Origin of the sequence: Spirillospora sp. NPDC048819, from assembly GCF_040650055.1 — a bacterium.
Taxonomy (GTDB): Bacteria; Actinomycetota; Actinomycetes; order Streptosporangiales; family Streptosporangiaceae; genus Spirillospora.
Window position 1 is genome coordinate 53,815 of record NZ_JBEZGN010000021.1, and the last position, 54,870, is coordinate 108,684.

Annotated in this window: 53 protein-coding genes and 5 pseudogenes (2 of these 58 cut by a window edge); 31 read left to right on the forward strand and 27 right to left on the reverse strand. The window is 70.3% G+C overall.

What is annotated here, in order from left to right; translation table 11 throughout:
* The 3 genes from AB0C35_RS25960 to AB0C35_RS25970 all read left to right on the forward strand — a co-directional run.
* A protein-coding gene (locus AB0C35_RS25960) for an MBL fold metallo-hydrolase (protein WP_358460622.1) crosses the window boundary here: on the forward strand, positions 1–729 show its 3' portion. Its footprint begins 636 nt before the window's first position; the window shows 729 of its 1,365 coding nt (coding positions 637–1,365); the start codon falls outside the window, past its left edge; it ends in the stop codon at positions 727–729.
* An 81-nt stretch (positions 730–810) separates the two neighbouring features.
* On the forward strand, positions 811–1,386 hold the full coding sequence (locus tag AB0C35_RS25965; RefSeq protein WP_358460625.1) for a rhodanese-like domain-containing protein: 576 nt from the start codon (positions 811–813) through the stop codon (positions 1,384–1,386).
* The gene (locus tag AB0C35_RS25970; protein ID WP_358460920.1) at positions 1,386–2,300 is read left to right on the forward strand and encodes a sulfite exporter TauE/SafE family protein; all 915 of its coding nucleotides are present in this window, start codon (positions 1,386–1,388) and stop codon (positions 2,298–2,300) included. Before AB0C35_RS25965 ends, AB0C35_RS25970 begins: the two co-directional genes overlap by 1 nt.
* 173 nt (positions 2,301–2,473) lie before the next feature.
* On the opposite strand, the gene AB0C35_RS25975 is transcribed toward AB0C35_RS25970, so the two are convergent.
* Positions 2,474–2,863, reverse strand: a complete 390-nt coding sequence (locus AB0C35_RS25975) for a DUF302 domain-containing protein (RefSeq protein ID WP_358460628.1) — start codon at positions 2,861–2,863, stop codon at positions 2,474–2,476.
* A 261-nt stretch (positions 2,864–3,124) separates the two neighbouring features.
* Here AB0C35_RS25975 and AB0C35_RS25980 point away from each other — a divergent pair, with 261 nt between their 5' ends.
* Together AB0C35_RS25980 and AB0C35_RS25985 are read left to right on the forward strand one after the other, a co-directional pair.
* A complete protein-coding gene (locus AB0C35_RS25980; RefSeq protein WP_358460923.1) occupies positions 3,125–3,493 on the forward strand; it encodes a thioredoxin domain-containing protein in 369 nt (122 codons plus the stop codon).
* A gap of 14 nt (positions 3,494–3,507) precedes the next feature.
* Positions 3,508–3,780 (forward strand): metal-sensitive transcriptional regulator, encoded by a 273-nt coding sequence (locus AB0C35_RS25985; protein WP_358460631.1) that lies wholly within the window; start codon positions 3,508–3,510, stop codon positions 3,778–3,780.
* Positions 3,781–3,829: 49 nt separating this feature from the next.
* On the opposite strand, the gene AB0C35_RS25990 is transcribed toward AB0C35_RS25985, so the two are convergent.
* Positions 3,830–4,678, reverse strand: coding sequence for a universal stress protein (locus AB0C35_RS25990; protein ID WP_358460634.1), 849 nt, complete (start codon positions 4,676–4,678; stop codon positions 3,830–3,832).
* A 271-nt stretch (positions 4,679–4,949) separates the two neighbouring features.
* On the opposite strand from AB0C35_RS25990, the gene AB0C35_RS25995 reads away from it, so the two are divergent.
* From AB0C35_RS25995 to AB0C35_RS26010, 4 genes are all read left to right on the forward strand, one after another.
* Complete coding sequence (locus AB0C35_RS25995) at positions 4,950–5,615, forward strand: DUF4389 domain-containing protein (protein ID WP_358460926.1); 666 nt, start codon at positions 4,950–4,952, stop codon at positions 5,613–5,615.
* A gap of 87 nt (positions 5,616–5,702) precedes the next feature.
* Positions 5,703–6,743: a zinc-dependent alcohol dehydrogenase family protein gene (locus tag AB0C35_RS26000; protein WP_358460637.1), complete on the forward strand. Its 1,041-nt coding sequence runs from the start codon at positions 5,703–5,705 to the stop codon at positions 6,741–6,743.
* Between the two features lie 192 nt (positions 6,744–6,935).
* Positions 6,936–7,766: a universal stress protein gene (locus AB0C35_RS26005; protein ID WP_358460640.1), complete on the forward strand. Its 831-nt coding sequence runs from the start codon at positions 6,936–6,938 to the stop codon at positions 7,764–7,766.
* A 20-nt stretch (positions 7,767–7,786) separates the two neighbouring features.
* A complete protein-coding gene (locus AB0C35_RS26010) occupies positions 7,787–8,653 on the forward strand; it encodes a universal stress protein (protein WP_358460643.1) in 867 nt (288 codons plus the stop codon).
* A gap of 91 nt (positions 8,654–8,744) precedes the next feature.
* Here the strand turns inward: AB0C35_RS26010 and AB0C35_RS26015 are convergent, their stop codons facing one another.
* The 4 genes from AB0C35_RS26015 to AB0C35_RS26030 all read right to left on the reverse strand — a co-directional run bounded on the left by AB0C35_RS26015 (position 8,745) and on the right by AB0C35_RS26030 (position 12,163).
* On the reverse strand, positions 8,745–9,173 hold the full coding sequence (locus AB0C35_RS26015; RefSeq protein WP_358460646.1) for a pyridoxamine 5'-phosphate oxidase family protein: 429 nt from the start codon (positions 9,171–9,173) through the stop codon (positions 8,745–8,747).
* Between the two features lie 244 nt (positions 9,174–9,417).
* Positions 9,418–9,585, reverse strand: a complete 168-nt coding sequence (locus AB0C35_RS26020) for a hypothetical protein (protein ID WP_358460652.1) — start codon at positions 9,583–9,585, stop codon at positions 9,418–9,420.
* A gap of 162 nt (positions 9,586–9,747) precedes the next feature.
* Positions 9,748–10,272, reverse strand: a complete 525-nt coding sequence (locus tag AB0C35_RS26025) for a glycosyl hydrolase family 65 protein (protein WP_358460928.1) — start codon at positions 10,270–10,272, stop codon at positions 9,748–9,750.
* A 10-nt stretch (positions 10,273–10,282) separates the two neighbouring features.
* Positions 10,283–12,163 (reverse strand): glycoside hydrolase family 65 protein, encoded by a 1,881-nt coding sequence (locus tag AB0C35_RS26030; protein WP_358460655.1) that lies wholly within the window; start codon positions 12,161–12,163, stop codon positions 10,283–10,285.
* Between the two features lie 189 nt (positions 12,164–12,352).
* Between AB0C35_RS26030 and AB0C35_RS26035 the strand changes: the two genes are divergently transcribed.
* The 6 genes from AB0C35_RS26035 to AB0C35_RS26060 all read left to right on the forward strand — a co-directional run bounded on the left by AB0C35_RS26035 (position 12,353) and on the right by AB0C35_RS26060 (position 19,622).
* The gene (locus AB0C35_RS26035; protein ID WP_358460658.1) at positions 12,353–13,240 is read left to right on the forward strand and encodes a universal stress protein; all 888 of its coding nucleotides are present in this window, start codon (positions 12,353–12,355) and stop codon (positions 13,238–13,240) included.
* Positions 13,241–13,535: 295 nt separating this feature from the next.
* The gene (locus tag AB0C35_RS26040; RefSeq protein ID WP_358460661.1) at positions 13,536–14,420 is read left to right on the forward strand and encodes a universal stress protein; all 885 of its coding nucleotides are present in this window, start codon (positions 13,536–13,538) and stop codon (positions 14,418–14,420) included.
* Between the two features lie 216 nt (positions 14,421–14,636).
* A complete protein-coding gene (locus tag AB0C35_RS26045; protein ID WP_358460664.1) occupies positions 14,637–14,882 on the forward strand; it encodes a universal stress protein in 246 nt (81 codons plus the stop codon).
* A gap of 15 nt (positions 14,883–14,897) precedes the next feature.
* A complete protein-coding gene (locus AB0C35_RS26050) occupies positions 14,898–15,347 on the forward strand; it encodes a universal stress protein (RefSeq protein WP_358460667.1) in 450 nt (149 codons plus the stop codon).
* Positions 15,348–15,670: 323 nt separating this feature from the next.
* Positions 15,671–16,567 (forward strand): hypothetical protein, encoded by an 897-nt coding sequence (locus tag AB0C35_RS26055; RefSeq protein WP_358460670.1) that lies wholly within the window; start codon positions 15,671–15,673, stop codon positions 16,565–16,567.
* 412 nt (positions 16,568–16,979) lie between these two features.
* Positions 16,980–19,622 (forward strand): GNAT family N-acetyltransferase, encoded by a 2,643-nt coding sequence (locus tag AB0C35_RS26060; RefSeq protein ID WP_358460673.1) that lies wholly within the window; start codon positions 16,980–16,982, stop codon positions 19,620–19,622.
* Positions 19,623–19,778: 156 nt separating this feature from the next.
* On the opposite strand, the gene AB0C35_RS26065 is transcribed toward AB0C35_RS26060, so the two are convergent.
* The 4 genes from AB0C35_RS26065 to AB0C35_RS26080 all read right to left on the reverse strand — a co-directional run bounded on the left by AB0C35_RS26065 (position 19,779) and on the right by AB0C35_RS26080 (position 24,092).
* Complete coding sequence (locus AB0C35_RS26065; protein ID WP_358460675.1) at positions 19,779–20,207, reverse strand: hypothetical protein; 429 nt, start codon at positions 20,205–20,207, stop codon at positions 19,779–19,781.
* A gap of 344 nt (positions 20,208–20,551) precedes the next feature.
* Positions 20,552–21,073: a CBS domain-containing protein gene (locus AB0C35_RS26070; protein WP_358460677.1), complete on the reverse strand. Its 522-nt coding sequence runs from the start codon at positions 21,071–21,073 to the stop codon at positions 20,552–20,554.
* A gap of 107 nt (positions 21,074–21,180) precedes the next feature.
* A complete protein-coding gene (locus AB0C35_RS26075; RefSeq protein ID WP_358460680.1) occupies positions 21,181–23,799 on the reverse strand; it encodes an HAD-IC family P-type ATPase in 2,619 nt (872 codons plus the stop codon).
* On the reverse strand, positions 23,796–24,092 hold the full coding sequence (locus AB0C35_RS26080) for an SHOCT domain-containing protein (protein ID WP_358460683.1): 297 nt from the start codon (positions 24,090–24,092) through the stop codon (positions 23,796–23,798). The genes AB0C35_RS26075 and AB0C35_RS26080 overlap by 4 nt, the downstream gene beginning before the upstream one ends.
* Positions 24,093–24,232: 140 nt before the next feature.
* Here AB0C35_RS26080 and AB0C35_RS26085 point away from each other — a divergent pair, with 140 nt between their 5' ends.
* Positions 24,233–24,721, forward strand: coding sequence for a universal stress protein (locus tag AB0C35_RS26085; RefSeq protein WP_358460685.1), 489 nt, complete (start codon positions 24,233–24,235; stop codon positions 24,719–24,721).
* Between the two features lie 10 nt (positions 24,722–24,731).
* Positions 24,732–25,229, forward strand: coding sequence for a flavodoxin domain-containing protein (locus tag AB0C35_RS26090; protein ID WP_358460688.1), 498 nt, complete (start codon positions 24,732–24,734; stop codon positions 25,227–25,229).
* A 63-nt stretch (positions 25,230–25,292) separates the two neighbouring features.
* Here AB0C35_RS26090 and AB0C35_RS26095 read toward each other — a convergent pair whose 3' ends face one another.
* Positions 25,293–25,982: a response regulator transcription factor gene (locus AB0C35_RS26095; protein WP_358460691.1), complete on the reverse strand. Its 690-nt coding sequence runs from the start codon at positions 25,980–25,982 to the stop codon at positions 25,293–25,295.
* Positions 25,983–26,374: 392 nt separating this feature from the next.
* On the opposite strand from AB0C35_RS26095, the gene AB0C35_RS26100 reads away from it, so the two are divergent.
* The 6 genes and pseudogenes from AB0C35_RS26100 to AB0C35_RS26125 all read left to right on the forward strand — a co-directional run bounded on the left by AB0C35_RS26100 (position 26,375) and on the right by AB0C35_RS26125 (position 33,551).
* On the forward strand, positions 26,375–28,093 hold the full coding sequence (locus AB0C35_RS26100) for a GAF domain-containing sensor histidine kinase (protein WP_358460693.1): 1,719 nt from the start codon (positions 26,375–26,377) through the stop codon (positions 28,091–28,093).
* A 456-nt stretch (positions 28,094–28,549) separates the two neighbouring features.
* Positions 28,550–29,113 carry a hypothetical protein gene (locus AB0C35_RS26105; RefSeq protein WP_358460696.1) on the forward strand — a complete coding sequence of 188 codons (564 nt, stop codon included), beginning with the start codon at positions 28,550–28,552 and terminating at the stop codon, positions 29,111–29,113.
* 837 nt (positions 29,114–29,950) lie between these two features.
* Positions 29,951–30,337: pseudogene (locus AB0C35_RS26110) on the forward strand (site-specific integrase); the annotation flags it as partial.
* A complete protein-coding gene (locus tag AB0C35_RS26115) occupies positions 30,225–30,716 on the forward strand; it encodes a site-specific integrase (RefSeq protein WP_358460931.1) in 492 nt (163 codons plus the stop codon). The pseudogene AB0C35_RS26110 and the gene AB0C35_RS26115, both read left to right, overlap by 113 nt.
* Positions 30,713–33,055, forward strand: a complete 2,343-nt coding sequence (locus tag AB0C35_RS26120) for a tyrosine-type recombinase/integrase (protein ID WP_358460934.1) — start codon at positions 30,713–30,715, stop codon at positions 33,053–33,055. Before AB0C35_RS26115 ends, AB0C35_RS26120 begins: the two co-directional genes overlap by 4 nt.
* A 94-nt stretch (positions 33,056–33,149) precedes the next feature.
* The gene (locus AB0C35_RS26125; protein WP_358460937.1) at positions 33,150–33,551 is read left to right on the forward strand and encodes a hypothetical protein; all 402 of its coding nucleotides are present in this window, start codon (positions 33,150–33,152) and stop codon (positions 33,549–33,551) included.
* Positions 33,552–33,583: 32 nt separating this feature from the next.
* Here the strand turns inward: AB0C35_RS26125 and AB0C35_RS26130 are convergent.
* Positions 33,584–35,068: pseudogene (locus AB0C35_RS26130) on the reverse strand (ISL3 family transposase); the annotation flags it as partial.
* A 660-nt stretch (positions 35,069–35,728) separates the two neighbouring features.
* Here AB0C35_RS26130 and AB0C35_RS26135 point away from each other — a divergent pair.
* Together AB0C35_RS26135 and AB0C35_RS26140 are read left to right on the forward strand one after the other, a co-directional pair.
* Entirely contained in the window at positions 35,729–36,199 is a 471-nt protein-coding gene (locus AB0C35_RS26135) for a reverse transcriptase domain-containing protein (RefSeq protein WP_358460699.1), read from the forward strand.
* Positions 36,150–36,740, forward strand: coding sequence for a group II intron maturase-specific domain-containing protein (locus AB0C35_RS26140; protein ID WP_358460703.1), 591 nt, complete (start codon positions 36,150–36,152; stop codon positions 36,738–36,740). Before AB0C35_RS26135 ends, AB0C35_RS26140 begins: the two co-directional genes overlap by 50 nt.
* Here the strand turns inward: AB0C35_RS26140 and AB0C35_RS26145 are convergent.
* Genes AB0C35_RS26145 through AB0C35_RS26155 form a run of 3 tightly spaced genes read right to left on the reverse strand, consistent with a single transcriptional unit; the run spans position 36,673 to position 39,323 of the window.
* Entirely contained in the window at positions 36,673–38,160 is a 1,488-nt protein-coding gene (locus AB0C35_RS26145) for an AAA family ATPase (protein ID WP_358460724.1), read from the reverse strand. The genes AB0C35_RS26140 and AB0C35_RS26145 overlap by 68 nt on opposite strands.
* Positions 38,161–38,165: 5 nt before the next feature.
* The gene (locus tag AB0C35_RS26150) at positions 38,166–38,852 is read right to left on the reverse strand and encodes a CBS domain-containing protein (protein WP_358460739.1); all 687 of its coding nucleotides are present in this window, start codon (positions 38,850–38,852) and stop codon (positions 38,166–38,168) included.
* A 27-nt stretch (positions 38,853–38,879) separates the two neighbouring features.
* Positions 38,880–39,323 carry a universal stress protein gene (locus AB0C35_RS26155; protein WP_358460742.1) on the reverse strand — a complete coding sequence of 148 codons (444 nt, stop codon included), beginning with the start codon at positions 39,321–39,323 and terminating at the stop codon, positions 38,880–38,882.
* Between the two features lie 241 nt (positions 39,324–39,564).
* Here AB0C35_RS26155 and AB0C35_RS26160 point away from each other — a divergent pair, with 241 nt between their 5' ends.
* The 3 genes from AB0C35_RS26160 (at position 39,565) to AB0C35_RS26170 (ending at position 41,505) form a co-directional block, all read left to right on the forward strand.
* The gene (locus AB0C35_RS26160; protein WP_358460745.1) at positions 39,565–39,978 is read left to right on the forward strand and encodes an OsmC family protein; all 414 of its coding nucleotides are present in this window, start codon (positions 39,565–39,567) and stop codon (positions 39,976–39,978) included.
* Between the two features lie 96 nt (positions 39,979–40,074).
* Positions 40,075–40,920 (forward strand): universal stress protein, encoded by an 846-nt coding sequence (locus AB0C35_RS26165; protein ID WP_358460748.1) that lies wholly within the window; start codon positions 40,075–40,077, stop codon positions 40,918–40,920.
* A 117-nt stretch (positions 40,921–41,037) separates the two neighbouring features.
* Complete coding sequence (locus AB0C35_RS26170; RefSeq protein ID WP_358460751.1) at positions 41,038–41,505, forward strand: cyclic nucleotide-binding domain-containing protein; 468 nt, start codon at positions 41,038–41,040, stop codon at positions 41,503–41,505.
* Between the two features lie 37 nt (positions 41,506–41,542).
* Here AB0C35_RS26170 and AB0C35_RS26175 read toward each other — a convergent pair whose 3' ends face one another.
* From AB0C35_RS26175 to AB0C35_RS26220, 10 genes and pseudogenes are all read right to left on the reverse strand, one after another.
* Positions 41,543–41,995, reverse strand: coding sequence for a pyridoxamine 5'-phosphate oxidase family protein (locus tag AB0C35_RS26175; protein WP_358460754.1), 453 nt, complete (start codon positions 41,993–41,995; stop codon positions 41,543–41,545).
* Positions 41,996–42,183: 188 nt separating this feature from the next.
* A pseudogene (locus AB0C35_RS26180) lies at positions 42,184–43,274 on the reverse strand (arginine deiminase).
* 94 nt (positions 43,275–43,368) lie between these two features.
* Positions 43,369–43,626: pseudogene (locus AB0C35_RS26185) on the reverse strand (amino acid permease); the annotation flags it as partial.
* Between the two features lie 150 nt (positions 43,627–43,776).
* Positions 43,777–44,628: a universal stress protein gene (locus AB0C35_RS26190; RefSeq protein ID WP_358460757.1), complete on the reverse strand. Its 852-nt coding sequence runs from the start codon at positions 44,626–44,628 to the stop codon at positions 43,777–43,779.
* A gap of 21 nt (positions 44,629–44,649) precedes the next feature.
* A complete protein-coding gene (locus AB0C35_RS26195) occupies positions 44,650–44,874 on the reverse strand; it encodes a hypothetical protein (RefSeq protein ID WP_358460760.1) in 225 nt (74 codons plus the stop codon).
* A gap of 431 nt (positions 44,875–45,305) precedes the next feature.
* Entirely contained in the window at positions 45,306–45,590 is a 285-nt protein-coding gene (locus AB0C35_RS26200; RefSeq protein WP_358460763.1) for a hypothetical protein, read from the reverse strand.
* The gene (locus AB0C35_RS26205; RefSeq protein ID WP_358460765.1) at positions 45,587–45,820 is read right to left on the reverse strand and encodes a hypothetical protein; all 234 of its coding nucleotides are present in this window, start codon (positions 45,818–45,820) and stop codon (positions 45,587–45,589) included. The genes AB0C35_RS26200 and AB0C35_RS26205 overlap by 4 nt, the downstream gene beginning before the upstream one ends.
* Before the next feature lie 131 nt (positions 45,821–45,951).
* Positions 45,952–47,319 carry a wax ester/triacylglycerol synthase family O-acyltransferase gene (locus tag AB0C35_RS26210; protein WP_358460768.1) on the reverse strand — a complete coding sequence of 456 codons (1,368 nt, stop codon included), beginning with the start codon at positions 47,317–47,319 and terminating at the stop codon, positions 45,952–45,954.
* Positions 47,320–47,452: 133 nt separating this feature from the next.
* Entirely contained in the window at positions 47,453–47,992 is a 540-nt protein-coding gene (locus AB0C35_RS26215; protein WP_358460771.1) for a flavodoxin domain-containing protein, read from the reverse strand.
* A 28-nt stretch (positions 47,993–48,020) separates the two neighbouring features.
* Positions 48,021–48,413 carry an STAS domain-containing protein gene (locus AB0C35_RS26220; RefSeq protein ID WP_358460774.1) on the reverse strand — a complete coding sequence of 131 codons (393 nt, stop codon included), beginning with the start codon at positions 48,411–48,413 and terminating at the stop codon, positions 48,021–48,023.
* A 248-nt stretch (positions 48,414–48,661) separates the two neighbouring features.
* Between AB0C35_RS26220 and AB0C35_RS26225 the strand changes: the two are divergent.
* A pseudogene (locus tag AB0C35_RS26225) lies at positions 48,662–49,101 on the forward strand (ABC transporter ATP-binding protein); the annotation flags it as partial.
* Here the strand turns inward: AB0C35_RS26225 and AB0C35_RS26230 are convergent.
* On the reverse strand, positions 49,050–49,253 hold the full coding sequence (locus AB0C35_RS26230; protein ID WP_358460953.1) for a hypothetical protein: 204 nt from the start codon (positions 49,251–49,253) through the stop codon (positions 49,050–49,052). The pseudogene AB0C35_RS26225 and the gene AB0C35_RS26230 overlap by 52 nt on opposite strands.
* 3 nt (positions 49,254–49,256) lie before the next feature.
* On the opposite strand from AB0C35_RS26230, the gene AB0C35_RS26235 reads away from it, so the two are divergent.
* Both AB0C35_RS26235 and AB0C35_RS26240 read left to right on the forward strand, forming a co-directional pair.
* The gene (locus AB0C35_RS26235) at positions 49,257–49,544 is read left to right on the forward strand and encodes a hypothetical protein (protein ID WP_358460956.1); all 288 of its coding nucleotides are present in this window, start codon (positions 49,257–49,259) and stop codon (positions 49,542–49,544) included.
* A gap of 80 nt (positions 49,545–49,624) precedes the next feature.
* Complete coding sequence (locus AB0C35_RS26240; protein WP_358460777.1) at positions 49,625–50,470, forward strand: ABC transporter permease subunit; 846 nt, start codon at positions 49,625–49,627, stop codon at positions 50,468–50,470.
* Here AB0C35_RS26240 and AB0C35_RS26245 read toward each other — a convergent pair.
* Positions 50,457–54,870 carry the 3' portion of a lysylphosphatidylglycerol synthase domain-containing protein gene (locus AB0C35_RS26245; protein WP_358460780.1) on the reverse strand. Its footprint extends 383 nt past the window's final position, so 4,414 of the gene's 4,797 nt are visible here — the last part of the coding sequence; its start codon lies off the right edge, out of view; it ends in the stop codon at positions 50,457–50,459. The genes AB0C35_RS26240 and AB0C35_RS26245 overlap by 14 nt on opposite strands.

Here is a 54,870-nt window from a genome sequence, read left to right on the forward strand (position 1 = left end):
AAGGACTACGTGGAGACGCTGCTGGCTGGGCTGGACGCCTGGCCGGCCTATTACGCCCGCATGGGGACGTCCAACAGCGCGGGACCCGGTGCGCCCGACCTGTCGGAACCGCATCGCGCGGACGCCGCCGAACTGCGCCGCCGCATCGAGGCCGGGGAATGGGTCGTCGACCTGCGAACCCGCACGGCGTTCGCGGCCGGGCACATGGCTGGGACGCTCAACTTCGGGCTCGACGGCAGCATGGTGACCTACCTCGGCTGGCTCATCCCGTGGGGCACACCGCTGACCCTGCTGGGGGAGACACCCCAGGACGTCGCTGACGCCCAGCGTGAGCTGGTCCGCATCGGCATTGACCGGCCTGCCGCGTCGGCCACCGGCGGCCCAGAACGCTGGGCGGGCGGGGAGACCCTGGCGTCCTTCCCCAGGGCGTCGTTCGACGAACTGGCCGCCGTGCGGCACCACCGGCCCGTCGTGGTGCTGGACGTGCGCCGCGCCCTGGAGTGGGACCAGTCGCACATCGACGGCGCCGTTCACATCCCGCTGCAGGACCTGCCGCAGCGCCTGGACGAGGTGCCCGATGGCGAGGTGTGGGTGCACTGCCAGGGCGGCTACCGCGCAGCCGCGGCCGCCTCGTTCCTGGCCGCCGCCGGTCGGCGCGTGGTCGCCGTCGACGACGAGTACGGCGCCGGCGCCCGCGCCGGCCTGCCGATCGTCGCGGCCGCCGCGTGACCCATGACGATCATCGATTCGCAGTCCCGGACGCGGCCCGCACCGTGTCCGGGACCGCCCCAGACGAAGGCTGAGCCTGACATGACGAAGATGTCCCCGAAGATCGACGCGGCGTCCTTGCAAGAGCGCATCGCGGCCCCGGACCCGCCGCGCATGCTGGACGTGCGCACCCCGGCCGAGTTCGCCGCGGCGCACATTCCCGGCTCCTACAACGTCCCTCTCGGCACGCTCCGGGAACACCGCAACGAGTTGCGCGGCCGCCTGGAACACGTAGTGCTGGTCTGCCGGACCGGCAACCGCGCCGCCCAGGCCGAACGCGCGCTCAGCCAGGCGGGCATGACCAATGTGCACATCCTGGACGGCGGGATCGTCGCCTGGGAGGCGGTGGACGCGCCGCTCAACCGCGGCCGGTCCCGCTGGGACCTGGAACGGCAGGTGCGGCTGGTCGCCGGAGCCCTCGTTCTCACCGGCGTGCTCGGCGGGATCGTCGTCTCCGGGCTCGAGTGGCTGGCCGTCGCGATCGGCGCCGGCCTGACGATCGCGGCCCTGACCAACACCTGTCTGATGGGCATGCTCCTGGCCCGGCTGCCCTTCAACCGGGCACCGGCCTGCAGCGCCGAGGACGTGGTCGCGATCCTGCGGGACCGGCGGCCATGATGGCGCTCGCGCTGACCCTGGCCGCCGCGCTCGCCGTCGGCGTCTCGCTGGGGCTGCTGGGCGGCGGGGGATCCATCCTCACTGTGCCGATCCTCGTCTACGTCGCCGGGGTCGAGACCAAGCAGGCGATCGCCATGTCGCTGTTCGTCGTGGGAGCGACCGCGCTGGCCGGGGTCCTGCCGCATGCGCGGGCCGGCCGGGTCCGCTGGCGCACCGGACTTGTGTTCGGCGGCGCCGGCATGGCGGGCGCCTACGCCGGTGGACGGCTGGCCGCCCACATTCCCTCCACCGTGCTGCTGGCCGCCTTCGCGGTGATGATGGCCGTGACCGCGCTGGCGATGCTGCGCAGCCGCCCGGCCCCCACTGGGGGGCCGGTGGAACGTCCGATGCCGCGGATCCTGGCCGAAGGGCTGGCCGTCGGAGTCGTCACCGGACTGGTCGGGGCCGGTGGAGGATTCCTCGTCGTTCCCGCGCTCGTCCTGCTCGGCGGACTGTCCATGCCGGTCGCGGTCGGCACCTCGCTGATGGTCATCGCGATGAAGTCCTTCGCCGGCCTGGCCGGCTACCTCCACAGCGTCGACCTCGACTGGCCGCTGACCCTCGCGGTGACCGGCGCGGCGGTGCTCGGAGCCCTCGCCGGCGCATGGCCGGCCGGGCGCATCGATCCGGTACGTCTTCGCCAGGCCTTCGGCTGGTTCGTCCTGGTGATGGCCGCGATCGTGCTGACCCAACAGGCCCCGGCGGCCGCCCGCCACGCACTGTTCGCCACCCCCGGCGGCTGGGCGGCGCTCGCGGCCGTCACCGTGTCTTTCACCGTGGCCGTCGCGTTCCAGAAGCGCAAGACGAAGCGGCGGGAACCATCCGCCGGTGGGGAGCAAGGACACGCCACCAGGCCGGAACCGGTGCGACGCTGACCATCAGGCGGTCCGCAGGCGGACGGGGACCCGGGATCCCCTTTGTCCCGGGCCGCTCGACTCTCGCATGCTGCCGTGGGCCGGACCGTTCGGGGACCAAGGCAATCGAGGACCGTTATTGTCGCCCATTGCACGCGACGCGTGAGGCCCGGTGGCCGTGGTCGAGGACCGGCTCAGGGACGCAGGGACTCCATCGCCTCGGCGAGCCTCCGCGCCGCGTCGTCGGCGACCGGTTCGAGGCCCGCGTCCTTGCTCACCGTGACCATGACCTGCGGGTCCAGCGCCTCGACGATGGTGTCGTCACCGTCGGCGCGGACGACGACGTTACAGGGCAGCAGGAGACCGATCTGCCGGTCGACCTGCAGGGCCCGGTGGGCGAGCGGCGGGTTGCAGGCACCGAGGATGAGGTAGTCCTCCATCGTCTCGCCGAGCTTCTCCCGCAGTGTGGCGCGCACATCGATCTCGGTGAGCACGCCGAACCCCTGCTCCTTCAGTGCGACCCGGACCTGCTCGACGGTCTCGGTGAAAGGCCGGTGCAGCCGGACGGTCATGCCGTAACTCATGGAATTCTCCCTTGGGTGTCGACAGCCTGGTCAAGAGGCGCGTGGGCCGGTGATGCCTCGGCCCGTACCACGGCCAGGACGGCGCGTGCGTCGGCGAGGAGGCTCGGGTGGCTTCTTTCTCCAGTGATCATGGCTCCTTCGCGATCTCCCTCCAGGATACCCCTGCGGGTATATGAAGGGTCAGTGTCAAAGCTGGAATGAGGCAGGCCAGGCGGCTGTTGGTATACCCGTGGGGGTATAAATCGGACACTGGAGGCGATGGTGGCCACGACCGAACTGACGCGGGAGAACTTCGAAGAGGTCCTCGACGGCGGCGACATGATCCTGATCGACTTCTGGGCCGGCTGGTGCGGCCCTTGCCGCTTCTTCGCGCCCGTGTACGAGCGCGTCTCCGAGCGGCACGCCGACATCGTGTTCGGCAAGGTCGACACTGAGGCCCAGCAGGAGTTGGCCGGTGCATTCCAGATCACGTCCATCCCCACCCTGATGATCATCCGGGACAGGGTGGTCCTGTATGCCCAGCCGGGGGCGCTGCGCGAGCCCGAACTCGAGAAGCTGATCGAAGAAGCCCGGGCGGTGGACCTGGACGACGTGCGCCGCCGTGCCGAGGAGCACCGGCGCAGCGCCTGAGGAGGGCAGCACAAGTGGAGTTGGACAAGGGATCTCTGGCCGACGTCGTCGTGCGCCTCAGGCGTGCGCAGGGGCAGATCGGCGGCGTCATCAAAATGATCGATGAAGGGCGCGACTGCGCCGAGTTGATCAACCAGCTGGCGGCGGTCTCCCGCGCCCTCGACCGCGCTGGATTCAAGATCATCGCAACGGGGCTGGAACACTGCTTCGCAGAGCAGAACACCGGGACGGAGCAGGCCGAGATCGACCGGGCCCAGCTGGAAAAGCTGTTCCTCACGCTCGCGTGAGGCAGCCGGTTCCCGGCCACGCGCTCCAGGCAGGTCGAACGGAGGCGCGTTAATGTGCGCCACCGCGGTGGGCGATGATCGTTGTGCAGGGCGCGTGGTGGACGAGGTACTGGCTGACCGAGCCCAGCACCAGGCCGCGGAGCCCGCCTGCGCCGCGCGATCCGACGACGAGCATTCGGGTGTCCCGGGCGGCGTTCAGCAGCGCGTCGCGGGGTTTGTCGAAACTCGTTTCCACCCGGCACCGGACCGAAGGGTATGTGGCCCCGAGTTGGTTGATCTCCCGGTCGAGCCGGGATGCTTGCGCGTCGTCCGGGCTGGCATCCGGTGGGAGAGCGCGTAGGACGATGAGCGGGGCGTCGTGCAGTTCGGCCTCCAGGTAGGCGAGCTTGAGCGCTTCTTGCGCCAAGTCGGACCCGTCGAACCCGGCCACGATGGGCATCGCCGGCCGGCGTGCGAGGGGAGGTCGTGCGATCACCACGGGGCACCGGGCGTGTGCCGCGACACCGGCGCTCACCGAGCCCAGCAGGTGCCCGATTGTGCCGAGCCCGCGTGAGCCGACGACGAGCAGGTCCGCCTGTGCGCTCGCGCGTCTCAGCTCGGTCACCGGGAATCCCCGGATGAGCAGAGGGCGCACCGGGACTCCGTGTTCCCAGCGGCGGGCCATGGCGACGGCGTCCTGGAGCATACGACTCGCCCGGCTGTGGAACAGGTTGGCGGTCAGGTCGTCGATGCCCGCGTCCCACGGTGGGCTCCACACGTCGCAGACGGTGACGGCGCAGTGCCGCAGTCGGGCCTCGGCGAGCGCCCAGCTGAGCGCGAAACGAGCGTCGTCGGAGTCGTCGTAGCCGACGAGTAGGCCGGGCTCGTTCCAGGATCTGGTGTCATGGTCCGCTCTCATCGCGCGTCCACCGTTCCGGCTCTCCTGGACGGATGTCTTCCGGCTCCAATGTCTACGTCGCCGGGCCTTGTCTCCACCCCCGTTCGTCCGGCCGGTCCAGGGACCAATGTCCCTTCCTGCGAGGTGGCGGGACTTAGGTCCCGCAGGGTGCGGACGAATCTCTCTTCAACCTGGTGGCCGGTGACGGAGAGGGTTGGTGTAGGTGATGCCCGGCCGGCACTCGGGTCGCCGGGCGATCGACCGTTGGGAGATTGACGTGGACGGTCAACATATGCCGGTCCGGGTCGACGGCCGGCTGGATGAGCCGCTGTCGCGGTGGCTGTGGCTGGTGAAATGGCTGCTGCTGATCCCGCATTACATCGCTCTGTTCTTTCTCGGGATCGCGTTCGCGGTGCTCACCGTGGTCGCGTTCTTCGCGATCCTGGCCACGGGCCGCTACCCCCGGCCGATCTTCGAGTTCAACCTCGGTGTGCTGCGCTGGGCGTGGCGCGTGGCCTTCTACGGGTACGGCGCTCTGGCGACCGACCGGTATCCGCCGTTCACGCTCAAGGACGTCCCCGACCATCCCGCCCGCCTGCACATCGACTACCCCGAGCAACTGTCGCGGGGGCTGGTGCTGGTGAAGTGGTGGCTGCTAGCGATCCCGCACTACCTGGTGGTCGCGCTGTTCATGGGTGGCGGCACCGGGGGAGGCGACGGAGGCTGGAACGCGCCCGGGCTGGTCGGGCTGCTGGTGCTCGTCGCCGCCGTTGCGCTGCTGTTCACCACGCGTTACCTGCGCGGCATCTTCGCTTTCGTGATGGGCATGAACCGCTGGGCGCTGCGGGTGGCCGGTTACGCCTTCCTGATGACCGACCGGTATCCGCCGTTCCGGCTGGACATGGGAGGCACGGAGCCGGAGCCGGAGAGCGCCGCGGTGACCGGGCGGGGACGTTAGGCCCGCGTGCGGGGACGTTGGGCACTACACCGCCGTCCGGCGGGATTCGACGCTGGAATCGACAGCCGAACCGGTGAAGGAGGCGTTATGCGAGCGCTGGTGTACCACGGCCCCGGGAACAAGGCATGGGAGGACGTTCCCAATCCGCAGATCATCGAGGACGGTGACGCGGTTGTGCAGGTCGATGCGGTGACGATCTGCGGGACCGACCTGCACATCCTCAAAGGCGACGTCCCGGCGGTGACCGACGGGCGGATCCTGGGCCACGAGGCGGTCGGCACCGTCGAGTCGGTCGGCCAGGGGGTCCGGACGGTCAAGCCGGGCGACAAGGTGCTGGTGTCGTGCATCACCGCGTGCGGGACGTGCCGGTTCTGCCGCCAGGGCCGCTACGGGCTGTGCGTGGGCGGCGGGGGCTGGATCCTCGGGCACAAGATCGACGGGACGCAGGCCGAATACGTGCGGGTGCCGTTCGCCGACACCTCCGTGCACCCGCTGCCCGACGGGGTGCCCGCGCAGAACGTGCTGATGCTGGCCGACATCCTGCCGACCGGCTACGAGGTCGGGGTGCTCAACGGCGCCGTCCGGCCGGGCGACGTGGTCGCGGTGGTGGGCGCCGGCCCGATCGGGCTGGCGGCGATCATGGGGGCGCGGCTGTTCAGCCCGAGTCGCATCATCGCGATCGACCTGGCCGACAGCCGGCTGGAGGCGGCCAAGCGGTTCGGCGCCGACATCACGATCAACAACTCCCGTCAGGACCCGATCGCCGCCGTCCGTGAACTCACCGGCGGGCTGGGAGCGGACGTGTCCATCGAGGCCGTGGGCATCCCGGAGACCTTCGAATCGGCGGTCGCGCTGGCCCGGCCGGGCGGCCACATCGCCAACATCGGCGTGCACGGCGGCCCGGCCGCCCTGCATCTGGAAGAGCAGTGGATCCGCGGCATCACCATCACCACGGGCCTGGTCGACACCTTCTCCACGCCGACGCTGCTGCGGCTGGTCGCCGGCGGGCAGCTCGACGCCGGACGGTTCGTCACCCACCACTTCCCGATGGAGGAGTTCCTCAAGGCCTACGACGTCTTCGCCGACGCCGCCGACACCGGCGCCCTCAAGGTCGTCCTGACCCGCTGACCCGTCGACTTTGTGAGGCCGCAGCCCATCCCTGCAGGGCTTCGGCCTCCGTCAGGCGACACGAGCCGCCTGCCGGGCGTGTGGGTCGGTGACCGTCGTCCTCGAAGGGCGGGACCTTTGGCCGCAGAAGAGACGGAGAGCCGCGCCCTAGCGTCGAGAGTGAACTGAAGGACGGCCCAGGAGGGGTGAACGATGTCGGCTCCGATCGTCGTGGGAATCGATGGCTCCGCGCATGCCTGGCGGGCTCTGGACTGGGCGGCCGACCGTGCCGGCCGGCGCCGTCTCCCGCTGCTGCTGGTGCACGGTTCCCGTGCTCTGGTGGACGAAGGGACGATTCCGAAGGACGCGTTGCGCCGCCTGGTCGCCGAACGCGAGGACCTGCTCGGCGAGGCCCGCCAGTACGCATCGAAGATCCATCCGGACCTCGATATCGAGACGCGGCTGGTGTCCGCCGATCCGGGGCGGACGCTGGTGGAGGAGAGTGAGCGCGCGGACCTGGTGACGGTGGGATCGCGGGGCCTCGGCGGCTTCGAGGGGTTGCTGTTCGGCTCCGTCGGCCTGTACACCGCCGCGCATGCCCGCTGCCCGGTGCTGGTGGTGTCGCGTTCGGCTCCGTACCCGACCGACGCGCCGGCGCAGATCGTGATCGGGATCGAGGGCCTGGACGACGAGCGGGCTTTCACCGATTGGGCGTTCGCCGAGGCCGCTTCCCGAGGCTCCAGGATCCTCGCGCTGCACGCGGTGGGCGGGGAGTTCTCTCCGCGCCGGCGGGTGATCGAGGACCTGGAGTTGTCGGAGGCCCTAGCCGGGTATGAGGAGCGGTATCCGGACGTCCCGGTCGACCGGCTGGTCTCCGACCGGACTGCGGCCAAGGCACTGGTGGAGGCGTCCGGGAACGCCGCGCTGGTCGTGGTCGGTGCCCGCCGCCGGCGTGGCCCTCTGGCCGGCATGGCGCTGGGCCGGGTCAACCACACGGTGCTGCACCACGGACGTTGCCCCGTGGTCGTCGTGCCCAACAGTTGAAGGACCGAGAGGAGTTGACTATGTCCGATCCGATCATTGTCGGCGCCGATGGCTCGGCGCCGTCCGAACGAGCCGTGACGTGGGCGGCCGACGAGGCGGCTCGATACGGGCGCGACCTGACGCTGGTGCATGTGGTGGAGGACTGGCCGTTCGACGTCCCGCTGAACACCGCGCCCGGAGAGGTGGGCTCGGTGTCTCGTGCGGGAGGTGAGGTGCTCGCGGGCGCCGAGCGGATCGCGCACGCCCGCCGGCCCGAGGTGCCGGTGAGAGTCGAGCTGGCGTCCGGGCGCACCGTCCGGGCCCTGGCCGAACACTCCGAGAAGGCATTCGAGCTGGTGGTGGGGCATCGTGGTCTCGGCGGTTTCGCCGGGCTCCTGCTGGGGTCGGTCGGGCTCGGGGTCGTCCGGAACGCCGCTTGCCCGGTGGTGCTGGTACGCGGCGGGCCGGCGGCCGAGCGGGCCGAGATCGCCGTGGGCGTCGGCCTGGGGGACGATTCCGCGACTTTGGAGTACGCGTTCCGGGCCGCTTCGGTGCGGAACGCCAGGCTGCGGGTCGTGCACGCCTGGCCGTTCCCGGAGGCGCTGGACGGCCCCGGAGCGGGAGCCGACCTGCAGCGCATTCAGGAGCGGGCCCGGTGGCGCGTCATCGAGGCGCATGCGCCGATGCGCAAACGCTTCCCCGGTGTGGACGTCGTGGAGGACGTCGTCCAGGAAAACCCCGCCGCCGCCCTCGTCGCCGCGTCACGCGACGTCGACCTGGCGATCGCGGGCTCGCACGCCCGTGAGAGGTTGCCGGTGCCGCGCAGCCACGCGGTGACGCACGCACTCATCCACCACGCGCACTGCCCGGTCGCGGTCGTCCCCGTCACGCCCGCGCAAGAGCGGTGACCGCAAATGCGAAGGAGGCCCGGTCCGCCGGACCTCCTTCTTCGTGATCTCGTGATCTTGAGCGATGGATGCCGCTTGCTCCGAGTCATGATCATGCGGCGGCTTGGTGGTCGCCGCCGATCCTGTTGATCCGGCGGCCCGCCATCCGCTGGCAGGAGATGCGGACGAACCGCGCCTCCGGCGTGGTCGTCCAAGGCCGCAGTGCCGACCGGACGCGTTCGCCGGGATCGCGGACGACCCGAGCCCGCCCGACCACGGTGACCGACCAGACCGCACGGCCGCGCGCGTCGATGCCGTCGGTCTCGAACGCCACGACCGCGCCGCGAATGCGGGTGTCCAGCCCGGAGACGGCTGGGGCGCAGATGACCACATCCCCATCGTCCAGCACGAAGCCGGCCGGTAGGACCGCCGGAAGCGCCTGCTCAGTGAAGACGATCCTGCCGATCGGCACCGTACCCATCAAGCCGAGGCATTCGGCTCGCGTGAGGCTCTCCATCATCCCGATCCCCGTGTCGTTCATGACTCCATGCTCGGCCTTGGCCGATTCGGGCGGCAGAGGTCCAACGTCACGGGACCGGATGCCGTCCGTCCTTTCATGCATGTGATGTTTGTTCTGGCGGGCGCGCTCTTGGCCTGAACCGCGCGCGAAGAATCGCGCTAGTGGCGGCCGTTAGAGCCTTCTGTCCTCGTCCTGCTTCCGGCGCGGACAAGAACGGAGGGCACCGGATCGATTGCTCGATTCGGTGCCCTTCGCACTGGTGCCGCTACTTCTCAACGGTGATCCGCTTGGCCTCGGCCTTGGTGGCCTTGGGCATCGGCAAGCGGACGGTGAGGATGCCCTTGTCGTAGGACGCCTTGATGTCGTCGATCCAGTCGAACAGTTCCGGTTCCGGGAAGATGCCGCGCGTTTCGCGCCGCTCCAGTGCGCTCATGGTGCCTCCCTCGGCTTGGGCCGGAGGTACCCGCCGGCGGGGAGCCATTGGTCCCCTTCCTCGTCGGCGGGGTGCCCGCCTTCATGTTTCCTCGGGTGGCGAGCCGCTCCACGGCCATGAGTCACACCCGGCCGGGACCAAAGTCGATTCGAGCCGACCGGGTCAGTCGCTCGGCGTCGCCCTGCCGTGCTGGAGCGGGCTTTCCCAGGACGCGCCGGGCTGGATCTCCACGTCCTCGGCCGCGTAGGAGATGCGGATGGGGGAGGTGGCACCGGGGCGGAGCATGACGCGGAGCACCTCTTGCCGACAGGTCAGGTCGATGCCCCAGTGGCCCCGGTAGCGGAGCCCCAGGCGGAGTTCGCCGATCGCGGCGGGTAGGTGCGGTTCCAGATGGAGGGTGCCGCCACGGGTCCTGATTCCGGCATGGCAGCGCTGGACGAGATCGACGGTGCCGGCCATCGCACCCAAGTGGACGCCCTCGGCGGTGGTGCCGCGCTGTGTGTCGGTGATGTCGCTGAACAGCGACTCAAGGAAGAGCCGCCAGGCCTCGTCCCCGTCCACGTGGGCCAGGATCCAAGCGTGGACGAGTGAGCTGAGCGTCGATCCGTCGCAGGTCCGCGGCAGGTAGTAGTCGATGGTCCTGGTGGCAAGGGCGGGGCCGTGCTCGTAGCCCAGGCGCCGCAGGATGTCGTCGAGTTCACCGGGTGGCGAGCACGTAAAAGAGCATCAGCACGTCGGCCTGCTTGGATGCCTTGTACCGGTTGGGGGAGTCGCCCTCGCCTTCGAGGATCCGGTCCAGCCTGCGGATGTCGCCGTACCGGTCCCGGTAGCCGGTCCAGTCGAGTTCTTCCAGGTCGGCGTAGCCGTCGAACTGGCTGATCACACCGTCGTGGAACGGGACGTACATTTTGCGGGCGACGTCCTCGAACCGGGTGATCTCCTCACGGGTCAGGGCGAGTCGTTCACGCAGTTCCGTGCGGCGGTCCTCAGGCAGCGCGGCGAGCGCGTCCAGCGCGCGCCGCAGCACCCAGATGGCGAGGACGTTGGTGTAGGCGTTGTTGTTCAGACCCGGCTCGTCGCGTCCCGGATAGGCGTCGTGGTATTCGTCGGGCCCCATGACGCCGTGGATCTCGTACCGGTCGGTTGAGCGGTCGTAGGCGGCCAGGCACGCGAAGAACCGGGCGACCTCCAGCATGATCTCGGTGCCGTACTCGGCGAGGAAGCCGATGTCGCCGGTCGCCTCGTAGTAGCGCCACACGTTGTGGGCGACGGTCAGCCCGACATGCCGCTGCAGATGCGAGTGGTCGGGCAGCCACCGGCCCGAACGCGGGTTGAGGTGGACGCGCTGGGTCTCCTCGCGCCCGTCGGCGGCGCTCTGCCACGGGTACATCGCGCCACGGTGCCCCGCATCGGCCGCCGCGCGACGCGCCGCCGGCAGGCGCCGCCACCGGTACATCAGCAGCGCGCGGGCGATCTCGGGGAACCGCATGGTCAGGAACGGCAGGATGAACAACTCGTCCCAGAAGACGTGGCCCCGGTACGCCTCTCCATGCAGGCCGCGGGCGGGAACGCCGACATCCAGGTCCACGCTGTGCTCCGACACCGTCTGCAGCAGATGGAAGATGTGCAGATTGAGGATCCGCTGCACCTCGACGTGGTCGACGCTGAGCTGGCAGCGCCGCCACAGCCGGGACCACGCCAGCGTGTGCTTCCCCAGCAGCGTGTCGAAGCCGCCGGCGTCCGCGGCGGCCGTCAGCGCCGCGTGGCCGCATTCCTCGATGGCGCGGTCGCGTGAGGTGAACACGGCGACGACCTTCTCGATCGTGACCGGCACCCCCTCGTGGAGGTCCACGGTCAGGTCCTGACCCGTCCAGCCGTCCTCGGCGCGGTAGGTGCGCTCGGCCGGGACCGATACCCGGGTGCGGGCCGCCATCGCGATCCCGATCTTGGACGAGACCGTCGAAGCGCGCAGCAGGAGCAGCTCCGGATCGCTCTGCTCGGGGTTCTTCTCACGAGTCAGGTGCACCTCAGGCAAGTTCCGGTACCGCTCTACACCGGCGTTGACCACGCATCCGTCCAGCGCCGACGCGATCTCCAACCGGCCGGTCCAGTCCTCCGCCACGATGGTGGTCTCCAGCGCGGCCAAGTGGGGATCGTCCATGGACGCGATCCGGCGCTGGGCCACCCGCGTCGTCCGTCCCTGCGCGTCGCGCACGTGCACTAGGCGGGTCAGGACCCCGCGCTGGAGATCCAGTTCCTGCCGGTAGGACAGCAGCCGGCCCTCACGCTGGGCGCGGTCTGGATCGAACCACTCGCCGTCGGCGGCGCGGAAGGTCAAGGGAAGCCAGTTCGGCATGTTGACCAAATCGGCGTTGTCGGTGCGCCGCCCGGCCATCTCCGCCGGCAGCCGGTCGTAGCAGCCCGCGATGTAGGTCCCCGGATAGTGGACGCCGTCGGCGGACGACTCTGGGGCGGCTCCCCTGGTGCCCAGGTATCCGTTGCCGAGTGTGCACAGGGCTTCCCGCAGCCCCTCGGTGTCAGGGTCGTAGTCGTCGTAGGACAGGATCCACCGGTTCATGGTGTCTCCTCACGATGCGTCGTCTGAGGCCGTCCGCAGGGCATTCCCGGCATCGCCACGTTCTCACCGGCCGGTCACACCGGGCAGTGCCGGATGACCTGGCGACCCGGGACCTTTGGCCCCTAAAGGGTGCGCGCAGCCTGCCGAAACTGAAACTGAGACCTTGGCCAGAGGAAGGGGGGCGGCCGGATGGTTGCGCTGACACGGGCCCAACGGCCGAACATCCTGGTCGGCTATGACGGGACCGAAGAGAACGACGTCGCGCTGCGCTGGGCGGTCGAGGAGACCCGGCTGCGTCGGCTCGACCTGATGCTGTGCTACTGCTGGCACTGGCCGTATCCACAGGGGCATGTGGACGGCGACGTCCAGGCGATCATCCAGCGGGCGGGAGAGAATCTCTTGCGCGAAGGCGCGCACCGGGCACGGGACCTGGCGGCGAACGGGAAGGTGCACACGCGGCTGAGGCGCGAACCCGTTTGCGAAACGCTCGTGCGCGAGTCCGACGATGCGGAGCTGATCGTGGTCGGCTCGCATGAGCGGTACCGGCTGCTCGACGGGTCGACTGCGGTGCAGCTCCCGGCACGTACACATCGTCCGGTGATCGCCGTCCGCGGCGCTGGCCGGCCGCGCGGGCTCGTCGTCGCCGGGGTCGACGGATCGGCGGCCGCGGACGCCGCGCTGGGCTTCGCGATCGAGGAGGCCGCCCTTCGCGACTTCGATCTGCGTGTGGTCTACGGGGTCTGGGAACCCGGTGCGGTGCCCGAGTTCGAATTGCCCCTGTTCACCGATGAGAGCAAGCTCCTGGAGACGCGCGCCGCCATGCTGGAGAAGGCCGTCCACCCGTGGAAGCAGCGCTACCCGAAGGTCCACGTGCAGGTTTCGCTGCTGCTCGAGCGTCCCCGCGAGGCCCTGTTGGCGGCGGCTGCGGACGCCGATCTGCTGGTGGTGGGAGATCGCGGCACGGGAGGTCTGGATCCGCTGCTGCTGGGCGCGACGAGTTCGGCGGTGCTGCATCACGCCCCGTGCGCGGTGGCGATCGTCCCGCCGCCCCGACACGTTGCCCAGCGCGCCGCCTGACGACGTGGCCCAGCCGCCGGAACCCCGCGGTGAGACGCTGTTCGCTCAGTCGGGCACCATGCTGCTGCGGCCCGGGTGGGCTGCCGGGGTGCTCTGTGGCACCGGTTCCGTGTCCCAGCTGCTGGGGTCGGAGGCCACGAGGGCATATCCGATGTTCATGGCCACACCTCCTGCCGAATCCAGCCTGCGATCCCCATCCGCGCACCCCCGGCCGGAGGTCCTCCAGATTGGTGCCCCACGCCTCTGAATACCGGTGCCGCGATCGGTGAGGCTCAGAAGTCAGGAGGTGACCTCGATGGACCGACGACCTGTCCTGGTGGGTTTCGACGCCTCACCAGCCGCCGAAAGGGCACTACGCTGGGCGGCCACTGAGGCGTCCCTGCGCGGCGTGCCCCTGCTGGTCTGTCACGCCTGGACCTGGCCTTATCCGCTGAGCCCGCAAGACGAAGACGCGCTGAAGGTCGTTCGAAGTATGGGCGCTATGGCGCTGGACGACGGCGTCCGGATAGCGCGGGAGGCCGTCCCCGGCTTGGACGTTCGGCCGCTGCTGGCGAAGGGCACACCGCCCGGAGCGCTGCTGGACGTTTCGGTGGACGCGGCGCTGATCGTGATCGGCGCGCGGGGGGCAGGCGGTTTCGACAAGCTGCCTCTCGGCTCCACGGCCGTGCATGTTCCGGCGCACGCCGACCGTCCCGTGGTCGTCGTCCCCGCCCATGAACCGATGCACGGACCGAAGCGGATAGTCGTGGGGATCGATGGCTCTCCGGCGAGCGAGGCCGCGCTGCGTTTCGCCCTGCAGGAGGCCAGGCTCCGGGACGCCACGGTGACGATGGTGTGCGCGTGGTGGGATCCCGCCGTGCTCCCTGGCCCTGACCGACTGCCGTTCACCGACCCGGAGGCCATCAAGGAGCAGGCCAAGGCGCGGTTCGCCACCGCCGTCACACCGAGCCTGGCCGACCATCCCGATGTCGCCGTTGAGCGCAAGTTCGTCATGGAACGCGCGCAGGGCGTCCTGGCTGATAACGCCCGGGACGCGATGTTGCTCGTGGTCGGCGATCGTGGGATCGGGTCGTCCCCCAGAACCCTGCTCGGCGCGGTGACCAGGTCGGTGCTGCATGAGACGCCGAGCCCGGTCGCGGTGGTTCATGAGCGCGATGCGGACGTGAAGGAGCCGTCATGATCCGAGTGCTTGAGGCGTACGCCTTCGGGTGCGGGGAACCGCCGAGACCGTCAGCCGGGTGAGCGCCCGCGCCAGGGTCGGCGGACGTCTTGCCCCGGATACGAAGGGATGCGCGGCGTAAGAGATCGCACGGCCGATGAGTGGCGACTGCCGGCACCACGACAAGGTGTCCGAGTGGGCCGCCGGTATCGCCCGTGAACTGCGGAGGGTCGCCGCATGAGCAAGATCATCGTCGGGTTGGACGGTTCGGAGCCGAGCCTGCTCGCGATCGACTGGGCCGCCGGCGAGGCCGCGCGCAGAGGGGCGTCGCTGCACGTGGTGTACATCGTCACCCCGGGCTCTTCGACGTCCCAGCAGATCCGGGCACCGCGCCGATCCGGGAAGAGATGCTGCACGACGGGCAGGGCATCGTCGACCTCGGTGTCACCCGCGCTCGCGTGCGGATGCCCGGCTTGGAGATGACGGGGGAGCAGACCGGTGGACAGCCGGTCCGCGCACGGAGAGATCGTGGTGGGCGTGGACGGGGCACCGGCCGGCACCGACGCGATCGGGTTCGCCTTCGAGGAGGCGTCCATCCGCGAGGTCCGGCTGCGCGCGCTGCTGGCCTGGACGTCCCCCGTTTCCACCGGCCCCGGCGACATGCAGCCGCTTGTCTACGACCGCGAGCTCCTCGCCGCGGATGAGGAGCGACTTCTTGCCGAGTCGCTCGCCGGATGGCGGACCAAGTACCCCGATGTCGACATCGTGCCCGGCAGCGTCCGTGGCAGGGCCGCCCGGGTGCTGGCCGAGGCGTCCACCCACGCCGATCAGCTGGTCGTCGGTTCACGTGGCCGCGGCGGCTTCGCCGGGCTCCCGTTTGGTTCAGTCGGCCACGCGATGCTGCATCGTGCGCACTGCCCGGTGGCCATCGTTCGTGGGCGTCCCTGATCGGCGCCGCCTGGACGGCTGTGGAGAGTTCTCCAATGTCCGGATGAACCTCTTTGAAAACCGCCCTCGGGAGAGTAACGACAAGGTCGCCTGTACCGCGCCGACCGATCGGCACAAAGGTCCCGGCCACATCGGACCTTCGTCCCTGCAGGTCAGCCGGTCATCGCGTGGTGAACTGGAAATAGCAGACCTGGGAGGGAGAGACCATGCAATACGGTAACGCGGTAGGCCCGTCCGAACAGGTGTCGGCCGATGCCCGCACGGCCATCGAAGACGCGGTATGGGCCCCTTCAGTGCACAACACACAGCCATGGCGGTTCGGCGTGCGCGGGGCACGAATCAGCCTGAGCGCGGACATCGACCGCCGTCTGGACGTGGCAGACCCGGACGGCCGCGAGATGCTGATCAGCTGCGGTGCCGCGCTCTACAACCTGAGAAGCTCTCTGCGTGCGCTCGGGTACACGCCGGGCGTGCGGCTGCTACCCGACCCTGACCGCCCGCACCTGCTCGCCGACGTCTATCTGGAACCTGGGGAGCACCCAGATCAGCAGACGCTGCGCGAGCACGCTCAGATCCGGCGACGTCGTAGCCACCGGGGCGGCTTTCGCGCCGACCCGCTCCCCGCGGGGATCCTGACGGCCGTGCGGCACGACGCCGAACGCGAGGGAGCCAAGCTGATCGAGGCCGTGGACGCACACGTCAAAGGGGCCTTGGCCGCTCTGACCGACGCGGCCCAGCACGTCCAGCGGCGCACGCCGGCATACGCGACGGAGATCGCACGCTGGGCACCCTCGCCCAAGACCTCCAGGACAGACGGCGTCCAGGAGCACGCCTACCCGCAACAGACCCCGCAGACCACCCCGCATTTCCCGCCCCGGGACTTCGCGCGCGGCCACGGATGGGGTGCTCAGAGCACGGCGGACGACGATGAGGTGCTGGCAGGAGTGGCACTGCTGCTCGTCTCCGGCGGCGATGGGCCCGCCGACCGGCTGCGTGCCGGGCAGGCGCTCCAGCGCGCGCTGCTGAGGGCCACGGAGAACGACCTGTCGGCGGCCTTCCACACCCAGGCGCTCGAAGTGCCGGAACTGCGCACGTTCATTCGTGACCAGTTCTGTGGCGGTGCGCACCCGCAGATGTTGCTGCGCCTCGGCGTCGCCGCCGGCGAGAACCTGGGAACGGTCCGCCGCCCCGTCGAGGAGGTCATGATCGAAGAGCCCTGATCAGGTAGCCGCTGCCATACCCGCGGCGTCGGCATGACCCCCGGGAACCATGGCCCGACGCAGCAGGTCGCGGCGGGCCCACGCAGGCGTCCCATGCCGGTAGCGGGGCCGGTCACAGCCGCGCCGCACCAGCCGGTAGAGGCCCAACAACGGCAATCCCGCGGCCAGTGCGACGCCGGCCACGGCCATACCGATCCGGGTGATCGTCCGCGAATCGGTGCAGTTGACGGCGCCGCTCGCCTCCCCAGCGGACGGCAGGGCATCGCTGCGGGGAGCGCTTGGGCGGGTGAAGGAGCCGAGTGCGGTTTCCTCCCGATGTGAAGGAAGGTCGGTGGGGAAGGGGACCAAGGTCCCGGCCGCAGGTGACTTTGGGGCGCTGATCAGCGACCTCGCCCGGTCGGACGCTGGAGACATGACAGAGCGGCTTTCCTGTGCGCGGGCGTTCGCGCTGCTGACCGACGGTACGCAAATCGAGATCAGGCGGCTCGGCACGGCGGACCTGGACGCCGTACGCGAACTGCATCACGGCCTGTGCGAGGAGAGCCTGTATCTGAGGTTCTTCGGCCTGAACCGGGCCATGGCCGGGCATGTGGCCGAGCGGGTCTGCAGGGCGGACGGCCGCGACCACGCGGCGCTCGGCGGCTGGCTGCGCGGCGACCTGATCGGGGTGGCGGAGTATGAACCGACCGGCGTGCCGGGCGAGGCCGAGGTCGCGATGACGGTCGCCGACCGGATGCATCACCGCGGCGTCGGGACACTGCTACTCGAACATCTGGGGTCGCTGGCCCGTGCCAACGGGATCGTCGCCTTCCGTGCCGACACGCTTCCCGCCAACAGCGCGATGCTGCGCGTCTTCGCCGACGCCGGGATGCCGGCCCAGCAGCGGATGTCCGAGGGGGTCGTCGAGCTGACCATCCCGCTGGTCTCCGGCGGCCGATACCTGGACGCGGTCGCGGAACGGGAACGGAGGGCGGATGTGGCCAGCCTCGAACCGCTGCTGCGGCCCCGGGTCGTCGCGGTCATCGGTGCGTCCCGCCGGCGTGGGAAGGTCGGCGCCGAGCTGTTGCACAACATCGTCTCCGGCGGGTTCAAGGGCGCCGTCTACGCGGTGAACCCGCACGCCGCCGGGACGGACATGCGCGGCGTCCCCTGCGTGACGACACTCGCCGACCTGCCCGAGCCGCCCGATCTCGCGGTCATCACGGTGCCGGCGGACGCGGTGCCCGGCGTGGCAGCGGCGTGCGGGCGGATCGGGACACCCGCGCTGGTGGTGATCAGCTCGGGGCTCACCGCCGACCAAGGACGCGACCTGCTAGGGGTCTGCCGCGAGTACGGCATGCGGCTTGTCGGGCCGAACTGCCTGGGTATCGCCAACACCGGGATCTGGCTGGATGCGACCTTCGGCGCCCACCGGCCCGTCCCCGGGGTCGCGGGCGTGGCCGTCCAGTCGGGCGGTGTGGGGATCGCCCTGATCGAGGAGCTGTCCCGGCTCGGAATCGGCGTGTCCTCGTTCGCTTCGGTGGGGGACAAGTACGACGTCAGCGTCAACGACATGCTCATGTGGTGGGAATCGGACGAGACGACCAGGCTGGGCATCCTGCATGTGGAGTCGTTCGGCAACCCCCGTAAGTTCGCCCGCACGGCGCGCCGGGTCGCCGCCCGGATGCCGCTGCTGACCGTCCTGGCGGGACGGTCTACGCCCGGCACGCGGGCCGCCGCCTCCCACACCGCCGCCGCCGCGACCCCGGAACTGACCCGCCGCGCGCTGTTCGATCAGGCCGGCATCGTGGCCACTGACGACCTGGGCGAGCTGGTCGACGCCGCCGCACTGCTGGTCGCCCAGCCGCTTCCGGCCGGGCCGCGGGTGGCGGTGATCTCGAACGCCGGTGGGGCGGGGGTGCTGGCCGCCGACGCCTGCGCCGACGTCGGACTGATCGTCCCGGTCCTGGGGGCGGCCACGCGGCGCGTCCTCGCCGACAGGCTGCCGTCCTGCGCGGCGGTCGACAACCCCGTCGACACCACCGCCGCCGTCTCCGCCGAACTGTTCCACGACATCATCGACGTGGTGGCCGCGGACAGCGCCGTGGACGTTGTCCTGGCGCTGGTGGCACCGACCGCGCTCGGCGACCTGCGCGGCGCGCTCGGGGGCATCGGCAAGCCGCTGGCGGCGGTGATCCTCGGACAGGCGGAGACGGTCACGATCAACGATGACGCGATCCCGTGTTACGCCTACCCGGAGGGCGCCGCCCGCGCGCTCGCCCACGCCTGGGCCTACGCACGGCGGCGGAACGTCCCGCAGGATGCGCCGCCTGCGCTGCCCGGCCTGAACCCGGACGAGGCGGCCGACATCATCGCCGGATACCTCGACGGTGCACCTGACGGCGGCTGGCTGCCACCAGCCGACGCGTTCGGGCTGCTGGAGTCCTACGGGCTGCCGATGGCCCCCTGGCGCTGGGCCCGGACCGAGGACGAGGTGGTTGCGGCGGCGCATGAACTCGGCGTCCCAGTGGCGCTGAAGGCGCACGTCTCTGGAGTGGTGCACAAGACCGCAGTGGGCGCCCTGGAATTGGGACTGGATGGGGAGCAGGCCGTCCGCGCCGCGTCCGGCCGCCTGTCCGAACGGTTCGGCGACGACCTCGGGGGCATGCTCGTCCAGGCCATGGCGGACGAGGGCGTCGAGGTGCTGTGCGGCGCCGTTCAGGAACAGGTGTTCGGGGCAGTGGTGATCTTCGGGGCGGGTGGCGTCGACACCGACGCCCTGGCCGACCGCGCCGCCCGGCTGGCGCCGCTGACCGTCCACGAGGCCGATGACCTGATCCGCGTCCCCCGGCTGTCCGCGCTGCTGCTCGGCCACCCGGCGCGCCCGGCCGGCGATCTGGCGGGACTGCGCGAGGTGCTGCTCCGGCTCTCCCGGCTGGCGGCCGACCATCCCGAGATCACCGAACTGGACCTCAACCCCACGATCGTCCGCCCGGACGGGGTCGTGGCCGTCGACGCACGTGTCCGCCTCGCGCCCCGCCGGGCCTGGGACCCCTACCTGCGTCGCCTCCGCTGAGCCATGTCGACCGAACGGCATCACACCCGCCCCGCGACCGGCACGGCCGAGACGAGCGCCGATCCGCGGGAGCCGCTCCCGCTGCTCCGCAAGGAACTGGGCACCGGCGACCGGGGGCTGTCCGGACGTGGGGCGGCCCGGCGACTGGCCGAACCTCTACGGGCAGGTGCCGGATCGTCGGAGCGAAGTCCGTCGTGGAGCCCGCTTGCCGGCCGGCGTCCCATTCTTGTGAGCGACGCGGTCGCTCTGCCCGGCGAATTGCATGAGCATCGAGGTCATCAGGCTGTTGACCCAGCCGAGCGCGCCCGAGCAGGCGATGCGGGTGGCGGCCAGGTCGGCGTTCTCGGCCAGTCGTGGGAGCAGCAGATCTACTTCTCTGGCCAAGGGAGGTGAGACCGAGCGGACCAAATCGTCGCGGAGGAGGTTGAAGACCTTGGCCGCCCGGCGACCCGCCTCGTCGTCGGTGCCGTCGGCGTGTAGTTCCTCGTTCACGGCGGTGAGCAACTGCCAGGCGCGCAGCAGCCGCGTGGGCGCGGTCACCTCGTAACCCTTGCGCGACTCACTGGCATCGCCGATGTCAGCCACGGAGTCATTCACCACGCGAAGTGCCCGGTCGCTGTCGTCCCTGCCGCCCGCTGAACCCGGCTGGAACCCGCTGGATAACGAGAGGCAAAGGCGCGAGCGGCGGGGCCGGTCTGGCCGGTCGAGGTGGTTCTTGTCGGTGAGTCGTGCGCCGCACCGACTCGGGGCGTTACCGGACGACTGCAACGCCACCACCCCCGGGTGACCTAGGCGATGGCCCTTACCTGACCGGCCTGTTCGGCAACCCGTCCAGCGGTCACCCCTACGGCACCGGACCACGCGCCCTGGCGGACGCCCGCGCACAACGGCTTGACGCCGGTCGATGAACCGCTGCGGGTGGTGTCGGCTTAGTCGGGGCCCATGCCGCTTCGGCTCGGGTGGGCCGGTGCGGTGCTAGGCAGGACGGGTTCGATGCGGTAGAGGGACGGCATGCCTCCGCTGCGCGGTGCGATGTCACGCTCGGTTCCGGCCAGGGCGCTGATCAGGTCGCGTGCGGTGATCAGTCCGACCAGGGCGCCGTGGTCATTGGTCACCGGCACATGGTCGTCGCCGGATTCGAGCATGGCGCGTGCCGCCTCGGGGATGGTGGCCGACGGCCGCACCGCCGTGGGCGGCGGGGACGGCAGGAGGGTCGTCACCGGCCGGCGGGCGTGCTGGGGAACGCCGGCGTTCCATCTCGCGGTCAGGGTCGGGGCGTCGATGACGCCGAGGAAGCCGCCCTCGTCGTCGGTGACCGGCAGGTGGTGGACCTCTGCCTTGCACATCAGCTCCCAGGCCATCAGCACCGACTCGCTCGCGGCGATGGTGAGCAGGTCCCGGGTCATCAGCTCCCCGGCAGTGCGCTGCTCCAGTGGCGGACGGGTGGTCATGGCTCCTCCTGGCGGTCCAGCACTTGTCGTCTCATGTCCAGCTTCTCGACTGGGGCGGTGGGATGTTAGGGGCGAACGTCCCGTCCCGTTTCGCCGGACGGATCGCGTCAGCGGGCGCGCTGGACGTACTTCAGCGTCTCGACCGCGACGTAGGAGGCGGCGGCGATGACGATGATGCGTGCCCAGGCGGCGGCGGTGAGCGGCGCGGAGTGGAACAAATCGTTCATGGCGGGTGTGTAGGTGAACAGGAGCTGGATCGCGGCGAGGGCGAGGGCGCTGACGGCGACCCAGGGGTTGCGGCGGATGCCTCGCCAGAGCAGGGGGCGGTCCAGGGACAGGCAGTTGAACATGTAGGTGAGCAGGGTCAGTGCGAAGACGTTGACGACGATCGTCTGCGCGACCTCCGGGGAGGCGCCGTGGGCGCGTTCCCAGTGCTGCAGGCCGAAGGAGCCCGCGAGCAGGATCGCCGAGACCAGCAGGATCCGGACCGTCAGCGCACGGGAGATCAGCGGCAGGCCGGGGTCGCGTGGCGGGCGGCGCATGATGTGCTCGTCCTTGGGCTCGACGGCGAACGGCAGGCCGAGGACGAGCACCGCGGTCATGTTCAGCCACAGCACCTGCAGCGGCAGGATCGGCAGCGCGGTGTTCGCAACGATCGCGGCGACCAGGACCAGGCCGAGCCCGACGTTGGACGGCAGCGCCCACACGATGAACTTGACGAGGTTGTCGAAGACGCCGCGTCCTTCTTCGACGGCCTGCTCGATGGAGGCGAAGTCGTCACCGGTCAGGATCATGTCGGCCGACTCCTTGGCGGCGTCGGTGCCGCTGCGTCCCATCGCGACGCCGATGTCGGCCTGCTTGAGGGCGGGCGCGTCGTTGACGCCGTCGCCGGTCATCGCGATGACGTGCCCGGCGCCCTGGAGGGTCTGGACGAGGCGGAGCTTCTGCTCGGGGGAGACACGGGCGAAGACGGTGGTGGCCTGGACGCGTTCGGGGGACAGGTCGGCGGCGAGTTCGTCGCCGGTCATGACCTCGCCGTGCAGCCCGACGCGGGCGCCGATGGCGCGGGCGGTGGCGGCGTGGTCACCGGTGATCATTTTGACCTGAACGCCGGCGTCGTGGCAGGTCCGGACGGCTTGGGCGGCGTCGGCGCGCGGCGGGTCCAGCATCGCCTGCAGGCCCAGGAAGGTCAGCTGAGGCAGTTCGTCCAGGCCGGGGGCGCCGGTGTGCCCGCGGGCGAACGCCAGCACCCGCAGGGCCTGCCCGCCGTAGTTCTCGGCGCGGGCGGTGACGGCTGCCGGGTCGAGTGGGACCGGTGCCCCGTCGGGGCCGGCGGCGTCGCCGCACAGCTCCAGGATCCGTTCGACCGGGCCCTTGACGTAGACGGTGCCGCCCTCATGGAGGGTGGCCATGTAGCGGCGGTCGGAGCCGAACGGGAGCGTGGCGGTCCGGGGCGGGGTGTGGTCGAGACCGGCTTTGGCGGCGCTGGTCAGCAGTGCTCCCTCGGTCGGGTCCCCGGTGATCGTCCACTCCTCGTCCATGGCGACGAGTCGCGCGTCGTTGCAGCCCAGGCCCGCCAGCAGCGTCTCCCGCAGGACGGGATGCCCGGCGAGGTCGACCGCCCGGCCGTCCTGCCGGACCTGGCCGGTGGGAGCGTAGCCGGTGCCGGTCATGGCGTAGTCGGCTCCGCCCGCGGTCACGGCGGTGACCGTCATCTGGTTCTGGGTGAGGGTGCCGGTCTTATCGGTGCAGATGACGGTGGTGCCGCCGAGCGTCTCGACGGCGGGCAGGTGCCGGACGATGGCGCCGCGGTGGACCATCCGGGCGACGCCGAGCGCGAGCGTGATCGTCACGATGGCGGGCAGGCCCTCGGGGATCGCGCCGACCGCGAGCGCGACCGCGGCGGTCAGCATCTCGGTCGTGCCCCGGCCGTGCAGCACCCCGATCAGGAAGGTCAGCGCGGCCAGCGCCAGGATCGCCACCGTGACGACCTTGCTGAACTGGGTGATCTTGCGGGTGAGGGGCGTCTGGACCGCGGTGGTGGTGTGCACGAGCCGGTGGATGTCGCCGAGCTCGGTGTGCCCACCGGTGGCCACCACCAGCCCGGCGGCCCGGCCGGCGGTCACCAGCGTCCCGGAGAAGGCCATGGCGGTGCGGTCGGCCAGGGCCACCTCGGGCAGCGCCGCCGGGTCCTTGGCGACGGGCACCGATTCGCCGGTCAGCGTCGACTCGTCCACGGCCAGCTCGTCGGTGCTCAGCAGCCGCAGGTCGGCGGGGACTTTGTCGCCGGCCTCCAGCTCGACCAGATCGCCGCGGACGAGCCCGGCCGCCGGGACCCGCGTCGCCGCGCCATCGCGGACGACCGTCGCAACCGTCTGCGCCATGGCGGCCAGGGCGGTCAGCGCCTTCTCCGCCCGGGACTCCTGGACGAACCCGACCACGGCGTTGACGATCACGACGCCGAAGATCACCACCGCGTCCACTCGCTCACCGAGAAGCGCCGTCACGGCCGCCGCCGCCAGCAGGACGTAGATCAGCGGGCTGTTGAACTGCAGCAGGAACCGAGCCACCGGGCCGTTTCCCCGCGCGGCGGGCAGCGTGTTGGGCCCCTCCCGCGCCAGCCGCTCCGCCGCTTGCGCGGAGGTCAGTCCACGGGACGCGTCGCCGCCGAGGTCGCGTACGACCTCGGCGGCGGGTCTGCGGTAGGGCGCGGGATCCGTCGTCATCGCAGCTTGGCCAGCCGCTCGTCGTACTCCTCGGTGTCGATCTCGCCGCGTGCGTACCGCTCGGCGAGGGTCGCTCGGGCATGGTCCAGGCCGGTATCCGCGGGACGTGTCTTGTCACGGCTGAGCCGCCCCGTGGCGCCCGCGACCAGCCACGCCGCCGCGCCGATCACGAGGACCCAGGTGAGCACCATCGCGGCCGCCCACAGCCACATCCAGCCGGACCAGCCGCCGTCGCCCATGTGTCCCCAGCCATCGCCGGGATCGGCGGCCACCAGGACGTATCCGATGTTCATGGCCACACCTCCTGTCATCCCCAGCTTGTGATCTTCGTCCGCGCGCTCCCAGGGCCGAAGGTCCCCTGGATCGGCGGACCCAAGCCCCTGAACGCCGCGCCTGCGGGCGGCGAGGCTCGAAAGCCAGGGAGGTGGCAAGGATGGACCGACGACATGTCCTGGTCGGGTCCGACGCGCCACCGGCCGCTGAACGGGCGCTGCGCTGGGCGGCCACGGAGGCGTCCCTGCGTGGCATGTCCTTGCGGATCTGTCACGCGTGGAGCTGGCCCTATCCGCTCCGTCCGCGGGACGGTGACGCGCTGGAGGTGGTCCGGGGCATGGGCGTCCTGGCGCTGGAGGACGGTGCCCGGCTCGCGCGGGAAACCGTCCCCGGCCTGGACGTACGGACGTCGCTGGTGAGGGGCACACCACCCGGAGCCATCCTGGACGCGTGCGCGGACGCGGCGCTTATCGTGATCGGCGCTCGCGGGGCGGGCGGTTTCGAGAACCTGCCGATCGGCTCCACGGCCGTCCACGTGCCTGCGCACGTCGATCGCCCCGTGGTCGTGGTCCCCGCTTACAAGCCGGCTGATGCCCCGAGGCGGATCGTCGTCCGGTCGCGATCGTCCACGAGCGCGACCCGGAAGTGAAGGAGTCGTCATGATCAAAGTTCTGGTGGCGTACGCCTCCGAACGCGGAGGGACCGCCGAGATCGCCGACTGGATCGGAGTCGCGCTGCGCCAGGCGGGCGTGGACGCGGACGTGCGGCCCGCCGGAGAAGTCGCAAACCTGGACGGGTACGACGCGGCCGTCGTCGGCGGCGCCCTGTACGCAGGACGCTGGCCCCGGGAGGCACGCCGCTTCGTTCGCCACCATTCCGACGCGCTGGCGCACCGGCCGGTGTGGCTGTTCAGCAGCGGACCGCTGGACCACACCGCGGAAGAGCGAACGATCGAACCCGTGCCCGGCGTCGCCAAGTTCGCCGGCCGGGTGAACGCCCGCGGCCACGCCACCTTCGGCGGACGGCTGACCCCGGACGCCAAGGGCTTCCTGGCCTCCAAGATCGCTCAGCGGTCCAGCGGCGACTACCGGGACCGCGACCACGTCGCCGAGTGGGCCACTGGCATCGCCCGTGAGCTGCTGAGGGTGGCCATATGAGCGAGATCTTTGCTGGTGTCGGGGGCGGTTCGCAGCCGAGTCTGCTCGCGGTCGACTGGCCGCTTACCCGCGCCGCGCCCTGTAGTCCGACGATTTGGCTTTGAGTTGTGCGGCGAGGGCGGCGGCCTGGGTGCGTCGGCTCATGCCGAGCTTGGTGAAGATGTTGGAGATGTAGTTCTTGACGGTCTTTTCCGCTAGGTAGAGGTGTTCGCCGATCTGGCGGTTGGTGAGTCCCTCGCCGATCAGTTCGAAGATGTGGCGTTCCTGTTCGGTGAGGACCTGGAGGGGGTCTTTGGTTTCCTGGCGGGTGCGGATGCGTTCGAGCATGCGGGCGGTGCTGCGGGGGTCGAGCAGTGATTGGCCGGTGGCGACGGTGCGGACGGCGCCGACCAGGTCCGAGCCGTGGATCTGTTTGAGGACGTAGCCGGCTGCTCCGGCCATGACGGCCTCGAACAGGGCGTTCTCGTCGTCGAAGGAGGTGAGCATGAGGCAGGCCAGCTGGGGCATCTGGGAGCGGATCTCGCGGCAGACGGTGACGCCGTCGCCGTCTGGGAGGCGCACGTCCAAGACCGCCACGTCGGGTCGTGCGGCCGGAATCCGCGCCAGCGCCTCGGCTGCGGTGCCGGCCTCCCCGACGACCTCGATGTCGTCCTCGGCGGACAGCAGGGCGGCCACGCCACGCCGCACGACCTCATGGTCGTCCATCAAGAACACCCGGATCGTTTCCGCGTCTTTGGGGGCTTGGGCGGTCATGGCGCTCGTTTCCTCAGGTCAGTAGTGACGTACCCGACGCTACCCCGCCATAGGGCCGTTCCCGAGGTGGCGAACGTCCCATGTCGGTGGGACCACCGTCCCAGGTTGGTGTAGGTCGAGCGTGAAGGGGAAGCGCCCCGAGGCTGCCGACAGGATCTTCAAGGAAGATCCGGCCGTTCCAGCCGAGGTAGCACGTTCAATTGCCGGGCTGGGTCTGGGCACCGCCTGGTGGGCGGCCCTACTTGGCAAGAGCCGGCATTCGCCTTGCCAAGAATCTTCATGCCGCAGCGATCGAGGTCCATGTCCTTCAGGGGTTACATCACATCGGCGACGTGCCAGGGACCAACGTCCCGAGCCTGACTTTTCGGCATTAGCCGGGAGATACTGATGATATGGCTGATGGGGCAAGTACCGGTCCGGATCGGGCGCGTCTGATGCTGCCGCAGTTGCAGCTGGACGATTTGCTGACCGAACTCCAGGCGCGGCTGGAGGCCGCCCGGGCGACGCGGGATCGGGTGCACGCGCTGCTGGAGGCCGTGGTCTCGATCGGCAGCGATCTGGATCTGGAGTCGGTGCTGCGGCGGATCATTGAGGCCGCCACCACCCTGGTCGACGCCCGGTACGGCGCGCTGGGGGTGATCGATGAGGAGGGCGAGCGGCTGATCCAGTTCGTCACGGTCGGTGTCGGCGACGATGAGATCGAGGCGATCGGGCACTGGCCGGAGGGCCATGGGATTCTGGGGCTGCTGATCCGCGAACCGCACCCGCTGCGGCTGCCGGACCTGGGTGAGCATCCGGCCTCTAGCGGTTTCCCGGCGAACCATCCACCGATGCGGACGTTCCTGGGCGTGCCGATCCGGGTGCGGGACGAGGTGTTCGGCAACCTGTACCTGACCGAAAAGGCCGGCGGCGGCGAGTTCGACCAGGAGGACGAGGTCGTGGTGGCGGCGCTGGCCACGGCTGCGGGTGTGGCGATCGAGAATGCCCGCCTGTTCGAGGAGACCCGGCGGCGTGAGCGGTGGCTTGAGGCCTCCAGCGAGATCTCCACGGCGCTGCTGTCGGGCACCGACCCGCATGAGGTGACCACGCTGGTGGCGCAGCGGGCACAGGAGATCGCCGACGCCGATCTGGCGGCCGTGGCGCTGCTCGAGGAGGACGGAACGGATTTCCTGGTGGCGGCCGCTCATGGTGAGGGCGCCGGGCGGCTTGAGGGATTGCGGGTGCCGCTGGGCCATTCGGTGGCCGGGCCGGTGTTCGCCGGCGGTGTGGCGTTGCGGCTGGCCGACGGGAGCAAGGCGGCGCAGGAGGCGAACGTGCCGACGCAGGTGCCGGTCGGGCCGCTGCTGGTGGTGCCGCTCGGCCTGGGTGACTCGGCGCGCGGCGTCCTCTCAGTGCTCAACGTGCCTGGCGGGACGGCGTTCTCCGAGGGGACACAGCGGCTGCTGGAGGCGTTCGCCGGGCAGGCGGCGGTGGCGCTGGAGCTGGCGGAGCGGCGTGTGGACGCCGAGCGGCTGACGCTGCTGGAGGACCGCGACCGCATCGCCAGGGACCTGCACGACACGGTGATCCAACGGCTGTTCGCCACGGCCATGACGTTGATGGCGGCGCTCAAGCTGGTGCAGCGGCGAGAGGTGGCGGTCAGGGTGCAGCGGGCGGTGGACGATCTGGACGACACCATCCGGCAGATCCGCTCGTCCATCTTCGCGCTGCAGGGACCCGACGAGGAGGAGTCGTTGCGAAGCCGGGTGCATGCGCTGGTCGACACGGCGGCCGAGCAGTTGGGGTTCGCGCCGTCGGTGCGGCTGGACGGGCTGCTGGACACGTTGGTCGACGAGGACACCGGGGAGCATCTGCTGGCCGTCGTGCGGGAGGCGCTGTCCAATGTGGCGCGGCACGCGCGCGCCACCGAGACAGCGGTGAACATCGACGTCGGTGACGAGGTCACGGCGCGAGTCGAGGACAACGGAGTCGGCATTCCCGAGGGCGGCCGCCGCAGCGGGCTGCGCAACCTCGGTGAACGTGCTGAGAAACTGGGCGGATCGTGCACCACCGGGCCACGGCCGGGCGGCGGGACGACGCTGACCTGGCAGGTCCCGCTCAAGGAGGAATGACCGGGGCAGGGCCCGGAGCGATGGTCGCCGAACAGGCCGGCTCGCCCATGGCCGGTCGCGGGGCCGGGCACCGACCAACCCTGGTAGACCCAGCCCAATAGACGGCCTGGGCGACTAAGCGTGAAAGATGACGTTGCGCAGGAGGAAGACCCTCAGCAGCAGGACGAACCACCACTGCGCCGGGTCCGTATCACGCCGCCGCTCGTCGCTCTCGAAGTGACTGCGGCGATGCCGGCGGTTCGCGCGCGCCCGCACAGTCTGATCACGCCGTCCCCTGCCTCATACGGACCCAAAGGCGGAGGCCCCACTCGGCTCGCGGCCAGCGGGCCCGTCATATCGCCGGATGCGGGGACTTTGGTCCCGTTGATCGTGCGCCGAACGGTCCTACGGCGGCGGTGGGAGTGGGGGTTTAGTCGTAGGTGAAGCGACCGGCGATGCGATGGAAGGTGAGAGGCGATGACCGTCTCCGAGCACAAGACCCATGTTGGGCGGGACACGTTGATTCGGGTGGTGCGGCCGGTGCCGCTGACCGAGTCGTCTGCGGCGCGGTATGTGTGGGCGGCGGCGCGGCTGGCGCTGGGGTGGGTGTTCGCGTGGGCGTTCCTGGACAAGGTGTTCGGGTTCGGGCATGCGACCCCCGCCGGCAAGGCGTGGGTCGATGGCGGTAGCCCCACCGAGGGGTTCCTGGCCAACAGCCCCAAGGGCCCGTTCGCCGGGTTCTACAACGACATCGCCGGAGCGGTCTGGGCGGACTGGCTGTTCATGCTGGGTCTGGCCGGTATCGGCGCCGCGCTGCTGCTGGGGATCGGGATGCGGATCGCCGCGGCGGCGGGCGCGGTGCTGCTGGTGATGATGTGGACGGCGGTTCTTCCCCCGGAGAACAACCTCTTCATGGACGACCACCTGATCTACGCGATCTTGATCGTCGGGCTGGCCCTGGTCAGCGCCGGCGACACCCTGGGGCTGGGCCGCTGGTGGGGCAACACCCACCTGGTCAAGCGCCTCCCCGCCCTCAAGTGACCTACCGCGGACTCGATAAGGACGCCCACCAGCCGGTGGGCGTCCTTATCCATGGTGCGCCCGGCATGGGCGATTGCTTGGGGGTGAAAGTCCCTTGGAGGAAGAGGTGGTGCTAATACCGAGCCGGAGACAAGGGCGTCGTCGTGCGGCGGGGTCTGGAGGAAGCCCGAGGCGAAATTCTGCACCGAGGGACACGAACCGTGTGTGAGGCGCGGCGATCTGGGTGGGCCTGCCATGGAAGGTGAAGCCGTCACCGTCGGCAGGGTCGTTGCGTAGACGCGGCGGGCGCAGGGGGAAGGTGATCGTTCTTACCTGGGGAGATCTGCCGGGGTGTCGGTTGTCAATGGCCACTCAGCTCTGGCTCTGACCCACTTTGCGTGATCTCGTTAGTCCATCAGCAGGACGCGCTTGCGGAGCAAGTCGTGGTCGGCGCGGCCGTACATCTGCCGCTTGATCATCTTACAAGTTACGTGGAATCAGCCGTGGAGACGATCATGGTCTCTTCGGTCTCACCCACGGACTTGAGGGGCAGTGTTGGGCGCGGTGGTGCTGGAGGAGAAGTGGCCGGTTCTGGGGCGGCATGGGCGGGCGGCCGAGTGGCTGCACATCTGGATTGATCTGGGGCGGGCGCCGCGGACTGTTGATGCGTACGCGCGTGGGCTGGCCGAGTATTTGGAGGTGTGCGACCGCGAGGGCGTCGACCCCGTCGGAGCGGGCCGGTCGCATGTCGCGGTGTTCGTGCGGGAGTTGACCTCGCGGCCGAGTCGGCGTGGGGCGAATGTGGTGTCGCTGGATTCGGGTGCTGGGCTGTCGAACGCCACGATCCAGCAACGGCTGGTGCCGGTTCGGCTGTTCTACGACTTCTTGATCGAGGAGGGCCTGCGGGAGTCCAACCCGGTCGGGCGCGGTAGGTACACGCCGGGCAGGAGGTTCGGCGGTCAGCAGCGAGGCCTGGTACCGCGGCTGACCAAGCTGCCGTGGATCCCCAGTGAGCGGCAGTGGGCGGACGTCCTGGACGTCGCCCGCGACGAGACGATCCGTAACCGGGTGATGCTCGCGCTGGCCTATGACGCGGCGTTGCGCCGAGAGGAGTTGTGCTCGCTGCGCACCGATGATCTGGATCCGGCACTGCGGACGTTGCGGGTGCGGGCCGAGACCACCAAGAACCGGCTGGAACGGGTGGTGCCGTACTCGGCGGCGACCGGGGTGCTGTTGTCGGGGTATCTGGCTCATCGGGCGTCAATCAGCCGGGGCCCGGGGGCCGTTGTTCCTGTCGGAGTCGCGGCGCAACCACGCCCAGCCGCTGAGCTTGTGGACCTGGTCGAAAGTGGTCCGCAAGGTCGCGTTGGACGCTGGGGTTCCTCAGTTCTCCACGCACACCACCCGGCATCTGTGCCTGACCGATCTGGCCCGGATGGGGTGGGAGCTGCACGCGATCGCGACGTTCGCCGGCCATCGGAGCACCGAGTCCACCCTCGCCTACATTCATCTGTCTGGCCGGGACCTGGCCGACAAGCTCGCCACCGGCATGGAGCACATCCACGCTTGGCGAGTACGGATGCTCACCGCCTCCAGCACGATCGCAGCGGAGACGGCCCGATGACCGCCACGAGGTTGGAGGATCTTGAAGCTGCTGGTGAGGGGCGGTGGTGCTGGCCGATCATCGCTGATCGCTACGACACCCTGGCTCTTGTCCGGGTCGTCGAGGCCGAAGCCATCAACGAGCTCGGAGTGGAGAACCTGCGGCGGCTTCACCGTCACGATCCCGCCGCTCCGGGGTGGGCGGTGATCAGGCGGCTGCTGCGCCCGTTGGAGGCGGCCAACGCCAGCCTGGACTCGCCGCCCACCAGCCACCGCAGACGGGCGATGGCCGATGCGACGGCGGTGATCCTGCTGCGCTGCGCCCAGGTTGGACGCTCGTACTGGGGCTGGAGCATGCAGGAATGGGCGGAGGTGATCGGCGAGGATCAGGCAGGATTCCGTCGCTCGGCCCCTACCTGGGCCGATGACGCGGTCCGCCCCTATGTGTCCTCGCTCGCCTATCTCCTTGGTGGGTTCAACGAGTTCCATCGGCTGGGCGGCTTCCAACGCCTCACACTGGCCTGGCGGATCTTCGGACGTGACCGGGTGAACGGCGAGATCGAAGCTATCCGGGCCGTCCTGGACCAGTGGGGCTACCGGCTCGGCCGCGGGGACGACCAACTCCTGCCGATGGTGGTCTGCCAGCTGTTCCTACTCAACCGCAGCCCACACACCGAGAATCTCGGGACCGAGTTGTTCGATCGGATCCGCAGCGAGCGGCTGCTGGGCGATCTGCGTCTCAACACCCTGCACGCCGTTCAACGCGCGGTGGCCGCTCTGGGCTTCTGTGAACCGCCCGTCTTGGCCAATGGCGGAAGCAAAACGCCTCGAGCAGGGGGCGCCCCAGCGGTCTGGACGGACTGGGTGGACCGCTGGCACGCCACCTCGACCCTGACGCCCAAGACCCGCGGCAACGTCCGGGCCAACCTGCTCAACATCGGGCGGTGGGCCGCCGCCGAGCAGCCTGAGGCGGCCGATCCGGCCAGCTGGACCCGGCAGACCTGCGCGGCCTGGATCGGGGCGTTGGACCGGATGAACGTCGGCGACTACACCCAGCGGACCGTCGGTCTCAAGGACCGGATCGGCCAACCTCTTCAGGCGCCGACGAAGGCCGGCCGGATCGCCGCGGCTCGAACGTTCTTCCGGGACTGCCAGGAGTGGGAGTGGCTGCCCCGCCGGTTCGCTCCCGAGCGCGCCCTGGCCACCCCGCGCAGCATCGGCGCCCTGCTCGGGCCCCACCCGAGGGTGATAGCCGACGACATCTGGGCGAAGCTCCTGTGGGCCGGACTGAACCTTGAAGCCACCGACCTTCCACTGACCCGCGCCGGATTCTTCTACCCGGTGGAGCTGGTCCGCGCGGTAACGCTGACCTGGCTGTTCAGCGGCCAGCGCAGCAACGAGATCACCCGCCTGCGGGCGGGCTGCATCCGCTGGCAGCACGACGGGCAGACCATCAGCGGCGACGACACCGAGGTCTTGGCCCGCGACGCGGTCTGCCTGCTGGATGTCCCCACCCACAAGACCGGCACCGCGTTCACCAAGCCCGTCGACGCGCTCATGGGCGAGGCTATCGAGGCATGGCAGGCGGTTCGACCAACCCAGCCGCAGATGGTCGACCGCCGGACCGGCGAGCAAGTGGACTTCTTGTTCGCCTTCCGGGCCCGACGTGTCCCGTCGACCTACATCAACGGCACCGTCATCCCGCTGCTCTGCCGCAAGGCCGGTGTCCCGGCCGCCGACGTTCGCGGGAACATCACCAGCCACCGGGCCCGCTCCACCATCGCCTCCCAGCTCTACAACGCCAAGGAACCAATGACGCTGTTCGAGCTGCAAGCCTGGCTCGGACACCGCTCGCCTCAGTCCACGACCTTCTACGCCAAGATCACCCCCACGACGCTGAACAAGGCCTACGACGACGCCGGGTATTTCGCCCGCAACGTCCGCACCATCGAGGTCCTCCTCGACCGGGACGCCGTCACCTCCGGCCAGGCAACAGCTGGGGAGCCGTGGCAGTACTACGACCTCGGCCACGGCCTGTGCTCCTACACCTTCTTCGAGCAGTGCCAGCACCGGATGGCCTGCGCCAAGTGCGACTTCTATACTCCCAAGGACTCGACGAAGGCCCAACTGCTTGAGGCCAAGGACAACCTGCAGCGCATGCTGGTGAGCATCCCGCTCACCGACGACGAACGCGCCGCCGTTGACGACGGCCAAACCGCCCTCGACCAGCTCCTTGAACGCCTCGCAGACGTCGCCACTCCCGTCGGCCCGACTCCCCGCGAGCTTCGCGCCGAACCCGGCAGATCACTGCCGCTGATCGTCGAGTCGCCCACCGGCCGACCCGAACGAAAGTGCTGCTGACATGCGCCCCATCCTCTACACCATCGACCGCCGCGGCCCTGGACGGCTGAGCACCATGGCCAAACCCCGAGGCGGAGACTGGCTGGACGACGAGATGACCGCTCTGAAAACCGAAGGCGTCGATGTTCTGGTCTGCGCCCTCACGCCGACCGAACTCGATGAGACCGGCCTCACCGCCGAGCCCCTGACCGCCCAGCAAGCAGGTCTGCGCTTCGTGGCGATCTCCATCCCCGACCGCGATGTCCCCGACCTCGCGGCCGTTCTACCCGCCCTGCAGCAGCTCGCCCAGCAGTTGCAGAGCGGCGCACACATCGTCACCCACTGCCGCTTCGGCATCGGGCGCGCCTCCCTGCTCGCCGCATCCCTCCTGATCCTCAACGCCACCCACCCAGATTCGGCCTGGAACCACATCCATCGCGCCAGAGGACTCCCCGTCCCCGACACCGCCGAGCAACGCGAGTGGACCAACATGCTGGTCAAGCACCGGCTGGCTTGACAGATCAGATTCCACATAATGATCCGGTTGACGTTGCCTTCGACCGGTCCTGAGCTGTAAGGAAGGGTGAGCCCGGCTTTGACGGCCTCCCAGTCGCGGCGCAGGCCTGCGGCGAAGCCGCGCAGCTCGCGGACGGGGCTGGTTTCCGCCCAGTTGGCCCACTCGTCGAGGTCCTTGCCGCGGAGCTGAACGAGCATCTCGGCGAACTGCTGGGTGAGCTCGGTGGCGACGGCGATCTCCGGGCACCGATCGCTGATCTTCTGCAACGTTTCACGGTCGTTGTCGGTGAGCTTGTCGGGAGGCGTGACGATCCAGCCGGTGACCTCGCGGACCTTCGGTGCCGGCGGCGGGGTCAGGCGAGCGGTGTGCGTACGCAGCTGAGCGGTGACCCGACGTAGGGTCCGCATGCTGCCGCGATAGCCGCGAGTGCGCAGTTCCTCCAGCAGCTGGTTGGTGCTGCGACAGCCTTCGTCCCAACGCTGGTGCAGGTAGGGAAGATGCTGGTCGAGAAGGGCTTTTCGGGGACTGCGGCCCTCGCCCAGCAGTTCCTCGGCGGTGGTCGCGTTGACGTATCGACGTATCGTCTTACGATCCAGACGCAGGTCCCGGCTGATCTCGGTGATGGTCAGGCCGCGCCGCACCGCCTGGTGGACCTCGGCATGACGGGCACGAGTTCGGGCGGCTCCCGGGCTCTGTTCCCCTTCACCGGAGCCGGCGACCGGCGGGTCCGGTTCCTTGTCAGGTTCGCGCAGGCTGCCGCGGTGACGGGCAACGACACGTTCGACGGCGGCGGTCAGGTTGTGAAGCAGGTGCCAGCGATCAGCAACCTGGATCGCCAGCGGCGCGCCGCGCCGCGTGCCCTCGGCGTAGCAGCCGGCCCGGTCCCGGCAGATCACCTCGACGCCAGGATGGGCGTCCAGCCAGGCAGCGACCGATTCGGCGGACCGGTCCGGCAGAAGATCGACCGGACGGCGGGTCTCCACATCGACCAATACAGTTCCGTAGGCCGCGCCCCGGCGCCAGGCGAAATCATCGACCCCCAGCACGCGCGGTGTCGGTGGCTGCGGGTCGGCCATGCCTCTGATCAGGCGTAATAGGGTCGATCGACCCACTGCAGCGGCCAGGCGTCCTGCCAGGCGCTCGCCCGCCCGACCGCCCAGCGCCAGCGCGATCTGCCGCAACGCCTCACGCAGCCCGGTGCTGCGACGGCCGTGCCGCACGGTCAGCCCCGGCACCTGCTCGGCGAACGTCTTCTTTCCGCACTCGTCGTTACGACAGAAGAACCGGCGAACCTGCAGGTGGAGCTGCGTCTCCTGACCCGCGACCGGCGAATCGGAGAGCCGCCGTCCGTAGTAGCTGTGCACGCTTGTCGCTCTGGACCCGCACCCCGGGCAGGTTGCCTCGGGGGTCTGCGTCCTGGCGCGTATCCGTATGGATCGACCCACCAGTGACACACGCTCGACGCACACACCAGCGAGATGAGGAAACAGGACCGTCAGCAGCTCCGTGATCGACACCGGCCATGCTCACGATCAAGATCCCCACTACCGACGAGAACACCCAAATCGTGACCCTCCGGCTCGCCCCATCACGCAAAGTGGGTCAGAGCCAGCCTTCCATGGCCGCCGTCAGTCGGTTGTGCTGTCGTTGTCGCCGCGCCGACGGGTCCGGGCTGTGAGGTCGGGGCCTGACCTGGCAGAAGTCAGCAGAGGCCGTGGTACCGGTGAGGGGAACGGACAATCAGCCGGGAAAGGCCGAACGTCGAGTGGAGCGGAAGAATCGGGTTGCTCGTGCCGGTCGCTTTGATCGCAGCCATCCCGCGTGAGGCGAGCCCGCCGCTGGGAGGGGCCGGTGAATCCCGGTGAATCCCGGTGAGTACCGGTGAGTACCGGTGCGGAGCGTAGCGGCAGGTCGGCGCGCCTTGAGGACACCGTGATCTCGGAGCTGGAGGAGTCGTTGTGGGAGCGGATGCTGTCACCGGCCAACCTGTCCGGGGCGTTGAGGCGTTTCGAGGCCGACAAGGGAGCGCCTGGTGTGGACGGCATGACCGCGGACGAACTTCGTCCGTGGCTGCGGGAGCATTGGGCGGGTGTCCGGGAGGCTTTGGACGCGGGTACGTACCGGCCGTCGCCGGTCCGCCGGGTGGTGATCCCCAAGCCCGGGGGCGTGGTGAACGCATGCTGGGGGTGCCCACTGTGCTGGACCGGCTGGTCCAGCAGGCCATCGCGCAGGTGCTCACGCCGATCTTCGATCCGGGGTTTCGGGTTCGTCGTTCGGGTTCCGTCCGGGCCCGGTCCGCTCATCAGGCGGTCAAGGTCGCGCGGCGGGCCATCGCCGACGGGCACCGCCGGGTCGTGGATGTCGATCTTGAACGGTTCTTCGATCGGGTCGACTTCTACGTGCTCATGGCGTGGGTGGCGCGCAAGGTCACTGACCGCAGGGTCCTCAAGCTCATCCGGGCGCTGGAAGCCGGGGTGATGGTCGATGGGCGCGCGGTCACCGGTTCGCGCATTACGCCGATGACATCCGTGTCTTCGTGCGCAGCAGGCGAGCCGCTCACCGGGTCCTCGATTCGGTCACGGCCGTGGTCGAGGGCGGTTGAAACTCAAGGTGAACCGGGCGAAGTCCTCGGTCTGGCACGCGCGTGAGGCGACGCTGCCGGGCTTTGGATTCGACTTCACCCGCTCCGGGGTGGGCATCCGGGTCGATCCGAAGGCGGTCGAACGCCTCAAGGGCCGTATCCGGGAGCTGACCAGCCTGAGGTGGAGCGTGTCGATGCCCTGCAGGATCGACAAGCTCAACGCGTTCATCCGCGGGTGGATGGCCTGTTCTTCGTATCGGCAGGCGCGGCGCGCCATAGCGGGCCTGCGGCAACTACCGGCCGGTCTCGGCGATGGTGTGCAGTACTGCTCCCATTCCAGCTCGGTGCTGATCCGCCAGGCCAGCCCCAAGCTAATGCTCGGGGCTGGCCATCCGCTGCATGCACAAGAACTCCTGGCCGCCGCTCTGCGCGACCAGAAGTCGATGGTCCATCACGTGTGGATGCCGCCGGCTGGGCTGCACGGCGGCATCGGGACCGCTTCTCGGCACTGCGTCATGCTCGCAGGGAGCCGCGTGTTCGTCAGTCGGGGGAGAGGAACGGGCGGCGGGGCCAGACGTGTTCGGGGCCGTGGGGGCGGACGGCGGTGAGTCCCTGTTCGACGGCGTCGGCCAGGGCTGCGCTGGTGTCGATCGTGGTCGCTTCGGGCCACGGTGCCGCGTTCGCGCGCATGGCGGCGGCGATGTCGGCATCGGCGTCGGAGGCGCCGCGCGCACGGGTCCGGATCCGCTCGGCGGTGAGCGTTCCGGGGGCCTCGCACCGCAGGGACGACAGACGCGCGTGTTCCTGGTCGGCCGTCGCGGCCAGGAGATTGCGGTGCTCCTTGGAGGTCCACGAGGCGTCCACGATGACCGTTTCACCCAGCCGGAGCAGTTTCACGGCGCGGTCGGCGAGTTCGCGGTAGGTGCGCTGGTCCCATTCAGGGGTGTAGATGCCGGTGCCGTAGGGGGCGGCGGCGGAGTCGAGTGGAGCGAGCCCGGCGAGTTCCTTGCGGATCCGGTCGCTGCTGAGCAGCGAGCAGCCCAGTTTGTCGGCCAGCGCGCCGGCCAGAGACGTCTTGCCGGTGGCGGGCAGTCCTCCCACCAGGATCAGGTTGACCTGCCCGGCGCGCAGATGGCGGAGCGCGATGGTGCTGTAGGCGCGTGCGTCGGCGGCGGCGTCCGGGTTGCCCTGTGCGTGGCGCAGGCAGGCGACCTTGGCGCGGACGAATGCCCGGTAGGCGACGTAGTGGTGGCGCAGTGACGGCGGGGCCGGGTCGGCGGCGAACTCGGCATACCAAGTCGTGAAACGTTCGGCCAGACCCGGAGCGCCGAGGCGTTCGAGGTCCATGGCCAGGAACGAGGCGTCGTCGAGGCCGTCCAGCCGGCGGAGTCTGTCGTCGAACTCCAGGCAGTCCAGGATGCGCGGGCCGTCGTCCAGGCAGAAGATGTCGCCGGCGAGCAGGTCGCCGTGGCCGTCGATCACGCGGCCGTCGGCGATGCGCGTGTCGAACAGCGGCTTGCGTCCGGCGAGGAACTCGATCGCGAGGTCTTCGGTCTCTGCGGCGGCCTCGGAGTCAAGGACGCGGCCGTGAAAGGGTCTCACCTGGTCAAAGCTGTCGCGCCAGCGGCCCTGAACGGCGTCGCGGGTCTCCTGGGCGGAGATGTCGGGGCTCCGCGGTGCCCGGGCATGCCAGGCGGCCAGGGTCCGGGCGACGTCGCGGAGCGCGTCCTCGACCGGTGCGCCGTTCTCGACCAGGGTGGACAGGCGCCGGTCGGCGGGCATGCGACGCATCACCACGAGGTGGTCGCAGACGCCGCCGTCGGGTCCGTGCACATCGGCGACGCCCAGATACACGTCGGGGGCGAACCGCCGGTTCAGCCGGACCTCCTGGTGGCAGGCCTGTTCGCGCAGCTCACGCGTGCTGAAGTCCAGGAACCCCAGGTCCACCGGCTTCTTGAGCTTGTAGGCACGGTCACCGATGAAGAAGACCACGCCGATGTGGGTCTCGGCGACGGCGGCGCTGTCCACTGGCTTCACGCTCTCGGGTAGTGGGTGGGGTGGGTGGGGTGGGTGTCGTCGTAGTCGTATCCGATGTCGTGGACGACGTCGACGACGCCCTCGGTGGCGGCGGTCAACCGCGCGACGATCGGGATGAGGCTCTTCTGCTCGACACGCCCGGTGAGGTGGACGACGCCTGCTTGGACGCGGACGTGCAGTTCAGCGGGGTCCTGCCAGAGCTTGCTGATCAAGACGTCTCGGATGATCTCGTCTCGGATGTCGGCGTCGGAGCGGTGGAACACGCGTAGCAGGTCGCAGCGGGCCACAATGCCGGCCAGACGGCCGCTTTTCGTGACGACGGGCATGGCCTTGAAGCCGTGGGCGTTCGACAACCGGGCGGCTTCGGCGATGGCGGTGTGCGGCGCAACGGTGATGGCCGGGGCGCTCATGAGCCCGAGGGCGTCGACGGCCCCGGCCTTGGCCTCGACCTGGGCGTGCCGCCGCAGCCGGTGCCGTCGCGGCCCGGCGTCGCCCTTGTACTCCTGCTTACGCAGAAGGTCGGCCTCGGTGACGATGCCGGTGAGCCGGCCGCCGCCGTCCACGACGGGGATCGCGCTGATGCGGTGTTCCACCATCGCCGCGGCGATCTCGGCGAACGGAGTGTCCTCGGTCACCGTCACGACGTTCCTGGTCATGACGTCTTCGACCGTCAGGCGTTGCATGGCTTTCCTCCCGGACCTGCGACGGGGTCAGTGGTTCTCGCTGGACGCGGCGGTGTGGTCCGCGCAGATCACGACGCCGCATCGTGCGTGCTCGCGCACCACTGGAACGGTGTCGCCGCCGAGCGGGTTGCCGTGCTCGGAGTGCGCCCGGGCGCCGATCACGAGCAGTTCGGCGTGCGCGGCGGCCTTGGCCAGTGTCGTGCCCGGTTCACCGTGGATGACGCGTAGGCGGGTGGTGAGGTGCTGGGTGCGCGGTATCGCGTGGGCGACCAGGCGGCGCAGCCGCAGCCACTCAGCGGCGGTTCGCAGTGGGCCGGCCGCAGGGGCGTCGCCCGGCTTGAGGACGCGGACGACGTCCAGCCGCGCGTGGCGGTCGAGGGCCTCGCGGGCGGCGCGGCGCAGCGCGGCCATCGAGTTGGGGGATCCGTCGACGCCGACGGCGACGGAGCGGTGTTCGGGCAAGACCCACATCGGTGACCTCCTTGAGTCACCTCCACCATCCCGCCCGGGCCGTCGGCGGGGGAGTGCCGAGCGTCCCTCCCGGCCGGGACCTTCGGCCCGATCGCGGACTGTCGCGCAAGCTCGCGAGTGGAGCGTCCTCCGCATGGTGACGCCTCGCCTTCTGTTAGGGGACCTTTGGCTCTTACCTGCGGAAACGGTGTCGCCGACACTGAAAATAGGACGGAAACCCGAAGGCAGAAGGGGTGAACCGATGGGTGAGATAACGGTCCTTCACCGCGAAGGCGACGCCTTCGCCGTGCTCGTCCGGGACCACGTGATCCATGCGGACCAGCCGTATTCGGCGGGTGGGATGGACGCCGGGCCGACACCGGTCGAATTGTTCGTGGCGTCTCTGGCCGCCTGCGCGGCGCACTACGCACGGCGGTACCTGGTGCGGCGCAGTCTTCCCGCGCACGGGTTGGAGGTCACCGCCGGCTTCACCATGAGCGCGGGCGTCCCGGCCCGGGTGTCGCATGTCGAGCTGCAGCTGCGTCCCCCCATCCGGCTGTCGGACGAGGACGCTGCGGGACTGCGCGCGGCCGTCGCGGGCTGCACGGTCCACAACTCCATCCTCGACCCGCCACGCATCGGCGTGCACCTGGAACCACAGGTCGCAGCCGCTTGATCCGCGGCGGAGGTCCCTCGCTCAGGGGCCGTTCGGCCCTGTGGGCCGGCTCCCCTGGGCGATGGGATGGAAGCGTGACCACAAGAGGAGGACGTCATGAGCCATGTGGTCGTCGGTTACGACGGAACCATTGAGAGCGAGAGGGCTCTGCGGTGGGCGATCGAAGAGGCCCGGCTGAGGCGGCTGCCATTGACGGTGTGCCATGTCTGGCGCTGGCCCTTCCCCGTCAGCCACATAGACCACGAGGGCGCGGCCATCGTCCAACGGATGGCCGAGCACCTGCTCGACCACGGTGTGGCGCTGGCGCGGGACCTGGCCCCCGGCCTGAAGGTGCGCAAGCGGCTGGAGAGTGGCAGCGCCTATGCCGCGCTGGTGCACCAGGGACGGGACGCCGACATGATCGTGGTCGGCTCCCACGCTCCCGACGAGATGCCTGTGGGGTCGGCGGCGCTTCAGGTGCCGGCCAGAACGGACCGTCCGGCCATGGTCGTGCGGTCGGCCGCCACGCGAGACGGTCTCATCGTCGTGGGCGTGGACGGCTCGGCGGGCGCCGACGCGGCCCTGGCCCTTGCCTTCGAGGAGGCGGCCCTGCGCGGCTGGCGGCTGCGGGCGGTGTACGGCTGCTGGGAACCCGGAGCGGCTCCCGACGGGGACCTCTCCCTGTTCGGTGATGAGGACAGGCTGCGCCATGTCTGCGGGGCCGTGCTGGAGCGGGCGGTCGCGCCGTGGCTGGTGAAGTATCCCCACGTTCAGGCCATGACCTCGCTGGTGCTGAAGTCGCCGCGCGAGGCGCTGTTCGAGGCCGCTCAGGACGCCACCTTGATGGTGGTGGGCGCCCGCGGCACCGGCGTCGTCGAGAGGCTGACCCTTGGGGCGACGAGCGACGCGCTGCTGACGCACGTCCCGTGCACGGTCGCCGTCGTCCCGAACCCAGCCGGATGACCGGCTGAAACCGTCGTCGTGGTCGCTGGGTCGAGTCGCGTGCGCGCCGGGTCGGCGAGCCGTCGGCTCAGTTGTGGGAGCACGGTCGTTGGAAGGGGTGTGAGTCAGGTGAGTAGCGTGAGCGCCGCGGATCTCGCGCGTATGCCGTTCTTGAGCGGCATGAGGAAAGCCGACCTGAGCAAGCTCGCGAAGGCGGCCCGGTTCACCGACTTCCCGGCGGGGCGGCGCATCTTCATCGAGGAGGAGCCGGCGGAACGCTTCTGGCTCGTCCAGGACGGGACCGTGGCCCTGGAACTGCACATGTCCGGCCAGAGTTCAGTGGTCATCGAGACGTTCGGCCCAGGCTCGGTGCTGGGATGGTCGTGGTTGTTCCGCCCGTACCAGTGGAGGTTCGGAGGCGTTGCGACCACGCCGGTCCGGGCGATCGAGTTCGACGGGCGGCTGGTCCGGACGCTCTGCGCGGTCGACCCGTCACTCGGCTACGTGCTGACACGTCGTTTCGCCGAACTGGTCGTCGACCGTCTGGAGGCCACCCAGACACGGCTGGCCGAACTGTCCTCCGGAACCTCAGGGCTGCCCGGATGAGGCTCTGCTCCGGCTGAGCGGGGTTGGGGGCATCGGGTCAGTCGCGGCCGCCTGGCGGGTCGACATACTCGGTGGTCACGCCGCCAGGGTGGAGAGGGATGCGCCGGCCGGTGATCGTACGCGGGGTCAACCGCACGAAGAACACCCCGGCCGAGCGGATCCACGGCGAAAGAGGGAGCCTCTGGAGCCGCGCGGTCTCGGCCGGGCCGGTGACGACCTCGGACGATCCGGTCACCAGGACGCTCCAGGCGGTGCGCAGGGCCGGTTCGAGGTCGTCGGCCTCGAACGTGAGCGGGCGGCCGCCCCGGACCGCGTCGAGCTTGGCGCCGGGCGCGGTGGCGAAGACGAGCGTGTCGCCGTCCATGACGAAGTTGACCGGCAGGAGGGTGACGGTCCCGTCGTCCTCGGCCCATGCGATCCGTCCGACCGTGACGCTACGTAGCAGGTCCAGGCAGGTGTCGGGGTCGAGCGGTTGCAGTTCGGTGTCCATAACCCCATTTCACCAGCGCCCCCTACGCCCATCGACGAGGACGGCCTGGGCGGCAGGCAGCTGGCGGCCGGTTGGCGGCCTGACCTGAGCGCCTTTGGATCGGCCGCCTCCTTCAATTGCTGCGGGCGTTGCGGATACCCGAGATGCTTCTGGACGGTGAGATCAGGTCGCCGGTGTGCAGCAGGTTTTCAAGGGATCACCTCGTCGCGTTGGAGGGGGCAGCTCATGCAGCGGGGACCGCCCCGGCCGCGTCCGAGCTCTCCGCCGGGAATGGTGATGACTTCGATGCCGTGGTGGCGGAGCATGGTGTTGGTGGTGACGTTGCGTTCGTAGGCGATGACGACGCCGGGTTCGACGGCCAGGACGTTGTTGCCGTCGTCCCATTGCTCGCGTTCGGCGGCGCGGATGTCCTGTTCGGCGGTCAGGACGTGCACGCGGGGTAGTCCGAGGGCGCGGGCGATCGCGGGGAACAACGCCTGGTTCTCGTCAACGCGAACCTCACGGCCGTGGTCGTGGCCAGGAGTGAGGGTGTAGGACCGCAACGGCGGCAGTTCGGGGTAGACGGTGAAGCTGTCGTGGTCGACCATCGTCAGGACGGTGTCCAGGTGCATGAAGGCGCGCCGCCGGGGGAGCTGGACGGCGATGACGCGCTGTGCCGCGCCGGCGGTGAACAACCGCTGGGCGAGCAACTCGATGGCCTGCGGGGTGGTGCGTTCGGTCATCCCCGCCAAGATCAGGCCGTCACTGAGGACGTGGATGTCGCCGCCTTCGAGGGTGGGCAGCGGGAAGTCGCCGCCGGGATACCAGACCGGGATGTTCTGGCCGGTGAACAGCGGGTGGTGCCGGTAGATGGCTCGGTTTCGCGGCGTCGCGCGGGTTTGGCCATCGGATGCAGGGTGACGCCCTTGTGGATCCAGGCGGATGGGTCGCGGGTGAACAGGTGGTTGGGCAGTGGCGGCAGGACGAAGTCGCCGCCGTCCAGCGAGGACAGCAGCAGGCTGTGGGCGGGCAGGCCGAGTTCGGCCTTGGTGAGCCCGCCGATGAGGTGGCGGGTGAGCGTGGTCGAATCCATGTCGTCCAGCTCGGAACGGACGGGTGCGGCCAGGGTGGGGCCAAGGGCGGTCTGGGAAGCGGTGTGGTCGAGGATCTGTGCGCGGGCTCGGTCGATCTTGAGAGTCTCGGCGAGCAGGTCGGCGAGGTAGTGGACGTGGACGCCGCGTTCGCGGAGGGTGTCGGCGAACACGTCGTGTTCCCAGCGGGCGCGTCTGGCCCACAGCACCTCGTCGAAAAGCAGGTCGTCCTTGTTGGCCGGGGCGGGTCGGTGGCCAGCAGGACCAGTTCGGCGAGGGAGGCGTAGGCGTCGCGGTCTGGAATCCGACGAAGTCGCCGAAAGCCCGCCGCGCGTAGGCGTAGGGGCCGCCCGTGCGGGGGTAAGCGCGGGCCAGGCGGGCGAACACCAGAGCCAGCAGGATCGCCCCGGCCGCGGTGAACACCCAGGCGACGAGGCTGATCGGCCCGAACGCGGCCAGCGCGCTGGGCAGCAGGAACACGCCCGACCCGATCATGTTGCCCACCACCAGGGCCGTGGCCATCCACAGCCCCAACCTCCGGCGGGCCGGTTGAGCGCTCATGTTGCGCCTCCTTCTCCTCGGCGGCTCGATCGCCGCCCTTCGACCTGATCACTGCGGACCCGGGCCGGGCGCCGGGCTTCGGCCTCCGGATCGGTGGACAAAGGTCCCGTTCCGCACCGGCCGTCGTTCCTCGGCCCGGCGCGCGCGGCGTCAGTCGTAGGGGCGGACGACGGCGACGGGGCAGCGGGCATGGTGGATCACGCCGTGGCTCACCGACCCGAGCGGGATCGATCGTCCCCGGGACCCCACGACGACCAGGTCGGCGCTCTGTGAGGCCAGGGCGAGCTTCTCGACCGGATGGCCGATGACGACGTCCTCGACGATCTTGACGCCCGGGTACCGCTCCCGCCACGGCGCCAGGGACTCGGCCATGCGGCTTCGGAACATGTCGGCCGCGATCGGCCACTCCACTCGCGTCTCGATGGCCAGGGGCGAGGGAGGCCACGCGTACAGGACACGCAGCCGGGCATCACGGGCGGAGGCGACGGCGAAGGCGTGGTCGAGCGCCGGCGCCGGGTCCTCGACCAGGTCCATGCCCACCACGACCTCGCCCGGAGTGCCGTCGACCGGTCCACGGACCACAACCACCGGGCCGGGGAAATGCCCGGCCAGGCGCAGCCCCGTGGAGCCCAGCAGCAGCGAGGCGAACCCGCCCCGCCCGCGATGGCCGACCACGACCTCACCGGCCTCGTCGGCGTACCGCCGCAAGCCCGCCGCCACACTCCGGTCATGGACGAGCATGGTCTCTACGCGAAGCTCCGACCGCCGCTGCAGGGCGAGGGCCCGCCCGTCTCGCAAGATCTGGTCTCCCGACTCCACGAGCGCCTCGGCGATGCCGTCGGTGGTGTGTCCCGGGATGTCCAGGGCGGGGGTCTCCACGACGTGGAGGATGCGCAGGGTCTTGCCAGAGAGTGCGGCCTCATCCGCGGCCCAGCCGATGGCGCGTCCGGACGAGGCGGACCCGTCGACTCCGACGAGGACCGTCGTTCGTTGCGTGGACATGTGCTTCTCCTCTGAGGGGTGTCAGTGAGGGGCATCGGACGCCAGCGGCGGCAGGAGGAGCAGCTCATGCGCCCGGCGCGCCGTCGGCGTCGTGCCGTCGCCGGGGGCGTCCAGGGGGGTGCCCTCCAGGGCGGCTGCCAGCAGGCGGGCCGCCTCGGTCAGCGCGGCGACCTGCTGCTCCAGGACCGCGACACGGTGCTCCAACGCCAGAACAGGGGGGCCGGTGATGGTGATCTGCTTCGCCATCGCGAAGCTCCTTTGGGTCGGTGTGCCGCCCGATGACGGACACGGTGCCGATTCCAGCGTCAGTTGCCCGACCACGCGGCGCGTAGGGACTTTCGTCACGCCGCCCGTCGCCGTACGGCCCGCCCCAGGCCCAGGCGCCTGCCCGCGCTGCCGGACGTCCCCGTGCTCTCTGAAGCCGAAGGCCCCTTTTGTTCTGGACCGATGCCCCTCGTCGGGAGGCGGCTGTGGAGTCAAGGCTGATGGTGAACGAACCGGTGGAGAACGCTAGGACGAGGTGGAGAAGACATGAACGCAGACCGATCACTTGTGTCGTTGTCGGCTATGACGGCTGTCCGCAAGGAGGCCCCCGACGTGCCGGTGCGGGGGTACTGGAGCGTGGACAGGCGGCCGCCAGGCTGATCGCGGCGGGCCAGAGCACGGACTCGGATCGGTCAGTCACGCGGTGGGTACGGCACGCGCCCTGCCCGGTACCCGTCGAGTGATGGGAGCAGCTCGTGCATCTCCTCGGCCAGGGACGGCGAGATCGAGTGGACCACCTCCTGCCGCAGGAGGTTGAACATCCTGGCCGCCCGGCGGGCGCCTGCGTCACCGGCGCCGTCGACGTGCAGTTCCTCGTTCACGGCGGTGAGCAAACGCCAGGTGCGCATCAGCCGGGCGGGTGCGGTCACCTCGTACCCTCTGCGCGCCTTGTGGTCGTCGCGGATAACGACGGTCATGCGCGATGGGCGGGGCACCGAGGTGTGCCTCTCGTGGTGATCGTGTGGTTCTGTCGGGCGGTCACTGCCGCACCTTCTTCCCGTCGTGTCATGGCCGTTGCCGTCGCAGCCGCTTGTCCGCGGCCACCACGAGGCCGGCCACCCACGGCGAAGACGACCGCGGCCAGCGCGAGGATGCCGACGGTCAGGATCTTGCTGAACTCGGCGAGCTTGCGCGTCAGCGGCGTCACCAGAGTCTCCGCGGCACCGACCGGCCAGTGGACCTCACCGGGCTCGGTCTCCGCGCCGGTTGCGATCGCGACCCCGCCGCCGTCCGGCCGGGCCGTTCGGTCCTTTGGCCGGAGGCGGCGCCCCCGCTGGTTCAGGTGGTGGGCGGTGCGGCAGGTGCGGCTTCCTTGAGGAGTTCGTCGATGCCGTCGCGGATCCCCGTGCAAAGGGTCTCCAGGTCGGGGACGGCGTCGTGGTCGCCGGTGAGCCCGAACCACAAGGCGCCGTCATAGGACACGATGCCGATCGAGATGCGCAGTCCGGCAGTGATCGGTATGTAGGGATCGATCTCCAGCATCCTGCGTCCCATCACGTACAGCGGGAACGGCGGGCCCGGGACATTGGTGACGATCGTGTGGATCAGCGGCTGGCGCAACCTCAGCGCGGTGTGGGCGGCCGCGGCCAGCAGGCCGGGTGCGGCGCCGGCGAGCTTGACGAAGGCGTCCAGGCCGGCGGCCCGGTTACGGCTCTTCAAGCCGTCCATCTGCTCCCGGATGAGGTGCAGGCGCCGGAGCGGGTCGGATTCTCCGCACGGCAGGTCCACCGGCACCGCCGAGACCCGGTTCGACGGAACCCCGCGCTCGCCGGCCGACCGGACGGAGACCGGCACCATCGCCCGGACGATCGAGTCCTCGTCCATGACGCCGCGAGTCTCCAGAAGGTCGCGGAACCCGCGGGCCGCGGCGGCCAAGGCCACGTCGTTGACCGACCCTCCGAATGTGCGCCTGATCCGGTCGATTTCGTCCATCCCGGCGTACGTCCGGGTCCAGCGCCGGCGTTGTCCTGTCGGGCCGTTGAGCGAGGACGCGCCGGAGCCCATGAGCCGCGTCGCGTAGCCGGGCACCGCGCCCACAGCGGTGACCGTGTCGCGCAGGGCGGGCAGGAACAGTCGACTGGCTTGCCGTCCGAAGGCCTTCAGCGTGTCCGCGATGCCGTCGCGCAGGACGGTGGCGGCGGGCGGTTCGGGTTCGGGCGTCCACACCCGGGGCTCCGCGGGCGTCCAGCCGGGATCGGTGTCCAGGAGCACGGCCAGCAGGTCGATGCCGGCCAGCCCGTCCACCATGCAGTGGTGCACCTTCGAGATCATCGCCCAGCGGCCGCCCTCCAGCCCGTCGACAAGCCACACCTCCCACGGCGAACGGGCGAGGTTCAGCGGCGGGCCCAGGATGCGGCCCGCCAGCTCGCACAACTCCTCCGGCCCGCCGGGAGGCGGAGCGGCCGCATGCAGGACGTGGTCGTTCATCGCGAAGTGCTGATCGTCCACCCAGACCGGGTGCGCGAGGTGGAACGGGACGGTCCGCACACGCTGCCGGCAGCGCGGCGCGAGCCGGAGCCTGTCGAAGATCTCCCGCACGAGGTCCGGGTAGTCGGGTGCGGGACCCTCGAAAACGGTCACCGTCCCGATCTGAAGCGGTGTGGTGTCGTTCTCGGCGAAGAACATCCCCGCGTCCAGCGCGTTCATCCGCTGCATCATGCACCCCCTGCGTGAGGTCTCGCTTCGAGGCAACCCCGGCGCGGATCGCCGTCCCAGCGGCGTTCGCCCCGCGACCGGGGGACAAAGGTCCCCGCGAGCGGCGCGGGACCGGCGCAGCGACTCAGACGGCCGGCCTCGCCAGGGGGGTTGACCCGCTGGGTGAAAGTTCGTCGGCGACGGTCGAAGCCCAGGCCTCGATCTCCGCCCAGTTCCGGTAGTCGCCGTAGCGCACTCCCAGCGCCCTGCAGACCAGGTGTCCGGCGAAGGACACGTGCTCGCGCTGGAAGACACCCGAGAAGAGCCGGTGTTCGCGGGCGTCGACCCTCGCATGAAGCTGGTCCGCCAGCACGGTCTCCTCCTTGGGGCCGAAACCGCGCCAAGGGCCGCGGAGTGCGGCGGGCATCCCCACGCTGAACAGCCATACCGGGCGACCGGCCAGAACGCCGTGCTGGCCTGCGACGAAGTCGCCTGCCTCGGCCAGCCATGCGTGGCTGTGGACGGCGCTGCCGAGCACGAATCCCTCGTATCCGGCGGCGTCCTTCACCTCGTCCATGGGGCGGACGTCGGCGCCGATGCCGTGTTCGGCCAGCACCGCGCCGATCCGCTCGGCGATGCTGCGGGTGGACCCATGCGCGGTCGCGTATCCGACCAGGATCGTCATGTCCTCACCTCCGGACGCGAAGATGGGCCTACCTCACCGGCCGAAGCCGACCGCCGACGAAAGGTCGTTCAGCCGGCGGTCGCGCGGAGGGGAACCTGCGGTGGAGACCGCTGATCCGCAGGATCTTCGCCATCTGCGGACGGACACCGGTCAGCGTCACCGCACCGCCGTGGCGGCGGGCCAGCTTGTCGGCGGCGACGAACGCCGCCAGGCCGCGTGCGTCGCAGAAGGTCAGGGCCGAGACGTCGATCACGACGTCCGGACCCCGCTCATTGATCAGTACGGCCAGCTCGCCGCCGAACGCGGCGGCCGACGCGATGTCCAGCTCGCCGGAGACGATCGCACGTGGCGGACCGCCTCCGTCATTGTTCTTGATCGAGAATCTGAGCTGATCGAACTCGTTCTGCCGGGTGGCGCCCATGACGGTTCCTCCCCGTGGGCTCTTGCGTATCTCAAGGCTCTGTGGTCGTCCCGATCGCCAGTAGGGACGTTCGTCCCGGCTGTAACCCGCCAACGTCCCACCGGTGTGCGTACATCGCCGGTCTGGGTTCAGCCCCGCCGCTCTTGCATTGCCCAGTGCCGACCGGCGAACGACGTAGGGACTTTCGGCCGCATCCGTGTGCTGATCTCCTGCTTAACGTCGGGAGCGGACCTGTGAGGAGGTGCGCGATGGTTGCGTCGGCGATACGGACCGAAAGCCTGACCAAGCGTTTCGGAAGGGTGCTCGCCGTGGACGGCCTGGACCTGGAGGTCGGCCGTGGAGAGATCTTCGGCTTCCTCGGGCCGAACGGAGCGGGAAAGTCGACGACGATCCGGCTGCTGCTCGGCCTCGCCCGGCCGACGTCCGGCAAGGCGTGGATCACGGATGTCCCCGTCGGGACGTCGAGCGCGCACACCGCCACGTCGGCTACGTCGCCGGGGATGTGGCGGTGTGGCCGCAGCTGACCGGGCTGGAGACACTGACCTATCTGGGGAACCTGTCCGGGCGTGCCGACGTGCCGTTCCGCGACGAGCTCGTCGAGCGGCTGCGGTTCGATCCCGGGCTGCCGGCCCGCTCCTACTCCAAGGGCAACCGGCAGAAGCTCGCTCTGATCGCGGCGCTGATGACCCGGCCGGATGTGCTGCTGCTGGACGAGCCGACCTCGGGACTCGACCCGCTCTGGAGGCCGAGTTCCAGACGCTGGCCAAGGAGGCCGCCGGCCGCGGACAGACGATCTTCCTCTCCTCCCACATCCTGGACGAGGTCCAGGACCTTTGCCACCGCGTGGCGATCCTCCGGGAAGGCGGCTGGTCGAGGTTGCCGCACTGGACGAACTGCGCGGGCTGGGCGGGACGGTGCTGGAGGCGATCGTGGACGGCCCGCCCCCCCGATCTCGCCGGGGTGCCGGGTGTGACCGGCGTGGAGCCCATCGACGGCGGTGTGCGGGTGTCGATCACCGGATCGCCGTCTCCCGCACTGTCCCGGTTGAGCGCCTGCCCTCTGGTCCGGCTCCGCAGTCACGAGCCGACCCTCGAAGAGATCTTCCTGAGCTACTACGAGGCGGAGAGATGAGCAGGGCCATGCCTGTGCGCCGGGCCGTTGCGCGACCGCGCACGGAAGAGCACCGTCCTGCGGACGCACGGGTCGCGTGGTTGACCGCCCGGCTGATCCGGCGCGGGGTGGGCTGGCTCGCCATCGCCATCGCCGTCTACGTCACGGTTGAGGTCGTCACCTACCAGCGGACCTATCCCGACGCCGCCTCGCGGCAGAAGCTCGCGGCGCTGTCGGAAGACCCCGCCGTGCGGATGCTGCAGGGCGTCCCGCACGCCGTCGAGACGCCCGGCGGTTTCGTCGTCTGGGACGCCGGCTGGATGCTGGCCGCGGTCGCCGGCATCTGGGCGATGCTGGCGGCGGGCCGTTTACTGCGCGGAGAGGAGGAGTCCGGCCGCGCCGAACTCGTCCTGGTGGCGCCGGTACGTCCGTCCCGTGTCGTGCTGGTGCAGTCGGGCGTCCTTGCGGGCGCGGCGGTCGTGGCGGGGGCCGCGGCGGCCGTCCCTTTGGCGCTGATGGGGACGGGTGCGGCGGGCTCGGCGCTGTTCGGGCTCGGGCTCGCCGGCTTCGCCGCGACGTTCGCGGCGGTCACGGCGGTGCCCGCGCAGATCTTTCAGGTGCGGCGCCTCGTGACCATGGCTTCGGCCGCCGTCTTCGGGGTCCTGTTCCTGGTCAGAATGGCCGCCAACAGCGCCGACTCACGCGGGTGGCTGCGCTGGCTCACCCCGTTCGGCTGGCTGGATGATCTTCACCCGTACAGAAACCCGATCGGGCCCGCGCTGAACTGGCGTGATCCGGTTCTCGCCGTCTCCCCGTTCCACCACCTCGCGAACGTCCCGGCGGAACCGTTCGATATCGTCGCCGCAGTCAACATGATCGCCGTGGCGGCGCTGCTAACCATGGCCGGGCACTGGCTCTTCGAGCGCCGGGACCTCACCGGCGATTGAGCGGCCGGTGACGACGGATGTGGCCGCGAGGGGCGTGGAAGATCAGGGCGCCGGGCAGGATCGGGAGCCAGAAGCTGAGGATCCTGTAGAGCAGGACGGTCACGACCGCTTCGGTCGGGCCGGTCCCGAGGGCGACCAGGGCCAGCGCGAAGAGGGGCTCGACGATGCCCAGGCCGCCCGGGAGGGGACCGAGAAGGCGCAGGGGGATCAGCAGGAGATATATCGAGGCCAAGGTGGCCGGGGAGAGCGGCACGTTCATCGCGTGGCCCACGGCCAGGAAGGTCAGCGCCGAGCAGGTGGTGACCAGGGAGTTGCCGGCGAGGAGCGCGATGAGGCGCTTGGGTCTGCGCAACCGCTGGGACAGTCCCGCCGCGGCGGCCTTCAGCGGCGGGATGACCTCCGCCCGGCGGCGCCACAGGAGGGCCGTGCCGAGAAGCACGACTGCCGAAACGGTGAGGATCAGGGGCCCGGACCACGCCGGCGAGCGCGGCGATCCCCACCCTTGTGCGGCGGCGGACACCAGCGCCAGAACCAGTGCTATCAGATGGACGAGCGCCCCGGTCAGTCTCGTGAGCGCGACGGTCTGGGTGGCTTCGTGTGGTCCGGCCCCATGGTCGCGAAGGTAGGCGCCCAGAACGGCGTCGCCGCCCCGGCCGGTCGGATGCTGGCGGGAGGCGTAGGACGCGGCGACCTGGCGCACGTAGGTGCGTCCGAAGGCCAGGTCGTGCAGGGAGGCGCCCATCAAAGAGAGCGCGCCCGCGGCGTAGGAGGCCGCCACCAGCAACGTGGCCGCTAGGAGCCAGCGTGTTTGGGCGCCGGCGAGGACCGTCATCGGGGAGCGCAGGCCCGTGATTCCGATGAGCGCGTGGTAGGTGACGTATCCGGCGAGGACGAGCAGCAGCAGGAACCAGGGCCGGGACGGGATTCGCGACAGCGGCCGAGGAGCGACGCGGGTGGCGCCCGCACCGGTCAGCACCATGCGCAGTTCATCGAGGAGGAGCGGGTGTTCTCGCAGCATCGTCCGTGTGGAACCCGCCAGAGCGAGGGGCTGCAAGTAGGGTGCGGCGGCCCCGGTGGCGGAGAGCCCGAGCACGTTGACCGCGGCCTGGACGGACCGTTGCGGGCCGGTGACGAGGGCCGTGGAGACAAGGAGTTCGGCCACGTCCTGGGCCCGTCGGCCGTCGCCGGCGGCGTCCTCGGCGAAACCGAAGTCGACGAGCACGGGACGGCCGTCCGTACCGACGAGGACGTTCGCCAATCGCAGGTCGCGGTGGGCGATGCGCGCCGCGTGGAGTAATGCGACCTCCGACCACAGGCGGCGCAGGCAGGTGTCGTCCAGCGACTGGACGGCGCGGCCGTCGGTCTCGATGGCCTCCTCGACGAGGATCCAGGTACCGGGCCCGGCGGGCGCCACGCCGATGACGGCGGGGACACGTGCGCCAGTCGCGGCGGCGCGCATCAGCATGTACGCCTCGTGCTCCACCTGCCGCTTGGGGCTCGCCATCGGCGTCTCGTCCTCGACCTCGCGGTACAGCAGGAAGCGGGCCGCTTTGAACAGCAGGTCCGCGTCCCGCTGGTCGCGGCCGAGCGCCTTGACGAAGGCGGTGCGGCCATCGGCGGTGACGGCGGTGAACGGGACCGAACCGCGCGCGTCTGCCTTGAGCGGTTTGACGTCGGCTTCCGCCAGGCCGCAGCGGGCGAGTCCGGTGGCGACCCGTGCCGGCGGCGGGATGTGGTTCGGTGTGCCGCGTACGAGGTGGACGGCACCGCCGATCGCCCACCCGAGCGCGGCCCCCGCGACGACGTCCAAGGGGAAGTGGGCGCCTACGTAGACGCGGCCTACCGCCACGGCGACCGCGACGGTCCACAGCATCCACCGGACCGGGCGGCGGACGTGCGCGGCGGCGACCGTGGCCAGGGCGGCGGCGACGGCGGCGTGGCCGGAGACGAACCCGAGGCCGCCTTCGTGCGCGCCGCGAAGCACGACCTCCGACAGCAGCGCCCCAGGCCGGCCGCGGTCGGCGAGATCCTTGATCAGTTTGGCGAGCAGCCAGGCGGCGGTGCCTCCGAGGGCCAGGTCGGCGGCGAGCCGGACCCGGCGGGCGGCCAGGGCGGCCGCCGCCGTCGCCGCGACCGCGCCGAGGGCACCGGTCTGCATCACGATGTCGACCGGCCGGAACAGCCAGCCGGGCAGGTGGTTGACGAGACGGAAGACGCCGGCCTCCGTGCCCAGCAGGAGCCCGTCCGCGGCGAAGATCGCCAGGGACGAGCAGACACCGAGTCCGGCCAGGACACGGATCACATCGGCCGGATGCCGTGCCGTGGCGGGCGACTTCGGCGGGAACAGCGCGAACCGGGATTCCCGCAGGCCGGGACGTTCGGGCCGTCGCTTGCGGAGGATCCGCGGAGACGCCCGCTTCACGTGGTTCCTGGACCGGGCGGCGAGCCTGGCCGACTCAGCCGTGCCGATGACGCGCCGCGCCGCCGCCAGCGCCTGCTTGTGTGTGGTGGCCGCAGTGGTCATGGCGAGCAGACGGGTTGCGTCGTCGTTCAGCACTTCCGGTGCCGTGTCGGTCTCCGCGCGTCCCCAGCCGACGATCCAGGGACGTCCCCGCTCGTCGATCAGGATGTTCTCCGGCGTGAGGTCGCGGTGCGCGATGCGGTCTGCGCGCAGCGCGGCGTACTGCCGCCACAGATCGTCCAGCGTGTCCCGAGTGAGCTCCTCGGTCGCGGTGAGAGGACGGGCGCCATCGACATGGTCCATCACCAGTGCCCAGCCGCCGGGGCCGGACTCGGTCACGAACCGGATGGCCGGGACGCGGGCACCGGCCCGCCGGGCGCGCATGAGCAGGTACCCCTCGTGTTCGGCCAGGTGCTTTGCGGTGGCGAACGGAGGTTCGCCCGGCCTGCGGCGCCACAAGCGGCCCAGCCGGTGCAGTGTGTCTGCGTCGCGCTGGTCACGGCCCATCACCTTGACGAAGAGCCGTCCGGTGGAGGTGGTCACGGCGAAGGGCACCGCATGCCGAAGATCGCCCTGCACCTCCTGGACGTCCGTCACCGTCGATCCGTGGCCGGCGAGCATCTCCCGTACCGCCGCGAGCCGGGGACGGTGCCCCGGCGTCCCGGCGATGAGAAGCGCCGCCGCACCCACCGCCCAGCCCAGGGCCGCCCCGCCGAGCGCGTCCAGCGGGAAGTGCGCCCCCACATAGACCCTGGCGGCGCCCACGGCCGCGACCACGAGCCACAGGAGGCGCCGGTACGGACGCGGAAGATACGCACTGGCGACCGTGACCAGCGCGGCCGCCACGGCCGTGTGCCCGGCGACGAAACCCGTGCCCAAGGGCGTCGCGTCGGCCCGGAGCGCGACATCGTCCAGCAGCGCGGCGGGCCGCGGTCGCCCGGCCACGTCCTTGAGGATCTTGGCCAGGATCCACGCGAGCATCCCGCTCCCGCCCAGCGTGACGGCCAGGCGGAACCGGCGGAATGCGGCGGCGGCCACCATCGCGGCTGCGGTGGCGCCGAACCAGCCGGCCTGCATGACCAGCCATACCGGCGGCTCGATCGCGTCGGGAAGGTCGTTCACCAACCGGAAAAGGTCGATGTCCCAGCCGGGGACGCCCCGGCTCGACGCGACCAGCACCGCCAGGAAGGTCAGCGCGAGCGCCAGCCGGACCGCGTCCATCGGGTGGCGGGACGCGGTCCGGCGGGGCTTCGCGGCGGTGGCCGGGCGAACCCATCGCCACCACGACCACAGCACCCCGCCCGCCGGCAGGTAGACCAGGTAGGTGAAGAACCGGAACAGCAGAACGCCGGCCGCGGCTGCGGGCAGGTCCGCCCCGGTGAGGTTCAGCCCGCCGATCAGCGCCAGTTCGAGCACGCCCGCGCTGCCCGGGGTGAGCGGGATGACCGTCACCTGCCGCGCCACCGTGTACACGGCGAAGGCCTCCAGGACGCCCACCCGGGTGGTGCCCGCGGCCTGCAATGACAGGTAGAGCACCGCGAAAACGCAGGCGTGGTAAGCGATGGCGGACAGTGTCAGTGCCGGCCACCGGCCGCGAATCAGCTCCCGGGCCTCGCCCTGGAACCGCGCCACATCAGCGGCATGGTCGTCCACTTCGCGGTGCAGCAGCCGCAGGATGGGACGGGCCGCGCGGTATCCGGAGGCCACGACGGTGGATGCCGCGCGATCGCTCCAGAGCATGACGCCCGTAAGTGTGACGAGCACGACGGCCAGGCCCAGCCCCAGGACTCCAGCCCCGCGGATCCCCGGAGGAACGTCGGATACCAGGGCGAGCAGGCCCAGCGCGAGCAGCGGCAGGGTCAGCCGTGTGACGACGTTCCAGAGGCCGGTCACCAGCACCTGCAACGCGATCGGGACCGCCCGGAAGCCGAGTTCCCGG

Bases quoted from the DNA above. Each gene is read 5' to 3' on its own strand.
- AB0C35_RS26080 (WP_358460683.1), bottom strand. From the start codon at position 24,092: ATGAACATCGGATACGTCCTGGTGGCCGCCGATCCCGGCGATGGCTGG.
- AB0C35_RS26165 (WP_358460748.1), top strand. From the start codon at position 40,075: ATGAGCCATGTGGTCGTCGGTTACGACGGAACCATTGAGAGCGAGAGG.
- AB0C35_RS26075 (WP_358460680.1), bottom strand. From the start codon at position 23,799: ATGACGACGGATCCCGCGCCCTACCGCAGACCCGCCGCCGAGGTCGTA.
- AB0C35_RS26060 (WP_358460673.1), top strand. From the start codon at position 16,980: ATGACAGAGCGGCTTTCCTGTGCGCGGGCGTTCGCGCTGCTGACCGAC.
- AB0C35_RS25995 (WP_358460926.1), top strand. From the start codon at position 4,950: ATGCCGGTCCGGGTCGACGGCCGGCTGGATGAGCCGCTGTCGCGGTGG.
- AB0C35_RS25990 (WP_358460634.1), bottom strand. From the start codon at position 4,678: ATGAGAGCGGACCATGACACCAGATCCTGGAACGAGCCCGGCCTACTC.
- AB0C35_RS26100 (WP_358460693.1), top strand. From the start codon at position 26,375: ATGGCTGATGGGGCAAGTACCGGTCCGGATCGGGCGCGTCTGATGCTG.
- AB0C35_RS26195 (WP_358460760.1), bottom strand. From the start codon at position 44,874: ATGGCGAAGCAGATCACCATCACCGGCCCCCCTGTTCTGGCGTTGGAG.
- AB0C35_RS26135 (WP_358460699.1), top strand. From the start codon at position 35,729: ATGCTGGGGGTGCCCACTGTGCTGGACCGGCTGGTCCAGCAGGCCATC.
- AB0C35_RS26160 (WP_358460745.1), top strand. From the start codon at position 39,565: ATGGGTGAGATAACGGTCCTTCACCGCGAAGGCGACGCCTTCGCCGTG.
- AB0C35_RS26105 (WP_358460696.1), top strand. From the start codon at position 28,550: ATGACCGTCTCCGAGCACAAGACCCATGTTGGGCGGGACACGTTGATT.
- AB0C35_RS26090 (WP_358460688.1), top strand. From the start codon at position 24,732: ATGATCAAAGTTCTGGTGGCGTACGCCTCCGAACGCGGAGGGACCGCC.
- AB0C35_RS26005 (WP_358460640.1), top strand. From the start codon at position 6,936: ATGTCGGCTCCGATCGTCGTGGGAATCGATGGCTCCGCGCATGCCTGG.
- AB0C35_RS26215 (WP_358460771.1), bottom strand. From the start codon at position 47,992: ATGACGATCCTGGTCGGATACGCGACCGCGCATGGGTCCACCCGCAGC.
- AB0C35_RS25965 (WP_358460625.1), top strand. From the start codon at position 811: ATGACGAAGATGTCCCCGAAGATCGACGCGGCGTCCTTGCAAGAGCGC.
- AB0C35_RS26175 (WP_358460754.1), bottom strand. From the start codon at position 41,995: ATGGACACCGAACTGCAACCGCTCGACCCCGACACCTGCCTGGACCTG.
- AB0C35_RS26125 (WP_358460937.1), top strand. From the start codon at position 33,150: ATGACCGCTCTGAAAACCGAAGGCGTCGATGTTCTGGTCTGCGCCCTC.
- AB0C35_RS26220 (WP_358460774.1), bottom strand. From the start codon at position 48,413: ATGGGCGCCACCCGGCAGAACGAGTTCGATCAGCTCAGATTCTCGATC.
- AB0C35_RS26200 (WP_358460763.1), bottom strand. From the start codon at position 45,590: ATGACCGTCGTTATCCGCGACGACCACAAGGCGCGCAGAGGGTACGAG.
- AB0C35_RS26095 (WP_358460691.1), bottom strand. From the start codon at position 25,982: ATGACCGCCCAAGCCCCCAAAGACGCGGAAACGATCCGGGTGTTCTTG.
- AB0C35_RS26120 (WP_358460934.1), top strand. From the start codon at position 30,713: ATGACCGCCACGAGGTTGGAGGATCTTGAAGCTGCTGGTGAGGGGCGG.
- AB0C35_RS26150 (WP_358460739.1), bottom strand. From the start codon at position 38,852: ATGCAACGCCTGACGGTCGAAGACGTCATGACCAGGAACGTCGTGACG.
- AB0C35_RS26210 (WP_358460768.1), bottom strand. From the start codon at position 47,319: ATGAACGCGCTGGACGCGGGGATGTTCTTCGCCGAGAACGACACCACA.
- AB0C35_RS26070 (WP_358460677.1), bottom strand. From the start codon at position 21,073: ATGACCACCCGTCCGCCACTGGAGCAGCGCACTGCCGGGGAGCTGATG.
- AB0C35_RS25970 (WP_358460920.1), top strand. From the start codon at position 1,386: ATGGCGCTCGCGCTGACCCTGGCCGCCGCGCTCGCCGTCGGCGTCTCG.
- AB0C35_RS26115 (WP_358460931.1), top strand. From the start codon at position 30,225: ATGATCTGGATCCGGCACTGCGGACGTTGCGGGTGCGGGCCGAGACCA.
- AB0C35_RS26000 (WP_358460637.1), top strand. From the start codon at position 5,703: ATGCGAGCGCTGGTGTACCACGGCCCCGGGAACAAGGCATGGGAGGAC.
- AB0C35_RS26010 (WP_358460643.1), top strand. From the start codon at position 7,787: ATGTCCGATCCGATCATTGTCGGCGCCGATGGCTCGGCGCCGTCCGAA.
- AB0C35_RS26045 (WP_358460664.1), top strand. From the start codon at position 14,637: ATGAGCAAGATCATCGTCGGGTTGGACGGTTCGGAGCCGAGCCTGCTC.
- AB0C35_RS26035 (WP_358460658.1), top strand. From the start codon at position 12,353: ATGGTTGCGCTGACACGGGCCCAACGGCCGAACATCCTGGTCGGCTAT.
- AB0C35_RS26190 (WP_358460757.1), bottom strand. From the start codon at position 44,628: ATGTCCACGCAACGAACGACGGTCCTCGTCGGAGTCGACGGGTCCGCC.
- AB0C35_RS25975 (WP_358460628.1), bottom strand. From the start codon at position 2,863: ATGAGTTACGGCATGACCGTCCGGCTGCACCGGCCTTTCACCGAGACC.
- AB0C35_RS26040 (WP_358460661.1), top strand. From the start codon at position 13,536: ATGGACCGACGACCTGTCCTGGTGGGTTTCGACGCCTCACCAGCCGCC.
- AB0C35_RS26020 (WP_358460652.1), bottom strand. From the start codon at position 9,585: ATGAGCGCACTGGAGCGGCGCGAAACGCGCGGCATCTTCCCGGAACCG.
- AB0C35_RS26015 (WP_358460646.1), bottom strand. From the start codon at position 9,173: ATGAACGACACGGGGATCGGGATGATGGAGAGCCTCACGCGAGCCGAA.
- AB0C35_RS26030 (WP_358460655.1), bottom strand. From the start codon at position 12,163: ATGAACCGGTGGATCCTGTCCTACGACGACTACGACCCTGACACCGAG.
- AB0C35_RS26155 (WP_358460742.1), bottom strand. From the start codon at position 39,323: ATGTGGGTCTTGCCCGAACACCGCTCCGTCGCCGTCGGCGTCGACGGA.
- AB0C35_RS26085 (WP_358460685.1), top strand. From the start codon at position 24,233: ATGGACCGACGACATGTCCTGGTCGGGTCCGACGCGCCACCGGCCGCT.